The organism is Paenibacillus paeoniae, assembly GCF_003388735.1.
GTDB classification, from domain to species: domain Bacteria; phylum Bacillota; class Bacilli; order Paenibacillales; family Paenibacillaceae; genus Pristimantibacillus; species Pristimantibacillus paeoniae.
The window spans coordinates 230,687-288,357 of record NZ_QUBQ01000005.1 but is presented as its reverse complement, the minus strand read 5'-3'; the positions used below and the strand labels follow the sequence as shown (position 1 = coordinate 288,357).

The 57,671-nt window shown below is 42.8% G+C and carries 60 protein-coding genes and 2 pseudogenes (1 of these 62 cut by a window edge); 5 read left to right on the top strand and 57 right to left on the bottom strand.

Going from position 1 to position 57,671, the window contains the following annotated elements:
- The 21 genes and pseudogenes from DX130_RS21760 to DX130_RS21665 form a co-directional block, all read right to left on the bottom strand.
- Positions 1 to 76, bottom strand: the start of a protein-coding gene (locus DX130_RS21760) for an MMPL family transporter (RefSeq protein ID WP_116048942.1). The gene continues 215 nt to the left of window position 1, outside the view; 76 of the gene's 291 nt are visible here — the first part of the coding sequence; the start codon lies at positions 74 to 76; its stop codon lies off the left edge, out of view.
- 507 nt (positions 77 to 583) lie between these two features.
- Positions 584 to 1,036, bottom strand: a complete 453-nt coding sequence (locus DX130_RS21755) for an NUDIX hydrolase (RefSeq protein ID WP_165861405.1) — start codon at positions 1,034 to 1,036, stop codon at positions 584 to 586.
- Positions 1,033 to 1,956 (bottom strand): serine/threonine-protein kinase, encoded by a 924-nt coding sequence (locus DX130_RS21750; RefSeq protein WP_116048938.1) that lies wholly within the window; start codon positions 1,954 to 1,956, stop codon positions 1,033 to 1,035. Before DX130_RS21750 ends, DX130_RS21755 begins: the two co-directional genes overlap by 4 nt.
- Before the next feature lie 446 nt (positions 1,957 to 2,402).
- Entirely contained in the window at positions 2,403 to 3,308 is a 906-nt protein-coding gene (locus DX130_RS21745) for a Rossmann-like domain-containing protein (protein ID WP_116048937.1), read from the bottom strand.
- Positions 3,309 to 3,347: 39 nt separating this feature from the next.
- Positions 3,348 to 4,385: a threonine aldolase family protein gene (locus DX130_RS21740; RefSeq protein WP_116048935.1), complete on the bottom strand. Its 1,038-nt coding sequence runs from the start codon at positions 4,383 to 4,385 to the stop codon at positions 3,348 to 3,350.
- Positions 4,382 to 5,860, bottom strand: coding sequence for a leucyl aminopeptidase family protein (locus DX130_RS21735; RefSeq protein WP_116048934.1), 1,479 nt, complete (start codon positions 5,858 to 5,860; stop codon positions 4,382 to 4,384). Before DX130_RS21735 ends, DX130_RS21740 begins: the two co-directional genes overlap by 4 nt.
- 16 nt (positions 5,861 to 5,876) lie before the next feature.
- Complete coding sequence (locus DX130_RS21730; RefSeq protein WP_116048932.1) at positions 5,877 to 7,049, bottom strand: class I SAM-dependent methyltransferase; 1,173 nt, start codon at positions 7,047 to 7,049, stop codon at positions 5,877 to 5,879.
- Between the two features lie 7 nt (positions 7,050 to 7,056).
- Positions 7,057 to 7,710, bottom strand: a complete 654-nt coding sequence (tmk, locus tag DX130_RS21725) for a dTMP kinase (RefSeq protein ID WP_116048930.1) — start codon at positions 7,708 to 7,710, stop codon at positions 7,057 to 7,059.
- A gap of 8 nt (positions 7,711 to 7,718) precedes the next feature.
- Positions 7,719 to 8,708, bottom strand: a complete 990-nt coding sequence (locus DX130_RS21720) for an aKG-HExxH-type peptide beta-hydroxylase (RefSeq protein WP_165861404.1) — start codon at positions 8,706 to 8,708, stop codon at positions 7,719 to 7,721.
- An 18-nt stretch (positions 8,709 to 8,726) separates the two neighbouring features.
- Positions 8,727 to 9,869: a radical SAM/SPASM domain-containing protein gene (locus tag DX130_RS21715; protein ID WP_116048927.1), complete on the bottom strand. Its 1,143-nt coding sequence runs from the start codon at positions 9,867 to 9,869 to the stop codon at positions 8,727 to 8,729.
- Positions 9,870 to 9,962: 93 nt separating this feature from the next.
- Positions 9,963 to 10,115, bottom strand: coding sequence for a hypothetical protein (locus tag DX130_RS26605; protein ID WP_165861403.1), 153 nt, complete (start codon positions 10,113 to 10,115; stop codon positions 9,963 to 9,965).
- A gap of 77 nt (positions 10,116 to 10,192) precedes the next feature.
- Positions 10,193 to 11,344 carry a nucleotidyltransferase domain-containing protein gene (locus DX130_RS21710; protein ID WP_116048925.1) on the bottom strand — a complete coding sequence of 384 codons (1,152 nt, stop codon included), beginning with the start codon at positions 11,342 to 11,344 and terminating at the stop codon, positions 10,193 to 10,195.
- A pseudogene (locus DX130_RS27080) lies at positions 11,322 to 11,993 on the bottom strand (ABC transporter ATP-binding protein). The gene DX130_RS21710 and the pseudogene DX130_RS27080 overlap by 23 nt, the downstream one beginning before the upstream one ends.
- Positions 11,914 to 12,255 (bottom strand): ABC transporter ATP-binding protein, encoded by a 342-nt coding sequence (locus DX130_RS26600; protein WP_165861382.1) that lies wholly within the window; start codon positions 12,253 to 12,255, stop codon positions 11,914 to 11,916. The pseudogene DX130_RS27080 and the gene DX130_RS26600 overlap by 80 nt, the downstream one beginning before the upstream one ends.
- 140 nt (positions 12,256 to 12,395) lie before the next feature.
- A complete protein-coding gene (locus DX130_RS21695) occupies positions 12,396 to 14,039 on the bottom strand; it encodes an ABC transporter ATP-binding protein (protein ID WP_116048921.1) in 1,644 nt (547 codons plus the stop codon).
- On the bottom strand, positions 14,023 to 15,816 hold the full coding sequence (locus DX130_RS21690) for an ABC transporter ATP-binding protein (RefSeq protein ID WP_116048920.1): 1,794 nt from the start codon (positions 15,814 to 15,816) through the stop codon (positions 14,023 to 14,025). Before DX130_RS21690 ends, DX130_RS21695 begins: the two co-directional genes overlap by 17 nt.
- Before the next feature lie 3 nt (positions 15,817 to 15,819).
- Complete coding sequence (ectB, locus tag DX130_RS21685) at positions 15,820 to 17,094, bottom strand: diaminobutyrate--2-oxoglutarate transaminase (RefSeq protein WP_116049056.1); 1,275 nt, start codon at positions 17,092 to 17,094, stop codon at positions 15,820 to 15,822.
- 27 nt (positions 17,095 to 17,121) lie between these two features.
- Positions 17,122 to 18,387 (bottom strand): ATP-grasp domain-containing protein, encoded by a 1,266-nt coding sequence (locus tag DX130_RS21680; RefSeq protein WP_116048918.1) that lies wholly within the window; start codon positions 18,385 to 18,387, stop codon positions 17,122 to 17,124.
- Entirely contained in the window at positions 18,384 to 18,644 is a 261-nt protein-coding gene (locus DX130_RS21675; protein ID WP_165861402.1) for an acyl carrier protein, read from the bottom strand. The genes DX130_RS21680 and DX130_RS21675 overlap by 4 nt, the downstream gene beginning before the upstream one ends.
- Positions 18,641 to 19,780, bottom strand: coding sequence for a class-II aminoacyl-tRNA synthetase family protein (locus DX130_RS21670; protein WP_116048915.1), 1,140 nt, complete (start codon positions 19,778 to 19,780; stop codon positions 18,641 to 18,643). Before DX130_RS21670 ends, DX130_RS21675 begins: the two co-directional genes overlap by 4 nt.
- Before the next feature lie 14 nt (positions 19,781 to 19,794).
- Complete coding sequence (locus DX130_RS21665; protein ID WP_165861401.1) at positions 19,795 to 20,940, bottom strand: acyl-CoA dehydrogenase family protein; 1,146 nt, start codon at positions 20,938 to 20,940, stop codon at positions 19,795 to 19,797.
- 127 nt (positions 20,941 to 21,067) lie between these two features.
- On the opposite strand from DX130_RS21665, the gene DX130_RS21660 reads away from it, so the two are divergent.
- Positions 21,068 to 21,805, top strand: coding sequence for a helix-turn-helix transcriptional regulator (locus DX130_RS21660; protein WP_165861400.1), 738 nt, complete (start codon positions 21,068 to 21,070; stop codon positions 21,803 to 21,805).
- A gap of 1,003 nt (positions 21,806 to 22,808) precedes the next feature.
- Here the strand turns inward: DX130_RS21660 and DX130_RS21650 are convergent.
- The 17 genes and pseudogenes from DX130_RS21650 to coxB form a co-directional block, all read right to left on the bottom strand.
- Positions 22,809 to 24,049 (bottom strand): annotated as a pseudogene (locus DX130_RS21650) (ISL3 family transposase).
- A gap of 107 nt (positions 24,050 to 24,156) precedes the next feature.
- On the bottom strand, positions 24,157 to 26,085 hold the full coding sequence (locus DX130_RS21645) for a Mu transposase C-terminal domain-containing protein (RefSeq protein ID WP_116048908.1): 1,929 nt from the start codon (positions 26,083 to 26,085) through the stop codon (positions 24,157 to 24,159).
- A gap of 359 nt (positions 26,086 to 26,444) precedes the next feature.
- A complete protein-coding gene (locus DX130_RS21635) occupies positions 26,445 to 26,813 on the bottom strand; it encodes a TnsA endonuclease N-terminal domain-containing protein (protein WP_165861399.1) in 369 nt (122 codons plus the stop codon).
- 203 nt (positions 26,814 to 27,016) lie between these two features.
- On the bottom strand, positions 27,017 to 28,309 hold the full coding sequence (gene ltrA / locus DX130_RS21630; RefSeq protein ID WP_116048903.1) for a group II intron reverse transcriptase/maturase: 1,293 nt from the start codon (positions 28,307 to 28,309) through the stop codon (positions 27,017 to 27,019).
- An 81-nt stretch (positions 28,310 to 28,390) separates the two neighbouring features.
- Entirely contained in the window at positions 28,391 to 28,522 is a 132-nt protein-coding gene (locus tag DX130_RS27275) for a hypothetical protein (RefSeq protein WP_276310907.1), read from the bottom strand.
- Between the two features lie 463 nt (positions 28,523 to 28,985).
- Positions 28,986 to 30,296 (bottom strand): ABC transporter permease, encoded by a 1,311-nt coding sequence (locus DX130_RS21625; protein WP_116048902.1) that lies wholly within the window; start codon positions 30,294 to 30,296, stop codon positions 28,986 to 28,988.
- Entirely contained in the window at positions 30,289 to 31,191 is a 903-nt protein-coding gene (locus DX130_RS21620; RefSeq protein WP_116048900.1) for an ABC transporter ATP-binding protein, read from the bottom strand. Before DX130_RS21620 ends, DX130_RS21625 begins: the two co-directional genes overlap by 8 nt.
- Positions 31,188 to 32,132, bottom strand: a complete 945-nt coding sequence (locus tag DX130_RS21615) for an ABC transporter ATP-binding protein (RefSeq protein WP_116048898.1) — start codon at positions 32,130 to 32,132, stop codon at positions 31,188 to 31,190. Before DX130_RS21615 ends, DX130_RS21620 begins: the two co-directional genes overlap by 4 nt.
- Entirely contained in the window at positions 32,129 to 32,533 is a 405-nt protein-coding gene (locus DX130_RS21610) for a GntR family transcriptional regulator (protein ID WP_116048896.1), read from the bottom strand. The genes DX130_RS21615 and DX130_RS21610 overlap by 4 nt, the downstream gene beginning before the upstream one ends.
- A gap of 20 nt (positions 32,534 to 32,553) precedes the next feature.
- Positions 32,554 to 33,276, bottom strand: coding sequence for a hypothetical protein (locus tag DX130_RS21605; RefSeq protein ID WP_116048895.1), 723 nt, complete (start codon positions 33,274 to 33,276; stop codon positions 32,554 to 32,556).
- A 213-nt stretch (positions 33,277 to 33,489) separates the two neighbouring features.
- Positions 33,490 to 34,473 carry an HD domain-containing protein gene (locus tag DX130_RS21600; protein WP_116048893.1) on the bottom strand — a complete coding sequence of 328 codons (984 nt, stop codon included), beginning with the start codon at positions 34,471 to 34,473 and terminating at the stop codon, positions 33,490 to 33,492.
- Between the two features lie 68 nt (positions 34,474 to 34,541).
- Positions 34,542 to 35,003, bottom strand: a complete 462-nt coding sequence (locus tag DX130_RS21595; protein ID WP_116048891.1) for a DUF420 domain-containing protein — start codon at positions 35,001 to 35,003, stop codon at positions 34,542 to 34,544.
- Between the two features lie 49 nt (positions 35,004 to 35,052).
- A complete protein-coding gene (gene ctaG / locus DX130_RS21590; RefSeq protein ID WP_116049054.1) occupies positions 35,053 to 35,976 on the bottom strand; it encodes a cytochrome c oxidase assembly factor CtaG in 924 nt (307 codons plus the stop codon).
- A gap of 100 nt (positions 35,977 to 36,076) precedes the next feature.
- The gene (locus DX130_RS21585) at positions 36,077 to 36,397 is read right to left on the bottom strand and encodes a cytochrome C oxidase subunit IV family protein (RefSeq protein WP_116048890.1); all 321 of its coding nucleotides are present in this window, start codon (positions 36,395 to 36,397) and stop codon (positions 36,077 to 36,079) included.
- Between the two features lie 3 nt (positions 36,398 to 36,400).
- Complete coding sequence (locus DX130_RS21580) at positions 36,401 to 37,018, bottom strand: cytochrome (ubi)quinol oxidase subunit III (protein ID WP_116048888.1); 618 nt, start codon at positions 37,016 to 37,018, stop codon at positions 36,401 to 36,403.
- The gene (gene ctaD / locus DX130_RS21575; protein ID WP_116049053.1) at positions 37,015 to 38,865 is read right to left on the bottom strand and encodes a cytochrome c oxidase subunit I; all 1,851 of its coding nucleotides are present in this window, start codon (positions 38,863 to 38,865) and stop codon (positions 37,015 to 37,017) included. Before ctaD ends, DX130_RS21580 begins: the two co-directional genes overlap by 4 nt.
- 78 nt (positions 38,866 to 38,943) lie before the next feature.
- Positions 38,944 to 39,999 (bottom strand): cytochrome c oxidase subunit II, encoded by a 1,056-nt coding sequence (gene coxB / locus DX130_RS21570; protein WP_116048887.1) that lies wholly within the window; start codon positions 39,997 to 39,999, stop codon positions 38,944 to 38,946.
- 396 nt (positions 40,000 to 40,395) lie between these two features.
- Here coxB and DX130_RS21565 point away from each other — a divergent pair, with 396 nt between their 5' ends.
- Positions 40,396 to 41,124: a hypothetical protein gene (locus DX130_RS21565; RefSeq protein ID WP_116048885.1), complete on the top strand. Its 729-nt coding sequence runs from the start codon at positions 40,396 to 40,398 to the stop codon at positions 41,122 to 41,124.
- Between the two features lie 84 nt (positions 41,125 to 41,208).
- Here DX130_RS21565 and DX130_RS21560 read toward each other — a convergent pair whose 3' ends face one another.
- From DX130_RS21560 to DX130_RS21550, 3 genes are all read right to left on the bottom strand, one after another.
- On the bottom strand, positions 41,209 to 42,078 hold the full coding sequence (locus DX130_RS21560; protein WP_116048884.1) for a DUF421 domain-containing protein: 870 nt from the start codon (positions 42,076 to 42,078) through the stop codon (positions 41,209 to 41,211).
- 435 nt (positions 42,079 to 42,513) lie between these two features.
- A complete protein-coding gene (locus DX130_RS21555) occupies positions 42,514 to 43,380 on the bottom strand; it encodes a hypothetical protein (protein WP_240644637.1) in 867 nt (288 codons plus the stop codon).
- Positions 43,381 to 43,399: 19 nt separating this feature from the next.
- On the bottom strand, positions 43,400 to 43,600 hold the full coding sequence (locus DX130_RS21550) for a copper ion binding protein (protein ID WP_116048882.1): 201 nt from the start codon (positions 43,598 to 43,600) through the stop codon (positions 43,400 to 43,402).
- A gap of 307 nt (positions 43,601 to 43,907) precedes the next feature.
- Here DX130_RS21550 and DX130_RS21545 point away from each other — a divergent pair, with 307 nt between their 5' ends.
- Entirely contained in the window at positions 43,908 to 44,648 is a 741-nt protein-coding gene (locus tag DX130_RS21545) for a glycerophosphodiester phosphodiesterase (RefSeq protein ID WP_116049049.1), read from the top strand.
- Between the two features lie 6 nt (positions 44,649 to 44,654).
- The gene (locus DX130_RS21540) at positions 44,655 to 45,857 is read left to right on the top strand and encodes an MFS transporter (protein WP_116048880.1); all 1,203 of its coding nucleotides are present in this window, start codon (positions 44,655 to 44,657) and stop codon (positions 45,855 to 45,857) included.
- 66 nt (positions 45,858 to 45,923) lie between these two features.
- Here the strand turns inward: DX130_RS21540 and DX130_RS21535 are convergent, their stop codons facing one another.
- The 7 genes from DX130_RS21535 to DX130_RS21505 form a co-directional block, all read right to left on the bottom strand.
- Positions 45,924 to 46,763, bottom strand: a complete 840-nt coding sequence (locus tag DX130_RS21535; protein WP_240644646.1) for a YitT family protein — start codon at positions 46,761 to 46,763, stop codon at positions 45,924 to 45,926.
- 105 nt (positions 46,764 to 46,868) lie between these two features.
- Complete coding sequence (locus tag DX130_RS21530) at positions 46,869 to 47,147, bottom strand: hypothetical protein (RefSeq protein ID WP_116048877.1); 279 nt, start codon at positions 47,145 to 47,147, stop codon at positions 46,869 to 46,871.
- Positions 47,148 to 47,354: 207 nt separating this feature from the next.
- Positions 47,355 to 47,834 (bottom strand): glutathione peroxidase, encoded by a 480-nt coding sequence (locus tag DX130_RS21525; RefSeq protein ID WP_116048875.1) that lies wholly within the window; start codon positions 47,832 to 47,834, stop codon positions 47,355 to 47,357.
- 146 nt (positions 47,835 to 47,980) lie between these two features.
- Positions 47,981 to 48,439 carry a divergent PAP2 family protein gene (locus tag DX130_RS21520; protein WP_338068654.1) on the bottom strand — a complete coding sequence of 153 codons (459 nt, stop codon included), beginning with the start codon at positions 48,437 to 48,439 and terminating at the stop codon, positions 47,981 to 47,983.
- Between the two features lie 92 nt (positions 48,440 to 48,531).
- Positions 48,532 to 49,242 carry an ABC transporter permease gene (locus DX130_RS21515; protein ID WP_116048872.1) on the bottom strand — a complete coding sequence of 237 codons (711 nt, stop codon included), beginning with the start codon at positions 49,240 to 49,242 and terminating at the stop codon, positions 48,532 to 48,534.
- The gene (locus tag DX130_RS21510; RefSeq protein WP_116048871.1) at positions 49,239 to 50,087 is read right to left on the bottom strand and encodes an ABC transporter ATP-binding protein; all 849 of its coding nucleotides are present in this window, start codon (positions 50,085 to 50,087) and stop codon (positions 49,239 to 49,241) included. The genes DX130_RS21515 and DX130_RS21510 overlap by 4 nt, the downstream gene beginning before the upstream one ends.
- A 175-nt stretch (positions 50,088 to 50,262) precedes the next feature.
- Positions 50,263 to 51,429, bottom strand: a complete 1,167-nt coding sequence (locus tag DX130_RS21505; protein WP_240644635.1) for a LytTR family transcriptional regulator DNA-binding domain-containing protein — start codon at positions 51,427 to 51,429, stop codon at positions 50,263 to 50,265.
- 183 nt (positions 51,430 to 51,612) lie between these two features.
- Here DX130_RS21505 and DX130_RS27075 point away from each other — a divergent pair, with 183 nt between their 5' ends.
- A complete protein-coding gene (locus DX130_RS27075) occupies positions 51,613 to 51,738 on the top strand; it encodes a DUF6254 family protein (RefSeq protein WP_240644634.1) in 126 nt (41 codons plus the stop codon).
- A gap of 64 nt (positions 51,739 to 51,802) precedes the next feature.
- Here the strand turns inward: DX130_RS27075 and DX130_RS21500 are convergent, their stop codons facing one another.
- The 9 genes from DX130_RS21500 to DX130_RS21460 all read right to left on the bottom strand — a co-directional run bounded on the left by DX130_RS21500 (position 51,803) and on the right by DX130_RS21460 (position 57,574).
- Entirely contained in the window at positions 51,803 to 52,093 is a 291-nt protein-coding gene (locus DX130_RS21500; RefSeq protein ID WP_240644633.1) for a HesB/YadR/YfhF family protein, read from the bottom strand.
- A gap of 109 nt (positions 52,094 to 52,202) precedes the next feature.
- Positions 52,203 to 53,069: an ABC transporter permease gene (locus DX130_RS21495; RefSeq protein ID WP_116048868.1), complete on the bottom strand. Its 867-nt coding sequence runs from the start codon at positions 53,067 to 53,069 to the stop codon at positions 52,203 to 52,205.
- Entirely contained in the window at positions 53,066 to 54,007 is a 942-nt protein-coding gene (locus DX130_RS21490) for an ABC transporter ATP-binding protein (RefSeq protein ID WP_116048866.1), read from the bottom strand. The genes DX130_RS21495 and DX130_RS21490 overlap by 4 nt, the downstream gene beginning before the upstream one ends.
- A complete protein-coding gene (locus DX130_RS21485) occupies positions 54,007 to 54,213 on the bottom strand; it encodes a PLD nuclease N-terminal domain-containing protein (RefSeq protein WP_240644632.1) in 207 nt (68 codons plus the stop codon). Before DX130_RS21485 ends, DX130_RS21490 begins: the two co-directional genes overlap by 1 nt.
- A gap of 13 nt (positions 54,214 to 54,226) precedes the next feature.
- Positions 54,227 to 54,454: a sigmaY antisigma factor component gene (locus tag DX130_RS21480; RefSeq protein WP_116048865.1), complete on the bottom strand. Its 228-nt coding sequence runs from the start codon at positions 54,452 to 54,454 to the stop codon at positions 54,227 to 54,229.
- Entirely contained in the window at positions 54,439 to 54,780 is a 342-nt protein-coding gene (locus DX130_RS21475; protein ID WP_116048863.1) for a YxlC family protein, read from the bottom strand. The genes DX130_RS21480 and DX130_RS21475 overlap by 16 nt, the downstream gene beginning before the upstream one ends.
- Positions 54,767 to 55,312 carry an RNA polymerase sigma factor SigY gene (gene sigY / locus DX130_RS21470; protein ID WP_240644631.1) on the bottom strand — a complete coding sequence of 182 codons (546 nt, stop codon included), beginning with the start codon at positions 55,310 to 55,312 and terminating at the stop codon, positions 54,767 to 54,769. The genes DX130_RS21475 and sigY overlap by 14 nt, the downstream gene beginning before the upstream one ends.
- Positions 55,313 to 55,485: 173 nt before the next feature.
- The gene (locus DX130_RS21465; protein WP_116048862.1) at positions 55,486 to 57,099 is read right to left on the bottom strand and encodes a PH domain-containing protein; all 1,614 of its coding nucleotides are present in this window, start codon (positions 57,097 to 57,099) and stop codon (positions 55,486 to 55,488) included.
- Positions 57,092 to 57,574, bottom strand: coding sequence for a PH domain-containing protein (locus DX130_RS21460; protein WP_116048860.1), 483 nt, complete (start codon positions 57,572 to 57,574; stop codon positions 57,092 to 57,094). Before DX130_RS21460 ends, DX130_RS21465 begins: the two co-directional genes overlap by 8 nt.
- Positions 57,575 to 57,671: the final 97 nt, after the last annotated feature.

Sequence of the window (57,671 nt, the reverse complement as noted above, 5' to 3'; positions counted from 1 at the left end):
AAAAAGCTGGCCAACTGTCTCGCCGTGAGTATAGGTATGCCAAGAAGGCACACATTCCACTCACTATACAAAACATAATCGCCACCCTCCCGAAGAATAGCTAGTCCAAATCATTAATCAGCAGAACGTTATGCCAAAGAACCATTCTCCATAAATTGTCTGCAGTAAACAAGGTATTAGACTGAATCGTAGGAGAAAACTCTTCGTTAATAGTTCTGCATTAATTACTTTTTTCTCCTTTAATTGGTATTGGAGCGGGCGCTGATCAAACGACCCGCGCACAGACTTCATTCGGCCTGGCATACCTTTCACTTGTAGAGAAGTTTTAACTCTATTTATCCTTTGTAGACACAAGATCAGAAAATAGAGATCTTATCAAATCGATATGTGCTTTGCCCTAAGTCAGAATGCCTACTTCCTGCAGTAGATACTCACTTTTTACAGGAAACGGTTCGAAGTGAATAGTTAACATGTACTCATTATCTATTATAATTCGAGTGCCTCTGACATCAGAAAACACCTTAATCGTAACACTCTTTCCATGTTATCTTTCCTTTGATTTTTGCGATCACTGGTTGTTATACTATTCATTATTAACTAAAGACTCTATTACATGAATAAAATCTCCCTGTCCCACTGCAAGTTCAATTTCACTATTAATATCAATCCAGTAATGACGTAATTTAATAATATGACCACTTGGAGTTACCTCAGTAGTTTCCCATTCATCTTTTGGTTTTTCATTTAAGCTTAAAAGAAATACATTCCTTTGGTGAATTTCTTTTCGAGGTTCATAAAAATAATCATACTCTGTAATCTTTGCGATAATTGTAGCTTCATTTAACCCTGTTTCCTCATATACTTCCCTGATAACAGCGACTTCTGCAGTTTCACCCGCTTCAATGGTGCCTGCTGGAACTTGAATTCCGGCCTCTGGTAAATCTGTATGCACGTTAACAAGCAATTGTATGGATTCCGGATTCCCAGGCACTGTACGAGTTATGTAAGCTACTACTTTCATTATTTTTGGATTCAAAAAAATTCGCCACCTATCGAAAAAGATATGGATTGCAATTCTTCTAAACATTCATGGACATTCATAAACCGCTCTTCTGGATTGTAAGAAAGACATTTCATAATAAAATCATCAAGGTTCTTTGGTACCAATGGGTTCATTGCCAAAGGAGAAGGGGCTCTATGCCTTGGAAGCGTGGCTGTAAGCATCCGATAAAATATAGCTCCAATACTATATATATCTCCCCTCTCGTCAACATCATGAAACAAATAATCATGCTCAGGTGGCCAATATAAAAATGGCTCTTTAATCGATGGCTCTTCTTTAATATTCGGAAATCTTGCATACCCCAAGTCACACCACATTGCATGTCCATTATTAATTAATATGTTATATGGCGTGATGTCACGATGGATAATCCCTCTGTTATGTATGACTTTTAAGCCACACAATAGATCGTATATTATATTTATTGATTCTCTAATTGTCATTATTCGTTTTTGTCCGCTGCCAACCATATTAATATAGGTAGATAAATTGTCGAGCTCATAGTAATCCATAAGATACATTGGTAATTCATCATCTAGATACATATCATACACATTAACCCAATACTTACTTTTAATATTTTTTAATGTTATTGCTTCATACTCAAATTTCTTTCTCCAGTATTGATATTCGAAATTATCAAGCTCTTTATAAAACTTATAAGCGTATAAATTATGACCTATTAGATCACTCATATTATTATAAACGGTATAGTATCCATAGAAAAGCTTAACTACTAATTCCTGAGGGTATAGTATATTATTATTGTTTTCCACAAGAACAACCGTGCATAATCCCCCAAATGACAAAACACGTTTTACCTTAAAACCTTTTTTATCTAAATAGTCTTCTACGTACTCGGTAGGGTAACCAGGGTTAAATTTAAATGTCATAGTAACTTCCACTTCTCCCCACTAATTTAAGGTTTCTCTGGCTTCTAACTTTTCTTACAATATCCATTTTAACTGCAAAGCATGCTTGAATAACATTAATCAATCGTTTGAGATTTTTGTTTAAGCAAATCACGATTTCCTTAGATCAGCGTAGATCCCATCTGGTAGGTGAAGTTTCGTTCAGCTACCATCGATATCCACTATGATTTGTCTTTACATGATGTGGACCGATACAAGCAACACTTCGATCACACAACCTTCATTAAGTGAATATAGCGGGAACCAGAATATCTCAGCTCCCATTACAATGAGATCCATAAAATACTCTTCATGAAGGTCTCTTCTAGAAATGAGTAAACTGTTCAATCCTATGCCTTGAATGCACAAGCTACAAGATTTCGTTTTTATTTACACCTCAAATTTTATAAATTTACAGCGATGATCCTTCACAAATATATATACACTCGATTATCAAACTCAGTGAACCAATCATAAATCCGATCATCAAAAAAATATGCTTCTTTGTATCGTGTATCCTTTAATTCCGTACACAAAAGAGAAACTCCTTTCTCTATGAATGCACTCGGAACAATCGCTCCACTCGGTCCCTGAACAATAATTTTTTTTCCTTTTAGTTGAGATATAAGATGATCAATCGTGGCATTACAAAGTGATGAGGCTGTTATTGCAACCACACTACACTTCTCTAACCCTGTGTTAATATCAGAACCTTGATAAACGACCTTTTCATATTTTGCTTTTGAATTTAACTTTGTAACTGTCGATTCAAGCGTTTCTACTCTATGAATAATATGCTTATCTATAAAGTGAACTTCTTTAACATATGGTAAGTCGGAAAATATTTCTAACATTCCCCCAAAACCTATCACCCCAACAACGGAATTGTCACCGAGTAATCTGTACAATATACGCCTTGAATCATTCGGTTTCTTTGGAAAATGATGCTCTTCGTATGTAACTGTTACACTATTGAGGCCATTCATACGCAAGATATCTTTTTCAAATAATGGTTGAGATAAAGCTGAAAGTATTGCAATTTTTATCGCTTGCTCTGTCAGATTTAATTTATTTGGCTCCTTCATTAAAATGGTTTCCAACAACCATGGATCTGTTTTCAAAGAAGAATATAAACTATTCACAATACCCTGTGATTTCTCATAAATATTTGGTCTGAAAGGATATACATCGTAATTCATAGCAGTCCCAATATTTCCATTTTCAAGTTCAACTAAAACAAATGATCGTGACCCATCAATTGTACGTATAGCAGTCGAACTATTTATCAAGCCTTCTCTGACCAATGTATTTAGGGCAATCTGCTCAATTCTCAAGTAAGCAGCTCCTTCTCTATCTAGTAATATTACAGTTAACTATCTTTTTAATGTTTTTGTACCCTCAATAATCATTTTGGCTATGTAATTAAGGTCTGTTCCCCTTATATCCATATGAGTCACTAATCGAATTTTAGATTCAGAGGGTACACTTACCCTAATACCATTATTAAGCAGGAAATGTGCTAGTTGGTTTGACTTAACATTTGTCTTATTTAAATTAATAAAAATTATATTAGTTTCTGGACGATCAATATCAAATAGTTCACTATCATTTAGTAATTTATATAACGTTATCGCATTAAAATTATCTTCTTTAATTCGCTCTATGTTATTATTCAAAGCATACAAACCAGCAGCAGCAAGCATTCCTACTTTACGCCAAGTTGCACCTATTCTCCTCTTCCATTCCCATACTTTTTCTATAAATTCTTTGTCCCCTGCCAACATGGCTCCTGTTGGTGCCCCTAATCCTTTACACAAATCTATATACACTGCGTCAATATTTTTCACATGAACATCTGCATTCTGACCTGTTGCTGGTGCAGCATTAAACAAGCGTGCACCATCCATATAAACTTTAAGACCCCTTTGATGGGATTCCTTACATACATCATTAATAGAATCTACCGACCACACACTTCCGCCATTTTCTGCTGCAGTCTGCTCAATATAAATAAGTTTTAACGGAGGTACAGACGCTGAGTGCGGTTTTAAATATTCTCTTCTAACTTCTTTTGAAGAAAATACACCTTTGTTTCCAACTATAGACTGAAAATATACCCCTAGGTGGGATGCTAAGCCTCCCTGCTTCGTCAATAACGGTTCAGAATAGTGGTCTAAGAGTATACGTCCTCTACTTTCACAAAAGGATAAAAAAGCAAGTTCATTACACATTGTACCGGTAGGCAAAAAAATAGAAGACTCTTTTCCCAATATCGAACAGAGTTTTTCTTCTAGTTTTTTTACCATAATATCTTCTTCTTCTGTATGATAAATCTCTGCATTAAGCATTACTTTCTTCATTTCTTCACTTGGTTTAGACGAATTATCACTATATAAGTCAATGAGACTCATTTATAATATTCTTCCTTTCCAGGATGTAATAAACGAGTAAGTGTGGCTACCATTGCTCCAGTTGCTCCTATAGTATTCAAATCGCTTTGCCTATTGGTCCATCCTGTTGCGCAGATATCCAGATGAATCCAAGGTAAATCTCCAACAAATTCTTCTAAAAATAATGCAGCAGTTATACTTTGAGCTCCCTCAGAGTTCAAGTTTTTAATATCTGCTATATCACTCTTAAGCATTTTCTTGTATTCCTCAAACAATGGCAGGTTCCAAACCCTTTCTCCTGATTTATTAGAAGCTTGGATTAATTCTTGATAAAAGTTATTATCATTAGTAAATGCTCCTGTTGTTACACTACCTAGACACACATTAATTGATCCAGTTAATGTTGCGACATCAATTATCTTGCTAGCGTTATTCATCTTGGCATAAGTGATGGCCTCTGCAAGAATAATCCTTCCTTCGGCATCAGTATTAATGACTTCGATAGTTTTTCCACTTAATGAGGTAATTACATCGCCCGGTTTATACGAGTTTGCACTGATTATATTTTCTGTCGCCGGTATTATAGCAAGTACATTCACCGACGCCCGCAAATCACAAAGATTTTTAATTAAACTTAAAACTACAGCTGCCCCTGCCATATCGTTCTTCATTGTAATCATATCCTCAGGATTCTTTAAACATAATCCACCCGAATCAAATGTTACCCCTTTACCAATCACAGCTATGGGAGAATCCCATTCAGCACGGCCTAGATACCTTAAAACTATTAATTTTGGGGGGATTGAACTACTATTCCCCACCATAGTTAATCCGTTAAACCCCATGCTATATAATAATTCATGATCAAAAACTTCAACGTGAATTCTTCCTTCACTTTCCAGTTCTAAATCAATTGCCACCTCTGCTAGCTCTATTGGTGTAAGTAAATTGCTGGGTATATTAATTAAATCCCTAGCCCATAAAATTGATTTTGCAATAATAATCGATTCTCTTAAAGAGTTTATAGAGTCATTAGCTATCACTTTACCATATACAAAATTGACATTCTCTAAAAACAAATTGTTGTAATCTTCACTGGAGGTATAGGATTTTATCTTATAACTACCCAACACCATCCCCTCTGCCATAGAATTGATTAGATTAATGTCGACTTGATTTTGGTCAACGAACTGGCGTAAATCAATTTTGATATTATTTATCTGGTATTTTTTAATAATTTTCACCAGTTTAGCACCTAAGATCTTTGCATGATGATTATTATAGATATTACCTATAAAAATAACATATTTGTAAGTTGATGTACTGTGAGTCGGAACGATCTCTATTAATTGTTCTTCATTACAGTGGTTAATAATAGCTTGATTTAAATAAATCTGTACATTATGCATACTTATAATGTTTTGATCTATTGGAATGACTAATACCTCATTAACTATCTGGTCTTCTGTGGTTATTAAATTAAATTCCGTGTCCACATAGATCAACCTTCTTCTATATATTTTTTTCCAAACATATTAAAAGCCTAGGAGAGCTAGTGGTATAAGGAAGACCATTAAAATCACCCCACGCTTTTTTAAAGTGTAGATTATAATTTCCCGCTATTTTAATGATTTTGCTAAGAGTATATTCTTGTAAAAAATTGCGATATTCATAGCATACTCTGCTATTTAACAACAAAATGATATGACGATGACCAAATAGGGAATCATTTATTTTTCCTTCTTCAATAAGTTCAAGATAGGGTTCATTAAAAAATAAACCTCCATTGTTTATTATTTTCCATTCTTTATCATATTCTTCGTCAAATACTTTATTCACTAACTCTAGAAACAATTGCCCGCCACTATTTAAAGATTTACTCATTTTATTAAGCAATCTATTCACATCTTCTTCTGAAAAGAAGTTCAACACCTCGTAAAAAACAACTGCTAAATCAATTGAAGCGGGGAAATCACATGTTAATAAATCTCCCAACTTAAAAGCGTAGTCCTTTACTGAGAAATTTTTTAATGCGTAATGTATAGCAGATGGAGCACTATCAATCCCGAAATAAACCGTTTCCAAATTTTGTTTTTGAATCGCCTCCGCATACAAGCCTGGACCACAAGCTATGTCTAGAACCCTTAAGTTATTTCTAAGAATTTTCTCAGCTATTAAAAAACTGACATGATTCTCTATATCTTTCTTTGCCCGAGAAGCTTGATCATGAGATTGCTCCAAATGCTCTTCTAACATTCGATTTGAAAAATATAATTCGCTCCAGGGTAATGTTTCTCCAGCCCCTTTTTTATGGATAATCATCCGTTTAAAATCCGTAAGATTAATAAGTTTTTCTATTGGATCGGCTTGTAAAGGTTTTTCTATAACTTGAATATCGCTATCGTCACTGATTATAGATATAGGTAAAACATTAGTTACAGCAGGAAACTGTATTTCGTATAATTCACAAACATCAAACCCATCAGATAAGTGCGTCTTATCCCTTTTATGCATTAATGTAACTGATCCATATTCGGTCTGCCAATACTCAGATATTATAACTGTTTCACTCGAAGACTCCTCGTCTAATCCTAAAACAATGTTTGTAGGTTTCCCAACATGTTCGAGCAAATCATTTTTTACTTTCAGATATGTTTCAATATCTAGTTTAACTTCTTTTGACATATGTTTGTTACCTCTCAAGGTGAACTTGGGAATTGTTAATATTGTAAATTGGTCCAATTACTAAATCATCAACAACCTTCTGCCACCCCTCATTTCCTGAATTATCAATTCTAATTACAGGTGGAAGTCCTGGCAAAGGATCGTCAAAAAATGTTTTTTTATAAGTCTGGGATATACTTGAAAGCGTTTCAGTATTTTCCCAGAACTTCGGGTTTGTTTTTCTTTTCACAATTCTATTGAAAGCAATATCTGGTGGAGTATCTATGAATACTATATAATTAGGTTGAGGATTATAGGAATCAATATGTGCTTTATAATTATTCAAGACATCTATTCCCCATAAGACGTAATTATAAACAACATCAGAGTATGTGAATCGATCTGCTATTACGTGACGCTCTAGAATGTGTTTTCTTACTGTACGTTCATAGTGAACCTTCTTATCTAACTTGAACGCTTCAGCAATTTCCTCAGGTGTATGGATTATATTTTTATTTCTTATATTATTTATAACCTCAGCATATTTAGGTATAGTCCATGAGTGTTGCCCAATAGTCAAGCATTCAAGTGCTGCCTCTTGTAACCTGCGATAAATGTATTTTCGAATTGTTGTCTTCCCAGATCCATCTATACCTTCAAGAATCAAGAAAATATTTTCCATGAAGAACGCTACCCTTCTTTATAAATTTCAAATCTTTTTACGCCTGGATACCATGTAGTCAGTAATTCTTTAATATTCTCACTCCCGATTTCATCTAGAGCAGGAATTATAGAGCTCTCAACCTGCTTGAGTCTAGAAAGTTCATAATCTGTACGATCATAACAGTACTTCAATTGTTTATCATTAAGTAAGTTAAATCCATTACCTTCAGACAAACGTTTATAAAAGTGATACACAATAGAGAAAGCAAATGTTCCATGAACGATACCTAGTGCCGGCCTCATTGTATTACGCCAGGGAGAATACCAACTATTCGCAGTATTAATCACATTAATTTCCTCACGCATTAAATAATAATTCAACCAAGAATGTACCGATTCATGCAAGATTGCTTCAGCATACCTTAATGGTGATTCTGTCCAATCAGTAAATACCGTTCCTGAAAGAGGTGTTAAGGTGTAACTATCCGTACTATCGTCCAGATCACGCCAATCTAAGTTGATAATCACAGATCCCGTGAGTTCATTGAAGAATAACAGATGGGTTGCAGATATTAACTTCAATGCTTCTTCTACATAATCATTTGACAAAGACTGTTTAGCATTTTTTATAATATCGTGAGTAATACAATATGCATTGTTGTTGAAATTTTGGTTATATGTTGCACGCTTACAATATTCGCTATTAACTATCAAAAATGTTGCATTATCGTAGTTATATAAAAATGGCTCAAATGCACTCTCATCCAGTGACCAAAGAGCTAATGCATCATTTGCTAAATCAACATCATTAGTCTCTGCAGCTCTTTTTGCTAGGTAAAGTGTATGCTGTAATAATGAAAATGTAATGTTTCTAGGGAAAGATAGATTCGATTTAAATTCTGTACCGCTAAGTACTGACAATGCTGTAGAAATCTTCTGCTCCTTTTCGAGCCTCCAACTATCTATATGTTCAAAAAAATTATGAACAGTTCTTCCATCGATCATCTCAGTCCACATGTTATACCCTCTTTTCATTTATGATATTTTGCTTTTTACATGTTCAATAATTGATATACGATAATCACAATATTCTTCATATAAATTGGAACCCCTGAACCTCCCTCTAGTAGCCAAACATCCTCCATTACAGGTGTTTTTATAATCACAATCTTCGCACTTTTCTAACAGTTCATTTAAAGAATCATGCAGAGGTTTGTTCGTTTGAAAATGTATAATGTCATCCAAACTTTCGAAATCTTTTAGATAGGAGAGAAGAGAATTTTTAGAATCTAACTCATCGCAACTTCCCACTCTTCCATCCGGATATAACGAGAGCATATTAGCACATTTAAATTGATTGTATACGCAAAAGTTTGCATGTTTTCCACCAACGACTCTAATGATACTCAAAAAAGGTTCTAACAATAATTCCTTATATCTTTGTGTTTCCGTCCAATAGTCGAACAGTTCTTTTAGAAAAGAACTAAATTCTAGTGGAGTTATCCCCCATCCTGGGACACCTTCACCATTAGGATTTAGTATTTCTATTGATTCGATATTCCCTTTATTTTTAGGGCTCATTACGTTAAAATCAAAGCAAGGGTTTATTTTCAATAAACTTATACAACTAAATCCCATGAAGTAATCTAAAATCTGCTTACTTCTCTTTAATGCGGGCTTAGTGACAGTACATATCAATCCAATCTTCATTTCATTTGCCTCAAGTAATCTCAGGGATTTCTCAACTTGCTTATAAGTCGGTCGGTCAAGATAATCGACTCTATGTTTTGTGCTTGCAGGGTCACCGTCTAGACTTGTAGATATCTCAATTTCAGGCCATTCTGTCTTTAAGAGATCTATCCATTCTTGGTCTAAGAGGATTAAGTTAGTTTGCAATTTAAGTCTAATAGGTCCCTCATATTTTTGACACTCGCGAATTAACGAAAGCATTTTTTCTTTTCCGATGATGAGAGGCTCGCCACCATGCAGTTCCAATGCCAAGGGCCTTTTATTTGCTTTTTTTAAAAACTCACTTAGCATATCTGCATTTATATTTTTATACGGTCCAGATGGCTTTCTCTTTTCATAACAATAATGGCAATTAATATTGCACACTTCTCCTGGAAGTTTCAAAAAAACCGAAAGCGCTTCCTCTTCAAAAGGTAGATGCAACTCCAAAACTCTACACTCTCCTCTATTGGGAGCGTGATTAAATGCCTTAGCACTTTATCACGCTCCAACTACTTGCTAGTTACGTGTTAGTCTCAAAAGCTATTGAGATGACTCCGATGATTTCAACTGCCTTTGGAGAGCTTCCCAATCACGCCCAGAGCCATTACTATGATGGGCACTGGCAGAAAATGTTTCCTTACCCAACTCGAGTTTCTGTACTGATTCAACAAACTTAGAGAAATCGATTTTCATATATTTTCACCTCCTTTCAAAGATCTTATTTCCTTTTCCTATCAAGTATCAATGATATAAGCCAAATAATATCTTTCTCATGTTTTTTTTAAGTTAAGATCGATTAGTTCAGATACCCGCATTGGGTTAAAAAATCTATTCACTATTGTATCTGTCCAGGTAAATAAACCGTGATCTTTTTCGTAGAAAGTTACTTTGTTTAAATAATCAAGATTATTTGGCTTCAAAGCTTCTAAAACAAATACCGGTATAAAATTTCCATAGAGTTGACTAACATAATAAAGAGAGTAATATATTGATTTTTCAATATTAAATGTCTTTACAGTATCAATTAATTGATACCAATCAATATTTAAATTATGGTTATTTACCATGTTGTGAATATCGCATGACTTATATAAAAGTAAATCTTTATACTTGATCACTTCGTCATAATTGATAGCTTCTTTATAAAAATGTATACATAGGAATATTAAAAAATCTGCCCATGACAATGTTGATAATTTATGCCCCATTATACTTACAGTTTGACTTCTTTTTAAAAAAACACTTACTTCTTCATCTGTTCTTGTTGAGGTCAACAAATCAATCGAAAATTGAATATCAGCCTTATGGTACTTTGATAACGGCATGTCAAATTGCTTGATAAATGGATAAACCTCGTGAGAAACCATTGACCAAAGTGCGATTTCTTTTCTTTCCGAACTTATCACTTTATTTGTCCTAAAATCAATTGTCCCCTGAACATAACCTAATTTGTTTAATATTTGAGAAACCTCTTTAATTGAAGCCCTATCAATCAGTATGTCGAGATCATTAAATTCACGGCAACCATAGTCATTATAAATACTGTTTGAAAGAACTATACCCTTGAGTAAAGCATAATTTATACCTTCTCTCTCCAATTGTGATAGTAAGGGTATAGAAAGTTCAAATTGCTCTTTTGCCCTCGCAATATTTGAAAGATATGTTTGCTGAAGGGTACTATATAATTTAGAGTAAGCACATTTTATATTACCTTGCTCTAAAATATACTTACTAATATTTCTCCATGCGATGCCGGGAATTTTATGAAAATATAATTGCCCCAGCACATAACTCCAGTTCATATGTTGCCCGATTAATTTAGTAAAAAGCTCGACTTCTTCCTGAATCATACTACTTTTTGAGAATAATAATAAAATCTGGTTTTCAAAACTTAAATCATTATAATTTTCTATATTCCCCATAACACACCACCTCACTTAACTTTTTATAAAAAGAAGTCCAATTTACCTGTTTAATATTTTTTATATATATAAAATAACTAATATTATCCATTTTTGATAATTGATGAGTAATGATAATGGTTGTCATTCCTTCTCTCAATCTATCAACATTCGCTTGAACACGCCTCTCAGTCTCCAAATCTAGCGCTGAAGTTGCTTCATCAAGAATTAATACCTCAGAATTCCCACTAATTGCTCTAGCCAAAAAAATCCTTTGACGCTGGCCACCGATAATGTAATCCCACGTTTCCCAATAAAGTATCGTATCCGTCGGAAAATTCCATAATAGTTTTGTGAATTTCAACATCCCTATATGCTTGTTCTAGTTCGGTTTGAGAAAAGTCCCTACCAAAAAGAATGTTTGATCTACTTGTATTGGGAAATAAGTAGAGTTCTTGAAACACAACGCTAACTTTTTTGACCATGATTCTTTAGAAATATAATTTATAGGAATATTAATAACCTCTATCGTCCCTTGTTTCGCTTCATAAAACCGAAGAAGAAAATGTGCAATTGTTGATTTACCCGATTTACCATCTCCAACAATGGCCACTTTTTTTTTCTGTTGGAATTTCCATGGAAAGCGAGTTAAGGATTCTCGTATTATCATCATGATAAGAGAAGCTCACATTCTTAAAAACTAAACTTCGTATTGGCTGTTCCAAAACAACCTCTCCCAGATTGACCTGATCACCATCAATTAATTGTTTAGCCTTGTGTATGCCCCAGTAAGCATTGAAAAGATGCATCGTTGAATTATAAATTCCTTGAATTGCATTAAGTAACTGAATAGTTAATTGATAAAATACAACAAACGTCCCTAAGGATACATTCCCTTGAATTACCTGATACCCACCGTAACCTAAAATCAAAAGATTGGAACCCCATCTCATTGGTTCAGAAACATATAGTTGTCTTCCTTCAAGTCGTACCAATTTAAGCACGTTATCAATATATTTTTGGTAACTAAGCTTAAACTTCGTAGAATAATGAGATGTCACGGATTCAGGTATTAATTAAGTGAAATTTTTCCTTGACTGATGCAATAGCGAACATCTGCATTCTCAACCGTTGATAACCGATGTGCAATAATTATAGTTGTCCTTCCTTTTCTCAATGTATCAATATTGGCATGTACTCGTCTCTCTGTCTCTAGGTCCAATGCAGAAGTCGCCTCATCAAGAATCAGGATCTCAGGATTGCCAATAATCGATCTAGCTAATGCGATTCTTTGACGCTGACCACCAGATAAAGTAATTCCACGTTCCCCCAACAGAGTATCGTATCCATTCGGCAGCTCCATGATTGTGTCGTGGATTTCAGCCTCCTTGCATGCCTTTTCCAATTGTGCTTGGGTAAAATCTCTTCCCATAAGAATATTCATTCGGAGAGTATCGGGAAAGAGATATGGATCCTGGAACACTACCTTCACCTTTTGGGCCCATGACACTCTGTCTATGTGATTAAGAGATACATGATTGACTTCGATCTTCCCTTCATCAGGCTCATAAAATCGAAGTAACAATTGAGCTATCGTGGATTTTCCGGAGCCACTCTCTCCAATAATAGCTACCTTTTTCCCAACAGGGATTTCCATTGATATGGAATCTAGTACTCTGCCTTGTTCTTTTCTATACGAGAAACTGATATCTTTTAAGTCAATGTTTTCGATGGCTTTAGCCATTTCAGTGTCACCGACATTGATCTGTTCACCTTGAATAATATTTTTCGCTTTGTACATCCCCCCATAAGCATTAGAAAATTGCATTGTCGAATTATAGACCCCTTGAATTGCATCTAACAGCTGAATAGAAAACTGATAGAAAACAATAAATGTACCGAGCGACACGTTCCCTTGGATCACCTGATATCCCCCATACCCAAGGATCAAAAGATTAGAGCCCCAGCGTAATGGTTCTGAGATATAGAGCTGCTTGCTTTCCAGCCTGACCAACTCGAACACTTTTTCCAAATACCGTTGAAAACTTTGTTTGAGCCTTATAATTTCCCAACGAACTTTATGAAAGGCAATCACTTCTCTTGAGGAGGATATTCCCTCTTCGATATTGACATTGTGCTTAGCTTTTAATTCATTCCTCTCCACCGATATTCCATGGATTCGTGAACCGAAATATTTGCCCTGAACAATGTAAATCACGGAGAGAGGTATTATGATCACCAGCAATTCCGGCATAACATAACAGACAATCGCTAGAAGCAATATGAGATTGAGCAGCTTTTCTATTAATCCCGGGAAGTTCCAAATATACACATTCTTTGAATTCATGAACTCGTTTAGATAAGAGACAAAGCTACCGATTCGTTCCTTCTGGTAATCTTTAACCGGCATTCTGTAAAGAAACTGCATATATTCTTTTCTCATGATCAGTCTCAGCTTATCCGAGGCTCGTTCGAACAGGATGTCCTTAAAACACCATGAAGCGATGTACGAGCATGCCATCAAGAGAAAGAATCCTAAAAAGTATGGAAACAAGTGATAATCGCCGGCAATAAAAACATCATCGATGATATATTTTTGGCTAATCGTAATAAGCAAATTTGTTACAACCGAGATAACCAACAAAACTAATGCACTAATATAAATGCGTTTGACTTGTGCAATATAGTTAAAGATCCATCTAAGCGTTTGTAGCATCTCTCTTCTCCCCCATCAGAAGCTGATAAAATGCTCCATTTCTCTCAAGCAAGCTATCATAAGTTCCAACTTCAGCAATTTCGCCATTCTCTACAACAACAATTTTGTCAAAATCCTGAATGGTGGAAATTCGATGTGCTACTGCGATAATGGTTCTGTCCTTAAACAGTTGATCCAGGGCTTTCTTCACCTCTGCCTCATTCTCATGATCGAGAGCCGATGTCGCTTCATCTAAGACAATTATTCTTGGATTCTTCAAAATCATACGAGCGATGGCAATTCGTTGCCGCTGACCACCTGAAAGCTTGTTCCCACGCTCACCGATAACGGTATCGTATCCTTCAGGCAGTGCCATAATAAACTTGTGAGCTGAAGCTGCTGTAGCCGCAGCAACGATATCATCCTCCGATGCACTTTCATTGCCGAACTGGATATTCTCCTTTACTGTGCCTCCATATAAGTAAGTTTCCTGGAATACGTATCCCATGCTTTCTCTCAACTGTTTTAATGATAACTGTGTCAAGTTAACCCCATCCAGATAAACTGCACCATAAGCAGGATCGTAGAATCTGGATATCAGTTTAATTAAGCTGGACTTCCCATGTCCGCTCTTACCAACCAGTGCGACTTTTTCACCTGGTTGTATCGAAAGGTTAATGTTATTCACTACATCCGATGAGGATGTATAACCGAAACGAACATTTTGAAGTTCGATTCCTCCTCTGACTTCATGTAGCACATTGGGATGATCAACTTCCTTCACATCGGGCGCAAGCTCCATAAAGTGATATAGTCGAATAGTCTGATACAATAACACTCGCTGCTCCGTCAAGTTTGTAATCAAGATCGTAAGATCAAACATCACCTTGTAGTATAGGATGGTGAATGCTATAAACTCTCCAACTGTTAACAGTTCTTCAGAAACGAAAAAGTATCCACATACGAACATTAATACACCGCTGAAGTACACTGCTACCCTTCGAAATGCCCCTCGGTAGTTAATGAGTTTGAAATATACTACATTGATGGCTGCAGTCTTTCGGTCTTGTTCCAGCAATTGATCCAGTTTCCACTTTTCCTGCCCGTATGCTCGCAACTCCATCATCGCAGAGATACTATCATACTGTTTTTTATTCAATTCAGCATGATAGTCAGCTAGTTTCTTGGCATAATCAGCAGACTTCCTTTCAAAATAAGGGCCAATCAGATAATAGAGAAGAATACCTGGAATAAACACAAGTGATAGCTGCCAATTGAGCATTGCCATGAAAATAAAGGTCACCGCAAAAGTAATTGCATATTGAATAATAGTCGGGAGATATTTTCGATTGATCTTTTGAATGGCTTCGACCTCAGTATGAAATAGCGAGAAAATCTCACCAACAGGATGCTTTTCATAAAATGAGTACCCCAGACTGCGCATCTTCTGAAATACCCCTATTTGCATATCTCCCGCAACCCACTCCTGCACCTTACGATCCGTTAGATGCTTTAATATGGTGGAGATAATTACAATTGCAATAACACCTGTTAAGACGACGAGTATCTCTCGATATCTCGACAAATCATTGGACGGGAGAACGTCATCCACTAGCACCTGGATAAATTTAGGCATGGAAATCTGTGCAGAAGCGATCATTAGTCCTAAGAATAAACTAGTTGCAAATAAAACCTTATATGGCTTAAGAAAGCGAAGCGTCCACCAATATATTTTAATCAATCTTGGCTTATCAATAGTACTATGCTGATTTTCCGCTTTTATTGTTGCGTGTTCCATAATTCACCCCCGTTTATGAGCCACTACTCTCTTTAATGCCATTTTGATACTATCCGCTAGTATTTCAAGTCCCTGTCTTAATACTCCCTGCTCTATTGTTAATGGTGGAAGAATCTTCACTACCGTATCTTTGCGCCCAACACATTCTACGATCAATCCATTTGAAAAACATATATCTCTGACTTCATATGCTATTTCTTTAATAGGTATACCGCTAAAATCAATGCCCCATATCATCCCTTTTCCTCTCACCTGAATCTCGGGATCTAATGTGACGAATTTTTTTTCAAATACAGTTTTTATTAAAGAAGAATTCTCTCTTGCTACCTCTTGAAACTGCTTCGAATCCCATAGTTCTAATGCAGCAGTAGCTGCAACGAATGCTAGCTGATTGCCACGAAATGTACCATTATGTTCTCCTGGAGCCCAAATATCATATTGCTCTTTGATTAATAAGAGCGCCATTGGCAATCCATAACCACTGATTGACTTAGATAGAATAACTAAGTCAGGAACGATTCCAGCTTCTTCAAAAGAGAAAAATGATCCTGTTCGCCCACACCCTACTTGCACTTCATCACAGATAAGTAAGATTTCATGTTTCTTACATATTTCACTTAGTGCTTGTAACCAATCAATAGGTGCTATATTTATGCCACCTTCAGCTTGAATCGTCTCAACAACAATGGCTGCTGGTTTATCAACTCCAGAGTGATCATCCTGAAGGATTTTTTCAATGTAATCAATTGAATTAATATCATAGATGTCTCCTGGATATGGTATAAAGGTAACATTAGATAACGGAATTCCGGCTGCTTGTCTGTGGTAGTTGTTACTCGTAATAGAAAGACTCCCAAGTGACATTCCATGGAAACTACCCATAAATGCAAATATTCCAGCTCTTTTTGTCACTTTTCTTGCCAGTTTAATCGCTGCTTCAACAGCATTTGTACCTGTTGGCCCGCAAAACTGTACTTTATATGGATAATTGAGCTTATTTAATGTTGTTAAGCGGAATGAATGGAGGAACTGTTCTTTGGCGACTGTATACATATCAAGTGAGTGAATGATTCCATCCGACTCGATATATTCAATTAGCCTTCTCTTGATATGTTCATGATTATGACCGTAGTTGAGTGCGCCTGCCCCTGCAAAGAAATCAATATACGGCTTCCCAGATGCTGCTTTTATAATCGAGCCTTTAGCACTCAAAAATGTATCAGGAAAAGATCTGCAATATGATCTTACGTTGGATTCAACTTCTTCAAATATGTTCACCACATATCATCCCTCTTTGGTATAGCTCTAAATTAACCACCCAACATTTTGTGCAGATAACTCACGTGGTTTTATACTTACATCAAGCCGAATATTATCATATATCTCTTTGGCAAGCTTTTGTGCTCCATGAATAGTATCGGCAGTTGTGAGAATCCTTGCTAGAATATCCGTATTTGAGGTTGCACTATTGATGTATTCCTCTTTCTCTTTCATAAGAATTACATGAGCATCATTCCGTGCAAGATAATTGCTATCAATGTGCAATTGTCTTAAATATCCTGAGACAGGACTTGTTACCTCTAGACACGCCGAGTAGTTAGTAGCATAATTAACTGGCTCTAGTATTTCTCCAGTAATATATAGAGAGCATATGGTATCGAAAACCGATATCCCCAAAGCACGATCAATCATCCATGGATTGGGCGGACCAATAAGACGCGGATTCACTTCTAGAATATATATTTTGTTGTCAGGACTTACTATATACTCGATATGACATGGGCCGAAATTATACTGAAAATCCTTAATAAATCTCTTCGTTTCTTCAATAACCAATTCTGCAACATCACCGTAAACCGGAAACGAATATCCCAATTCTACAAAGTAGGGCAGTTCGCTCATTAACCGATTGGTTACTCCAAAAACTTGAAACTGACCATCTGAAACTATAAATTCACAGCTGTATATATTCCCTACGATATATTCTTCCAGTAAAAAGCTTGGGCTCAATAAAGACCCCGTATATCTCGAGAGATACTTTAGCTGTTTATAGCAATCTCTAAGTTCCTGTTCAGATTGAACAAGCTGTACTGCGACTGACTCATTCCCATTGACAGGCTTGAATATCCATTCTTTCTTCTCAGCGTTGTTATAAAACTGAACTGCGACAGTTAAATCCTCAAATGAATAAAAGTCTGGAACATTATAATGAAATTTTCTCTGTTTTTCCCTGAACTTATTTTTATAATGAAAAGTCGCTGCAATATTGGAGTTCAGAGATCTATACCCATACTTCTCACATAGTCGGCATACTGATGTTATAAAAAAGTCACTTGTTGAACAAATCGTTTCAATTGTACATAGATTGTGAAGTTCACTGATGATTTCAGCAAGTCGTTCGTATTGAATAATTCCTTTATCAAATATAATTTTATTGGCTTGAGCTATATTATCTTGTTCATAAGGAATAACTCCAGAATGAATGTATATGACATTAAACCCTAGTTTCCTGAAAGAAGGGATTTCAGCCCCCCGATTTCCAGACTCAACTAAAATGACAGTACGGTTCATTGCTGTACTCCATAGTTCTCCGATAGTAATTTTGTGACTTTGTTAATAGTCGAAAAGTTTTCAACTAATAGATCTTGATCATCAATTTCAATATCAAACTCTACTTCCAAGTTAACAATAAACTCAATCGTTTTGATGGAGTCCAAACCTTCATTCCTTAAGTCAATTTCAAAGTTAAGGTCTGTCGCTCTGTTAAGCACTTCACTTAATTTCTTAGCAACCACTTGTTCCAACGCAGAAACTTGCGGGACCGTCAAAGTAATATCCCCCTCATAATATCTATCTCATTCCATTTATTAAATTCTCGACCATGAACGTCTATTAGTGCTTCTTTCCATCGATCTATACCAAATGCGACGCAACCAGAATGCAATGCTACCTCATCGCGACCTTTAATCTCATACTTTGAACAAAGCATATCCTGACAGTAATTAAAGGACGCTATTGAGACTTCTTTACCATTCGAAGTGGTAACAAGCAGTTCGTATTTAGCATTGCTCATCATCTGATATGTCCCTTTTGTCTTCAAATCTTGGCTAAAGAAGAACGGGTCGGTAGCTGTGGATATTCTTCCTTTCAACCCGAAGGATTCAAATAAGCCCCAAACATTTTCCAAAATTTGATTGCGCATGTCAACTACCATGCTTTCTTGTCCTATAATTACAATTTCTCGCATCGAAAACTCGTTACGTCTAAAATTATCTTTTCTCCATTCGATCTCATGACGAAAGCATTTCCCTTTTCCAGTGAGAATTTTCCCCTCTAGCAAAGTCATACCTTGCAGTTCCTCATAGCAGTGGTAGCATATACAAGGCTGTAATATATCTCCATTATATTTAAAGGATTCATCATAAGATTCTGTTTGAGTCTTGTTGCGGAAATTGTTAATCGCTTCGTATTCATGTGGTACAGATGTAACCCCGAAAATGTTTTGCGGGAAATGGATGTGATATTGGTTTCGGGTCATGTTGTGTTTGCTTAAAACAGAGGGATATTCCCGCTTTACTGCTCCATGATTTATTGCAATTTTGGTAAACTCACTATCCAAGCCTTCCATCAATGTAATGTCATACTCATCCATAAAACAGGGATATTCATATTTATTTTCATTAAATTCCCATTGTTTGCGATTAACCGGAATTAGATTACTTTTTACGACTCGTTCTTTTATAACACGTGTATTTTCAAGACTACTACACAAATCCTGATATGACTCCCTCAATTCGTTCAATTGCCCCGAATTCATTCCGATTTCATTCAGAATTAACTCAACAACTTGCTTATCTTTGCAATAAGTTATTCCCAAAATACTTTCCGATAAATATGGTACTCGCTCTAGCAATATCTCAACCTTATCTACGAGTTTCACCGGAATGTCAAATGATACATTCATTATGTTTCCCCTTTCTATAGCCAGCGAGTTCGATGAGTCAGAACGCCTAATTCGTGTTTGGCAATCATTTCATAAGAGACATCAGATTGTGGAGGGTGAAACTGTCCAGCCTTTACATCTTGATACAACTTTGAAAGAATGTTCTTATTGGTAATGCTACTGATTCCGACAACTTTCATTGCGAGATTGACAAGCTGTTCAGCGTTTTTTACAACAATCTCTTTGGTCATCAAACTGATAATACTTATATTGTCCTCCATAGAATTGCCTTCAAGATATTTTTGAAGCAGTTCGCAATATCTTATAATTTGTGAACGACTTCCCTCTAGCAACATCAACATCTCTGCAACTGAAAATTGAACGCCTGGGAAGAAAGATAAGGTGCGATTCGTATGAGGAACTTGTCTATCTTTGCAATGGTCTAATACGAATTGGTATGCCTTCTGAGCAATTCCGAAATAAACAGAAACGATACTAAGACGGAAAAGATAGGCAAATACATTCGTTTTCTGTAATGCATCTTTCTTCTCTAATAGCACATCAGAATGCGAAACATGAACATTGTCGAAGCGCACAGTATTGCTACGACTCTCTGTCATTGATATGGTGTCCCAATCTGCTTCTATAGATATACCCTCAGCACTTTTTCTCAGGAGTAGGACTGCAACCCGCCCCTCATGTTCTGATGGATTTTCCACATAACAATATACGGGAAGGAAATGTACAAAAGGCTCTAACGAAACAAATTTTTTCACTCCGTTTACTAGATACCCATCATTCGTTCTCCTCGCATGGATCAAAAAATGATCTGGAATCAACTGATCTTCTCTAACGAAATATATTCCCGGCTCGTTTAGCGATCCAAATATCTTTTTGTTGTCCATTTCTGGATGCAAGATTCCACTGAGTATCTTATCCGGGAGTATATGTTGCATTCCCCACTGCGTGTATAGATGCATTGAAAAACTTAAAGCAGTAGAAGGACAGTTTTTCGATAAACCTGAGATCAATTCAAAATAGTCAGTTGTGTTGACGTTTGAATCACAAGTATATTGATGTGCATTATTCTCGATTAAAAAATTGATTTTCTCAGAGAAGGATCTTTCATATTTTGTTACATACTGAGTAAATCGTTCAACATAACCCAACTTATTCTTCATATAATCGTCTCCATATGTTATGATGCGACATATTACACAATCTACCATTGGTCTTCACCTTGTACAATAATATCTGTAGAATATAAACATATGTAAATTGTTAACATTCAATGAGATGAGGGTCGTCATGAGAGTGAAATCAATGTTTAGTGACGTAGTCTTATTCCCAGGAGAGTTAGAACGGTGGTATACCAATAAACATGACTTTATCTTTATTAAATCTAATAATGTTATAGAAATTTGTTTTAACCGCATCCATGTTAAATTAAATGAAAAGAAGTCAGGACTATTCCAGTGCAGCCAGGGTCCTTTTTCCATTCAGAATATCAGCTCCTATCCTGCCACATTACAAGGAATTAAATTTAATTGTGGGATTAAGATGAATAAAGACTTTTTCTCAACTGACTTTGAGCAACACCTATTTATATCAATATTAACAGGTAGATCTACTGCTGAAGAATGTCGCTCTCACATCATAAAGCTTCTTGAACAAATTAATAAACCACAGCGACCACAAAACAACCGAGATCGTATCGACCCTAGATTGATTCAACTAAACAGGTATATCAGGAAGAACTACAACACTCCATTATCACTTCAAGATCTAGCTGATTATGTCGGCGTACACCCAACGTACTTAAGCAATACTTATTCCAAAGTATTTAATACTTCCCCCATTTTATTTCTTAATCAATTAAGAATGAAAGCGGCTAAGGTGTTACTAGCGAATCCCGAATTTACCATTAAAGAAATTGCCGAGTTAGTCGGATATAACAGTGTATCGCAATTCAGTTTATTATTTAAAAGATTTCATTCTTTGACCCCTAGCGAATTCAGGGAGGATGTGCTGAAGTTAAAGCTGTAGACTTCTAGCAATATACAGACCAGACCTCGACGATATACAATAAAGTAAATTATTCGTAGTGAAAGTTAAACGCAAATGGATATAATCTAAATACTGCAAGTCCCTAACAGTCAAAGGTTCTAAGAAGAGCTGCCACTGAGAAGACTAATGACTAGTAGTGTAAGTCGGTTAGCGTGCCACCCTCCTACAGAACACACTTGCATTCTGCGTTTAGAACTTGTTCCTCTTAAATGGAGTTCTTCATGCGCTGAGTGGTACATGAGCGGTTTGGGAAAGTGACTTCGTCCTAAGATATCATTTCAACCGCATGCGAAATAACTGTAAGGTTTCCAACAGGTTGCTTCATCCAAATGACGCATGCACTTGATTGAATAAACACGGTACATTTTCCCGCAATAGTGCTTACGAACATGGCTGAAATCACATGCAGATACCCACTCTTGTCAAAGCCGTGTATAGCCATAACTAAGCGGCGACGAGAAAGTCTTCCCCTCATCGTCAGAAACTATATATTCAAGCTGATCAATCTGACCTTTATAAGCCTTGGCTAACAATCTTTATTCGTTGAGCTTCGACAGAAGTAGTTGCAATGCGGCTTGTTCGTTTTCGCGAATTCCTTTCATTATGGAGGTCAAATCTATTTTCATCTTACTAATATTATATTTAATTACCAAATCAAGTATTATCTCTGATTGTTTATAAATATCAAGAAACAAACCTTCAATATCCGAACTTCCATCATCATGTATCAACTTCAATTTTTTTAGGTAACCAATTCGAGCATGCATGCATTTTTTATGGTCAAATAGAATATGAAAATTTCTAATATCGATGTAGTTCATATCGCGCTGTTGTGTTAGTACATATTGTATGAGATCATCATATATACTGAAAATCCCTTAATATCCAGGTGTTGCGTTACGAATCATCGTATTTTTTTGAGATGAGTTAATGGAAAACAAATAATTATGAGGCTCAATCTAAAAATTAGTGGTTGAACTTTTTAACTCGTTAAATGGCGTCGATTGCATTCAACTAAAATACCCGCTTTATAGCACTCCCGATTACGTGTGAAGTAGTGCCGACGCTGGTAAGCCTTGATCCGATTATGCCGCCCTTCAACGGTTGCATTCGTAAAACGACAACGATGGTAATTCACGATCTCCTCTTGCCAGTTTCGCATGGTTTTCAACGTACTCTGGACGGCAGGACGGTCAATATTCTCACCTTGCTCCAACCAGCGATTGAATCCAAGGCGAGCTATGTTAATGTTAGGTGAGCAGTCATACCACTGAGAAAATGCCTCCTCCCATTCCCAAACGCTTCGTAGCAACGGAGAGAAGGCAAGCAGAATTTCTAACTGAGCCTTGCTCGTTTCAGACAGTTGGTCCATCGGTGGATTCAGCAGCCGATGATGGCTTTTCAGGGTTGCTCTGGCCCTAGGGGACAGCATGTACTGAATCGACTTTCGAATCTCCTGAATACTTTCGATGACATAGCCATGAACATGGAACCGATCTGCAATACGAATGGCACGTGGGAAGCATTCGCTAATCCATGTGTGATACGCTCTGCCAGGTCCATCACAACTGCTTTGGGCTTCAACGCTAGAAAGTGGGGATGCTCGTGAGCATTAGCACGCAAGTCTTCAAGCTTCCTCCCAGCCCAAAGATCCAGCATCGTTTCGCCTTTTAGATTATGAATGCCTGTATTATACGTGTGCCCTTTTTTAATCGCGAAGTCGTCAATCCCCAGTACCAAGCCGGAGGTGTTTTCGGCTTCACGCCAAGCTAGTTTCGTCAAGCGCTCGCATTCAACGTGGAGGGCTTCCTGATGCATTCGTTGCACCGTACTAGCAGGTGCTTGTTGCATTTGTGCGCTATGTATTGCCGTGGATCCGAGTGTCTGTTCTACGGTTTGATCACGGAAAGCATGACTGTATCGCTGTTTAGGACCTACAAAGTCGTAGGCCCAAACGAAGCTAATTTGGCATTGCGTACAAGCCATACGGATCGATGGAACATGCAGATAGCTTTTCCTCCCAAAGATACTTAGATGCCGAATCTGACGTGTACGGTTTCGACCGTCACGCTTCACAGGGGATTCCGAATGACAAAGAGGACAAGGTTGTTTGTAGGCCACTGGTGATGCCTCCAGATGAACTTCTTTTGTATCCATGGAGACCATTTTATGAAGTTGTAGCTCTGGTAATCCGAGCAATTCGTTGATATACTGTATTGGCATCTGTCATTTCCTTTTTTGTTGTTGGGTAGGACTTACAACAATACAGGAACTGCAGATGTTTTTCCATTTCTATCCTCGTTCTACTCACTTTTCTACTTCGTCAACCACTAGTTACGGTTTTGAGCCTTAATTTCATCTTTAATTTTCTTAGCTGCTCGTGCATACTGATCATTTCCTGGGATACTCTTTTTCTTGCTTTCCCCTTCTTCCTTCCACAATTTTAGTACCCTCGAATAGGTATAAGCATTTACTCCGTCCAGTTGTTCATAAGATGGGGCAACAAAGAACAATTCAATGAATCGCTCTTTTCGAGGATGAAGCAAATAGATCTTCGAAATGTCATCTGGATCGTATTTAACAACATACTTGGTTTGTTTTTGCCCAATAATATCACTGCACTCTTCAGCCTTGTAAATGCGGTTTCCAAAACGGATACCATCTCGTGTATAAGGCTTTTTAAGTGTTAGCATAAATTCAAGCTTATACCGTTCCTCTTCTGATGTTTCAATCCACTCTGGAAAACCTGACTCCATACAGCCATCATAGTAGCGATTCAAAGGTGTCTTACTATTCGATGGCAATCCTCTATGATCACGAATCGGGTACATATCTGTCAAATAAATCATGAGAATCGTTCGAATTTGATTAATGGTCAGGCAAGCTTCTTCCTCAGGGTTAATCTCACCTAGATCTGCGAATTTACTTTTCGTTGTCCCCAGTATATTGTGGATTAACTCGTCATTAATTGTCCGAAATAATCGTTCAATGATAGCCCCGTATTTGGGCAATCGTACAGGTCGGTGCATAATTTCGGATTTCAAACTTTCATTAACAAGACGTTTAATATCGGAGCTTTTAAAATCCATACCGTTATCAACATAGATAACATTCGGCACGCCAAATGCCTCCCACTCCATCTCTGTGCCATATTGAAGCTTCGTATTTTTGAAGAATACACCGTGTTGAATGGCTTTCCGAACAACATTGGCACTGGGAGGTTCAAACGAAATATACAAGCACCAAGGCATCCTGCTAAAAACATCGATACCAAGTGTAATCCAGGGGCGGTCGATGGTTAACCCTGTCTTATCATCTATTGCTTGCATATCCAGTCGTGTGTGATCGATTTGTATAATATCCAGAGGATGTAATGCGTCTCGATCTGCATACCCACGAGCAACATCGTCGTATATGGCTTTTGATTGCTTTAAATTTCGAAACCTCTCTCTAGCTTTTTTATCTATGCGGTCTATGATATCCGATATCGTGCTATAACTAACCTCATGTAATTGTCTGATCCCACATTCACGTTTAATTGACCTCCATACTGTTGCTTTTGAAATGTTGTATTTAGTTAGATAGTCATGTTCAATCACTGACTTAACTATTGGGATTAATTCATCGTCAATTCGAACATTTAGAACATCCAACACAATATCCGGTTTCTCTGGATGGCAGATTTCAAGATATTTTGTATCGTTACGACCGGTGTATCCCCTTCCTTTTCTAGACACGAGCCCTTCAATTCCGCCATTATTTTGTTGATTATCCTGTTCCCGGTATGCTTTCAAATATATCACAACGGTCGACCGGGATACCTTTTTCTTTTTTTGAATAATCCTCGTCTCATTTATACGTTGAATTAAAACTTCTTGAGTTATGGCAGTAAGCTCTTCTCCTTCATTCAGTAAATGCTTATATTGATCCATGAACTTCTGAATCGATCTAAGGTTTTGACTTTTGATTTCTTCCAGTAAAAGAAGTGGTCGGATGACATCAAAACGTTCGCTCACTTCTTCTCGTTTTGGTTCTGCCAGTTTTGCAAGAGTATCAATAGGCACTAACTCTTTTTTAGTGACCTTCATGGATCGATCAGGTTGAAACGTTGAATGGCCCACGACTTCTGAAAACTTCATGCGAAAATCCTCACCGTCAGGACGCTTAATACGAACATATGGCGGTTCAATGGAGATAATCTTATGCTTCTTGCCAAATAAATAAAATTCTGAATATAACTTGAGTTGATTAATGGACATCGCTCATCACCCTATTCTCATGTATTAATAAAGGATTCATAAGCGAATTTATTGTGATCATACTCTCGGATCCAACTGTTTGGTTCACCTCAGTGTGAAAATTGCCTATTGCAATTAAATGAAAAATTAGTGGCTTTACTAATAAAGGGTGAAATTCGTCCTCGAAACTATAAGCAAGTTCATCTACAGTACAGCTTTCTAAACAGATCAGTCGATAGATGACCCTTTCTTTCCATGACGAGTAATATGCCCGTTCCTTCAAGAAATTTTTGAGAAAGCTAATATTTCGAATGAGAAGATTAGGCAGCATCTTTGGATAAATGACAAGATACTCCCACCCCTGATCCTCCGCATATTGTTCACATATGCTTCAATTTTTCATCTTCATTTGGGTCAGGCTCATGTTTGACCTGATAAAGGAACGGAGGTGACTGATGACGATAAACAAGCGCGTCCGGGACATAAAGCCATGATTCACCGTTATCTTTACTAATTGGTATCTCGACAGGTTGCACGTAATATCGAATAACCGATTGTTCTAACTCCAAGTAGTAATAAAATAATCGCTCACCAAGAGATTCATATTCTACGGGACGTTCTAATTTACGACTGAAAAAACTCCCTATAATATGTGGATGTTGATGGCTGTTCTTGTTATTGACTTTTCGTTTGGGTGCAAATGTAGCGTCTTCCTTCTGCCAGTCCCTGCTAAGCCTGTCATATCTCATCAAGACACCTCCGATAAATCTCATTTATATACCAAATTAATAACACATTCCGATGATATCATTTATGATCATTATTTGGTTACAATAAACATGGATAAATTACTAGAGTAAAGGGCTGAATAATTTCAGCCCCTCCTCATCAAACCGTACGTGAGGTTTTCCCTCATACGGCTTTCCGATGTTCGTCATTCATGGGCATGCAGTTACAAGAGCGTTTTCAATCCACTTTGTCTAGCCATGAACGTGATCTCTTTTATGGAACCCATCCATCGAGACCGTTGCCTCTTCTTTGCATACCATCTCGCAAGCCTCTGAAGAATGTACCCGTCCAGTTTCGCCATTTTCCGCTGACTGTAGGCGGTGTAATAATAGTTCCGCCACCCTTGTATTTTGGGATTCAGCCAGTCTACATGTTCAAAAAGTGACTTGTGTCGCATACCTGGCGGTGCCAAGCGCTCCTTCACAACTTCACGGATGCGTTCTTCCGCCTTCCGAGTCAGCCATTGCTGCGTGGTGTAGTACACGTTTCCTTTCGAGGTTTCTGCTTTCGTCTTGCGATGATGCATGCCGAGAAAATCGAAGCCTTCTTCTCCTGTCCACAGTCCGACGATACGCGTTTTAATCGGATGCAAGGTGAGCTCCAGACGCTCCATGATTGTACGAATGAGTTCATACGCCCGGTCTGCATCTTTCTTCGTCTTGCATACGACCACGAGGTCATCCGCGTATCGCGTCAATTCCCCGTATTCGCCGCCGTATCGTTCCCACAGGATGTCAAAGTAGTTTAGGTAAATGTTCGCAAGCAGCGGGGAAATAACCCCACCCTGCGGCGTACCCAAATCGGAGCGTCTTACCGTCCCTTCCTCCATCACTCCCGCTTGTAACCACTTCCGGACCAGCTTCAAGATTCGTCTGTCGCTGATTCGCATTTCAACCAGTTTCATGAGTTTCTCTTGATTGATGTTGTCGAAGTAGCCTTGAATGTCGACGTCGATCACCCCATTCCCTTTGCGGTTGCATGCCTTTCGGATTCGGTCAAGTGCCCCTTTCGCACTTCGCTTTGGACGAAATCCAAATGAGGATTCTTGAAAATCCGATTCAAAGATCGGTTCCATAACCAGTTTTGTTGCCATCTGTATGACTCGGTCCCGAACGGTTGGGATGCCCAGCGGTCTTTTCTTCCCGTCTTTCTTTGGGATGTAGTGCCGCCGGACGGGCTGTGGGTGGTAGCGCCCCTCTTTTAGAAGCTGGTGACATTCAAGGAGAAAGATACGTTCTCCTTGTTTCTCCATGTCTGACAACGTTTCGCCGTCGACGCCAGCCGAGCCTTTATTGGCTCGCACCCTGCGCCATGCTTCCCACAAGATGTCCATCCGGTAGACTTTGTCATACAGCGCGTGGAATCTGCGTTTCTTGTTTTCCTTGGCCGCATGACCTAGTTTCTCTTGGAGTTGTTGAACGTTTTCCTTTGGTGTTGTTAGCCGATTGGCATTCACTGACTCGTACCTCCTTAAGAAACGTGAACAAAGCAGGGTACCTTTCCTCCCGCAGGTTATGTTGTCCTGCGTTCATCGGTACTACGAGCCCCTCGGACTCCCTTCCTGCAAGCCAATCACTTCACCGTATGGGCTTATAGATGACTTCTTTACGGGTCTGATTTTTTTTCCGTGCAGGGGAGGGTCTCCCCAGTTCACTGCATTCTCTTTCATACCATGCCGATCCCCTTACGCCGGAGGATTCTTCGCTGCTGCTCCAAGTTCTTAACAGCTTCCATGGCCTTCGTCCAAGTTCACGGGACTCGGCTTCCTCTTGTCCCTCTTGCGAGGCCTTTTTGACGACGCGGCAGGATTCACTTTATGTTACGGCCTGGCATGTTGCTCGCCCTGTCTCCGACAGGTACTTTGGTCGATTCGCTTTTACGCACAGATTTCGCCGTACGCAAGAATCCAAGCTACGCGGGGGCTTGGCCCCTCCCACGACTGGTCTTTCACCAGCTAGAGAATGCGTGCCTCTGGGCACGCTGAACAAATCAAAAAAACCTTGATAGATCAAGGTTTCTGATCATCAAGGTTTCTTATCGTGTCTAAAACATGTGACGTTGAAAGTCTCATGTATAACCAAAACTTGTCTCAATTATAGACGTTACCCACATATGTTTCATACCGAAATTCATTAAATTTTATAAGCCTTCATCGCTTTACGAATCTCTTTCCAGCTTGGACGCTTGCCGTACATCAGTACGCCTGTGCGGTAGATCTTCGCGGATACGAAGACAGCAACGTAGATTGTTACAAGCAGTAAGCCGATGGACAGTGCCGTTTCCCAGAACGGAACATCGGTCAGACCCAGACGCAAGATCATGACGAATGGCGAGAACAGCGGGATAAACGATGTAATCTTAACGAGCATGCTGTCAGGCGCGCTCAAGCTGAAGATTGCAATGTAGAAGCCAGCAAGCGAGATGACCGTCATTGGCATCGTTGCTTGACCAAGATCCTCCGTACGGCTTACGATCGAGCCCACAGCTGCATAGAGCGTTGCGAACAGGAAGAAACCGGTCAGGAAGAAGATAATCGCATAGGCAAGCAGAAGCGGATCAATCTTGGTCAGGTCAATGTTGAGACCTGACAACGCCTCTCTGTTATGCGGCAACGATACATTCACCAGAATGACGATGACAAAGAATGACACCTGGCTAAGTACAACTGTGAACATACCGAAGATTTTGCCGAACATGCCTTTCAGCGGTGATACACTTGTAATGAGAATCTCCATGACGCGTGAGCTCTTCTCAGCCGTAATCTCCGATGCAATCAATTGACCGGACGTGATGATGGCCATGAACAAGAAGATAATAATAAAGTAGATCAGACCCATATTGACGCCTTGCTCAGCAGGCGTCTTGCCGCCCGCACCGCCCTCTGACGATGAAATTTGAACCGTTGAGATTTGGATCGGCGCATTCAGAAGCGCTACTTGCTCATCCGTCAATCCGGCATCCTGCAGAATGGTAGCCTGACGAATCAATTGGAGAGCGCCTTTCAAGTTCTCAGTCAGAGAAAACTCCATCATCTTCTCGGACTTGTAGCTCATCTCCGGGAAACCATTCGGCGTCTTAGCACCAAACTCCAGATAACCTTTAATATCATTGTCTTTAATCGCTTGCTTCAGTTGCTTCTCATTCTCCTCAGCGCTGCCTTTATCCGGGTAAGCAACAAGATGAAGCTTGGCATTCTCTTGCTGCTCGTAGAAGGCTTTCAGGCTGTCGCCGGTTGCCGTTCCTTCAGCCAAATTCTCATTCGATGATTGAATGTAGCCGATATTCGTCGCCTTATCTCCACCCGTATCGAACTGGGAGATAATATAAGGAAGATTAACGCCAATACTTATAATGACTGCGATAATAAGCGTCGTTACGAGAAATGCCTTGCCTTTGAACTTATTGCGCGCTGTAAACCCTACTACTGTCCAAAAACTATTCATTGCGATCACCTACCGTTTTTATAAAGATTTCATTCAAAGTCGGTTCCTTAATCTCGAATCTGGTAATAGTCGACTGAGCCATCGCATGGCGCAAAATCTCGCCGCCTACCGCTTCATTTTCAATGCCGATCTCGTAGCCGTATTCCTGCAATTTCACGCCTGTAACGCCGCTGATACTCTCAAGTCCTTGAACGCTGTTCTCGGTGCTCAAGATGACGCGCTCACGCGGGTACTGCTTCTTAATATCCTTGATGCTGCCCTTCAGAACGGTATTGGAGCGATGCAAAATCGTAATATTGCGGCATAGCTCCTCGACATGCTCCATACGGTGCGTCGAGAACAAAATGCTCGTACCGGCGTCTCTCAGTTCCTTTACGGTCGATTTCAGAAGCTCCACATTGACCGGATCAAGTCCGCTGAACGCTTCGTCCATGATCACGATGCTTGGACGGTGATTAACGGCAGCGATGAATTGAATTTTTTGCTGATTACCCTTGGAGAGCTCTTCTACTCTCTTGTTGTAATACTCGGGTACTTCGAATCTTTCAAGCCAATACTTCAAATTCTGATCGGCGTCCTTGCGGGACATGCCGCGCAATTGGGATAAGTATACGATCTGATCGCAGACGCGAATCTTCGGATACAACCCTCTCTCCTCCGGCAAATAACCGAGGCGGCTAAGCTGCTCATTGCTGTATGGCTTGCCATTGTACTTGATTGATCCGCCATCCGGATAGATCAGCCCCAGCACCATACGCATCGTAGTCGTCTTGCCGGCGCCGTTCGCACCCAGCAAGCCGTAGATTTCACCTTCGCTTACTTCTAAGCTAATGTTGTTGACCGCTGTCTTATCGCCATAATGCTTCATGACCTGTTCTACTACCAATGGTTTCATCTCGAATTTCCCCTCGCTTCATGTACTCTTTTACTAATGCCATCTTGTTGCAGGAGCGTGCTCATAATCTCATCCAGTTCCAGCGCCTGCTTGCTTATGATCGTAATTCCTTCTGCCACGCACCACTGATCTGCCTGTAAAGCTTTGCTTGTCGTAATACGGAATGAATGACCTCCAATCGACTCAACACCACATTGCCCGGGCATGGTAGAAGCGGTCTGAGCGCTCAATCCCTCGCCTGAAATGAAGAACGTGAACCAACTGCTGAACAACTCATCCTTTTCATATACGCCTAACACGCGTCCTTGTGCCATAAAAACAATGTAATCCGCCAAACGCTTTACTTCCTCCACAATGTGAGAGGTCATCAGAATCGTCCGATCGCCATGCTCCATATAACGATGGAGCATCTCAATCATCGCCTTCCACGCTAGCGGATCCAAACCGGAAGAAGGTTCATCCAAGAGCAGCAAGTCGGGGGCATGGGCCAAAGCTAGCGCGAACTCGCACTTTCTTCTCATGCCCTTCGACATCTTACCCAGCGGCAAATTATCGTTGACTTGCAGACCCAGCAGCAATTCTTGATAACGGTTCACATCCCAGTTCCTGTACCAGTAGCTGTTAAACCTTGCTTTCTCGAATGCCTTGATCTTGTCGTCGTGCAACAGCGATTCCTCCGGCAAATATCCGATTCGCTGCTTGACTGGAGCATCGTCACCGCTGCCTATACGATGATCCAGCACATGTACGGTTCCCTCTTGAGGCTTCTCCAGATCAAGCACCATACGGAACAGCGTGCTCTTGCCGCTGCCATTCGGTCCGACAATAGCTGTAATGAATCCCTTGGGAATGTCCAGCGTAATGGGACCTAGCTTGAAGTTTGGCTTGCGCTGTTCGATGCCCTTGAACTGAATGGCCTGATCCGCTTGCCCATCGCTCATGATGTTTTCCCTCCCTGCCGGTAATGTTTTTGAATGGCCTCGTTGAAGAGCTCTATCATTTCTTCTTCTGAGCATTGATTTCGTTTGCCTGTTGTCACCGCTTGATCCAGCGCCTCGACTACCGCAGTCAGCCGGTGTCGATCCCGTTCCTGCTCGCCAACCTTGGCGACGTAGGTTCCTGTACCTTGCCTTGTTCGCAACAGCCCTTCGCTCTCAAGATCGCTATATACGCGTTTTACCGTAATAACACTGCATTTGACCGTCTGGGCCAGCTCGCGGATTGATGGCAACAGCGTGCCCTCTGCCAACTGACCGCTAACAATCAAAGCCCTTAGCTGGACTTCTATCTGATGATAGAGCGGCTCTGCACTTTGTTCATTAATCCCTATAGGCAGCCGCATCGCTTCACCCGCTTTCTCTATTAACTGGTATAGCTCCTTGTTCTCAATTTCTTATCCATAATGATTCGCCCGAAAAAGAACACTGCTATTGCGAGCACAATCATGATGAGCGGCATCCACCATCCACCTTGTGCAATAGTCCTGTAGCTGAGAAGGACCAGACTATTTTTGAAGAAATACGTGTACACGACCATCCCTACTAGTAAGAACAACGATATCGCTGTACAGAACCAGAAATATTTCATGCCCGAAAAGCCAGTTTCAAGGTAGAGATAAATAATTCCGACTGCGATCGAGAAGCCGATCCAGAATAAAGCGTACAAGATAAAGTCCAATAGCTCGATATCCGCGCCCAGCGATCTGGCGAACAAGTAATAAATCGTGAAAAATACAATCATGGCTATTATGCCGTTGACCAGAAACAGGAGTATCCTTCCAAGCACAATCTGCTTGATTGTAATGGGCATCGTGCGCCATGCCGCCAGCTTCTTGGTGTACGTATCCATCTTCCAGTAAAATCCTGAGTTCTGCGTCGACATGAATCCCAACATTGGAAGCAGCGTGATCGTAATGAAATCTAACGCCCAGTAACCGAATAAACTATTTTCTATTCTTCCATCGGAGAACATCGGAACCAGAAAGATCAATAAGTAACCGATAAAGACAAGGGTGATGAGATGCTTCCACCTCACTCTTCTTAACTCTTCCTTAGCCAGATACCAAGCTCCTTGCCATGTGTTCAACTCTGGCATCCTCCCTTCAACCATTTCCTTGTGCGATCCTTGCACTGTGTATACTGTGATCTATTTATATATTGTATATATCTATATACACAGTATATGCACACCTCGAATGATTGTCAATACTTCCATCGTATTATTTTTCCAGGATCCCTTTTCCAAAGTCCTTTCACGCAAAAAAAGCCACCCTAAAGGATGACTGTACCTGTACGCAGCTTATTTATCCGACATAATTCGGACATACACACCGCGCGCAAACTTCTCTCTGGCTCTAACCTTCATCCGACCCACTTCTTCCGTCAAGTCAGATGCTGCGACAATATGATCCCCCACCAAAACTGGCGGATCAACAAGCCTCTCCTTGTACTTCATATAGATATCGTATTGATCCATGTTCTCTTCAACCTGAACCCCTGTGTGTAGCTCTCGCACGAGTTGGCTAATCACTGGGTGATCTGTTGCCTGCAGCATTCCCCAGACCTCCTCATCGCGCAGCATGAGATCCGGCAATACAATCAACCCTAGGTTAATCGCTTCCCTCAGTGCCTTCGCCAGCTTATCATAGGCATAGACGTTAAGCGGATGCATGAAGAAATCGAGAACTTCCATGTTATAAGCCCGGACAAACCATTTAGCAGCTTGTACGTTTCGGAGCACCATCCGGCCATTCACAGCGAGAAGATCCTCCTCCAGAAATTGCAATACTTCAGCATGCGTCAGATAGTTATAGCGATACATATCGCGGAGCGTATAATCTACACGGTCGGCACAAAGCTCGGGGGCTGGTCGCTCCAGCAGAGTCCACTTGGAGTCATCCCCTAACACATCGTCCCAGGAATAGCCGTTAGCACGCAAAATATCCGGTATCTCGGAATTCAAAACGATGGAGGAATAGATCTCCTCGTGATAATTTTCGTCATGATGTCCCAGCGCAAAATCAACAACATGCGAAAACGCTGTATGCGACACATCATGAAGAAGTCCCGCTATCTGCTCCTCAATCGAACCCCCAAGCTTACGGATAAGCAGCATGACCCCGATCGAATGCTCGTAACGCGTCACATTCCAGCTCCCATTCACCAAATATCCTGCCCCGCCTTGATGTATGCCCTTCAGCCGCTGCACCGGCTTACTCATGATTAATTGCTCCAAAACGCCGTCAATCTCGTATTCGCCATACAGTTCATCCTTGATGTGCACATTTTCTCCTCCCATTCATAGAAAAAAGCCATCCTTTCCCCAGGATGACTTTCATCAGTTCATATTATCTATCCAAATATGGCTTCAAACAATGGCTTAGCGTCGGCAGCCGGATACAACACGTATAGGATCGAATAGACCGCTACGCCCGTAATAGCCGTAAAAAACCAAATGATGGACGTGAATCGCCCAAGTCTGCGATGCTTCTTGAACTTTTTCTTGTAGCCAAGCGTGATCGTCGTAATGCCGAATACGGCAGCCACAGTCGCAAGCACGATATGAAACAACAAGAATACGAGATAGTAAGGCTTTAGTCCCTCTGGACCATTATAAGGCGTACTGCCGATAAAGATCGTTCTGGACGCATAAATGATAAAAAACAGAATAGCCGCAACGGCCGCGTAGACCATAACCTTCTGATGCTGCTCGAGCTTCCGCTGAATAGCGAGGCGCCAGCCAAATGCGACCAAAACGGCACTTAGCACGATAAAAAATGTGCTGACCGTAGGCATGAGAATATTCAAGTCCATGTTAATCCTCTCCAACCTTCAAAAATATAAGCGTAGACCAATATGACGACTAGGCAGTACCAGGATTTGTGCCCGGGTTTGTACCTGGATTCGGCAATTCGTCATCGGCATGATGCTCCCGCTTAAACCACTGTTTGAAGATGTAAGCGAGAATAAGGCCGTACATAAGCTCCTGTACCAGCTTCATAATAATACCGCCCAGTTGCTGATCATCCACTACCCCAAGCGTGTTGAAAAATTGAGGGCCGCCGAACTGTGCAATCAGAGCGCTGCTATCGCTGCCAGGCATACAATATCCCATCGCTGTAGCCCATACTTGCGGATCGTTGTAAGTGGCATACATACCTGCCGGCGAGAAAATAATAAGCGCGCAGGCAGGCGTAAGCAATACGCCATTCGCAAATACATAAGCCATTTTCTTTACATGTGCCAATCTGTTCCACTCCGGCACCGGACAAGCAATCTGCCACCACATCATGAATGCAGTAATGAAGAGAGCCACATAATAAATACGATGAACCGTGAAGTTCGTCATGACATAATCATGCACCATCGGTACATGATAAATCGAAAACAACATATTAAACGCTACTAACGCAACGATAGGATGCATAAAGAATCGAAGCTTCCTCCAAAAGCTATTCGAGAACACCGCTCGCCATATAAATGCCGGAATACCTAGCAATATCATCGGAGGAACGATGAGATAGGAGACCGACATATTCACCATATGGAACGTAAACATCAAGTGACCAAGCAAATTAATTGGACCACCGTGACAGACATACACCAGAATAATCGCCGATACAAAAAGCGTTTTTTGGGTGATCGTCGCTTGGGCAGCTCCCGGATGACGTTTCTCTCTCCAAGGACCAATCAGATAGAAATAAAGGATGACCACCGCGATCATCGCAAACAAAAACATAGGGGTCCATAACTCAGTGAAGGAGAAATACTTATTCAAGTCTAGCACTAGAGCAGGCTCCTTTCTCATGCATTCATGCATTTGTTACGAAAGAAGAGGGACCCAAACCGGGACCCTCCTCTGTTCAGTTATATTCGGCGGTAATCCATTACCACCAAACCCAATATTCAGCCATGATCACGCAGGTAAATACGACGAACACACCGGTCAAAATACCGATTAGTGCGAACCTATGCCCGCGATCCTTCATATGCATCCAGAACGCCATCTGTACGAATACTTGAAGGACAGCCGTTCCCAGAAGAATGATATAGATAAAGTCTTTGTTGATCTCGCCGCCAATTACGGTTGCAAACGCGATGAATGTTAGCAGAATCGAGAAGATAAAAGCGACGATATGTTTCTTTGGACCTTCTACCTTGTGACGTTTGGTGTTTTGCTCCGTGGCGGAATGATTATTGCTTGCCATACGTTAAACCACCTTTCCCATCAGGTATACAACAGTGAAGATGAATACCCATACAACGTCGATAAAGTGCCAGTACATGCCGGCAACGTACACTTTCGGTGCAGTAACGACCGTCAATCCTTTTCTCTTTAGCTGAATGATAAGCAGCGTAATCCACATTATACCGAACAATACGTGCGCTCCGTGGAAGCCAACCAGCGTATAGAAGGAAGAACTGAATGCACTTGTTGTGAATCCATGACCTTCACCTACATAATGTACGAACTCGTAAATCTCAAGAATAAGAAAACCTACGCCAAGCAATACCGTAACGATTAGCCAATTGATCAGGCTTTTCACCTTTTGCTGATGCATCGCTTGAATAGCGAATACGCTCGTTAAGCTGGACGTCAGCAAGATTGCGGTAGCGAAAGCTACCAGCTTCAAGTCGAACAAATGATTGGCGGTCGGGCCGTCAAGCACTTGATGACGAAGGGCAAGGAACGCTGCGAACAGCGTACCGAACAATACCGTCTCACCGCCAAGGAACAGCCAGAAGCCAAGAACTTTATTGCGTCCCTCAAGGGTCGCCTTTTCCGGCTCATGAGGCAGTTGGCCTTCTACATGCGTGTGTGCGCTCATGCTTTACCCCCTAGATCCTTCAGAATTTCTTCTTCCTCGATATGGAAGCCATGATCGTCAATTACGGAACGAAGCAGCATACAGATAAGCGTAATACCGAGACCCACGATTCCGATGAAGTGACCCACCGTCAAGTCTAGTCCTAAGAACTGACCCCAATCCGGCGAATACATGAAGCCGAAGCCTGCGATGAACAAGCCGAGACCCATGAAGAATGGCAGGATCGATGGTGATGGCATATGAATGGGACCAATCGGTTCAGCAGGCGTCATACCGCTGTGGCCATCTTGCTTTTCTTTCCAATATGCATCATAACCGCGTACAAGCGGAGTTTGTGCAAAGTTGTACTCTGGCGGTGGCGATGCAATCGTCCACTCCAACGTACGTCCGTCTTCCCAAGGATCGTTAGCAACGCCTTTAGGTTTAACAGATGTTACGACAATGTTGATCAGGAACATCAAAGTACCGACACCCATCAAGAGTGCGCCTACTGTACTGATCATGTTCATTTCGTTAAATCCGAGTCCGTCCAGGTATTGCCAGATACGGCGCGGCATGCCCAGAAGACCAAGGAAATGCTGTACAAAGAACGTCAAATGGAAGCCAATATAGAACGTCCAGAACGTCCACTTGCCAAGCGTTTCATTCAGAATGCGACCGAACATCTTCGGCCACCAGTAGTGAAGACCGGAGAATAGACCAAGCACCAAGCCGCCTACGATAACGTAGTGAAAATGCGCTACGACAAAGTACGAATCATGATACTGGAAATCTGCAGGTGCAGCAGCAAGCATTACGCCTGTCACGCCGCCCATTACGAATGTCGGTATAAAGCTGACTGCGAACAGGTTCGCAGCTGTAAATTTGATTGAGCCGCCCCACATCGTGAACAGCCAGTTAAAGATTTTAATCCCTGTCGGCACCGCGATCAACATTGTCGCGATGGAGAACAGCGCGTTCGCTACCGGACCAAGACCCGCAGTGAACATATGATGCGCCCATACCATGAAGCCTAAGAAGCCGATCAGGATGGTTGCGAATACCATAGAGCTGTATCCGAACAAGCGCTTGCGCGAGAACGTACTGATTACCTCGGAAATAATACCGAAGGCCGGCAGGATGAGGATATAAACCTCAGGATGCCCGAAAATCCAGAAAATATGCTCCCATAGGACAGCGTTGCCGCCACCGGAAGGATCAAAGAAGTTCGCATCGAACAATCGGTCGAACATCAGTGCCGCCAATCCTACTGTCAGAGCAGGGAATGCGAACAAAATCAAAGCCGATGTAATGAAGACTGACCATGTGAACATTGGCATACGCATGAATGTCATGCCAGGAGCACGCATGTTGATGATGGTAACAAGGAAGTTGATACCGCCAACCAGCGTACCGATACCTGCAATCTGCAGACCTAGAACATAATAATCGACGCCATGGTCACCGCTATACGTTGTTCCTGCAAGAGGAGCGTAGGATGTCCAGCCTGCGTCAGGCACATCGCCTACAATCCAGCTCACGTTCAGCAGGAGTCCGCCGAAGAGGAACGTCCAGAAGCCGAGCGAGTTCAGGAATGGAAAGGCAACGTCGCGTGCGCCGATTTGAAGCGGTATAACCGCGTTCATTAACGCAAATATCAATGGCATCGCTGCCAAGAAGATCATGGTTGTTCCGTGCATCGTAAGCAGTTCGTTGTATGTATCTGCCGACACAAAAGTTCCTTGCGGTTTCCAAAGTTGAATCCGGATCAGGATCGCTTCGAGACCGCCTACAAGGAAGAAAAAGCCCCCTGCAATTAAATACAAAATACCGATTTTTTTATGGTCAACCGTTGTCAGCCAGTCCATAATTCCGCTGTAACGTTTGACCGCATGCGCGTGTGCATGAGCCAAGGTAGGTACCTCCTTCAATCACTGATGATGGTATTATTCGTAATCAAGCGTTAACTCAGAAAGATACTTCGCGATACCTTCAATCTCTTTATCTGTCAGATCGTATTGGTCGACCATCAAGTTGCCCGGCTTCACGGCTCCTGGATCCTTAATCCACTTGTAGAGGTTGTTGTATACCGTATCTTCGTGATTATACTTCTTATCATCAGCGTCCACATTCACCAGGATGCCGCCAACGCTCTCGCGGCTGCCGATACCTGTAAGGTTAGGGAATGCAGGGCCACCCATGTCGCCCACTGCATGGCAAGTCAGACATTTGCTTTCGAATGCAGCAGCAATAGCCGGGTCGCTTGGAAGCGCTACAGGTTCTTGCAATGCAGCAGCCCAACGTTCGAAGGAAGCTGGGTTAACCGATTTCACTTTAAAGTCCATGAGGCCATGAGAAGGTCCGCATAACTCGGCGCATTTGCCCAAGTAAACGCCTTCCTTCGGCGCGGAGAAGTACATGAAGTTTACGTTACCGCCCGGGTTCGTATCGATTTTACCTGCAAGAGACGGAATCCAGAACGAGTGAAGCACGTCAGCCGTCTTCGCTTCGATAGAAATCGTCTTGCCTGTTGGAATAACCAGCTCTTGAGCCGTCTTAATTCCAAGCTCAGGATACTCAAATTCCCACCAGTATTGATGCGAAGTCACGATAACTTTAACCGCATCCGGATCATCGCGGTAGTCCTTGGCTAGATTGAAGACCGATTGCACCGTTGGCACGGCAAGAATGATAAGCAAGATAATTGGAATAACCGTCCAAATAATCTCCAGCTTATGGCTTCCTTCCACTTGCTTCGGAATCGTTTTGTCTCCAGGACGTCTGCGGAAACGGATAATTACGTAGAAAGAAATTGCAAATACGACAACAATTACGAGACCCATGATGAGAATTGCTAACTTCATCAGCCCGAATTGCTCTTCCGCTACTGGACCCTGAGGATTCAGCGTGGACAAGTCTTCCCGTCCGCAAGCGGCTAGCACTAATACCATCATGGCCATTAGTGGTGCAAGCCGTTTAACAAATTGCCACCGTTTCATCATTAATCAACCCCACTTTTGACGTTTTCGCAGCTGCCTAATTTTCACGTGGCAAGCGGCTTTGCTGCGTGTTTCACAGATGTTATGACAACTCCTGCAACATAAATCACTTTATTAAATATAAAGTTGGCAACCCTATTTGTCAATGTTCCACAGAGAGTTCACAAATTGTTCTCAAAGCTGTCAAAAACGCATATTTCAGCCGTTTTTGGGCTCTTGCATTTGCCCTTTGGAGGTCACTTTGCCCCCTTTTCACCCATGAACTGCTTACCTCTCCTACCCTACATTGTGTACCAAACCCATGGTCAATTATGTATGTCCCGCAAAACGTATATTTACTCCGCTCAGACCTACACTATAGCCAAGTCAACTTCAATTGAAAATGGAGGTCCGCTATCGATGATGAAAAGAATGGCCTTTCTTCTTCTGTCCATTGCCGTTATGGCCGCTATGCCGGGTTGCAACTATGAGCAGCTTGTCCAGCAAAGCGACTATGACTACGGCAGTCGGCGGCCAGGCGATCCCAAGATGATTGGCGCAAAGGCTTACGGCAACATGACAGGCAACACTCATCAGCATGACAATGCCTTCTTCGAATACAGTTCCATTCTATCCAATAAGATTAGCTCGCTAAACGGAATTGCTTCCTCTATTGTTATGCTTACGGACAAAAATGCCTACGTCGCCCTTATGCTGGATTGGACAGCTGTCGGTACAAAAGGTTCAAGCGGTACAGAGGAGCAGAACAATACAGGCGCCAATACTGGCGTTTATAATGCTGACAGCGGCAGCCCTTACGGCAATGGCCGTGTCTTAATATCGCCGTACAACTCCTACTTCTCGGTCAACGATCATCATGATCTGTCGCATGAGCTGAAGCAGACCGTAGCGAAGGCTGTTCGCGGTTATGTGCCAAGCGTGCAGGAAGTGCATGTCTCCGCTAATATGGAATTCGTCAACTATCTTAATGAATATGCCAAGGAAGCATGGGGCGGCCGCCCTCTTACACCTTGGATCGATTCCTTCAACACCGTCGTGAAGTACCACTTTGCCGGCGGCAAAGTCATGCCTGAGCCAATTACTCAGCCTGAAAGCTTCTTGCCTGATTCCTCACAGATACGCAGGTGAAAATGTTTCTTCTATAATATATGTGTTTATTCCTATACAGGCAGGCATTCCGTTTGAGACCAAATGCCTGCCTTCCATTTAGTTTTATTCTGTGTTTTTCTTAAGCCGCATAGCATCGATTCCCTGATTCAAATGAAACAGGGCCGATTGATACGTCCTGCGGTCCTTATCGCTTTGGGATAGCTGCTCCAATCTTCTAAGCTCCTCTTGAAGCTGGCCGGTTAGCGACCATACCCGCTCCTTAGGCGTAGAAGGCGAAGACTCCGGCAACGTCTTACCCTCATTCGTCTGGAATGTAATCACTCCGTCACTGTCCAACTGTGCCAGAAATACGTCCTCCAGCTTGAGCTTATTTTGCTTTAGCTGATGCTTTAGCCAATCTTCTGGATGACCCGCTTGCGCTAATTCTTCCTTAATAATATGACCATCCATAATGATGGAATACGGCTGACTTTCCTTACTCATCGTCCATCCCAGCATGGCAGGGGTCAAAGGTTGATGCTCTTTCTTAAGTTGAACGTTCAATTCTCCGCTGGATTCCATCACAGCAAACTCAACGTCCGCTACACGGTATACGTCTTTCTGCCGCAATTGCTCAAGAAACTCATCCAGTGTAATGCGCTCTTTCCGCAGCTCTTTCTTGGATAACTGACCATCGCGTATCAATACGGTGCCTCTGCCATCCACAACATTGCGAACCCGTCTGCTCTTCAATGTCCAAAACTCCATTAAGACGGAGACGCTCACCCATACGACTAACGACACGATACCCAAAAACCAGAGATTGTCCAAATCGAGTGAAATATAAGCGGCGATATTACCGATAGAGATCCCCGTAATATACTCGAACAAAGACAATTCAGAAATTTGACGTTTGCCAAGCACCTTCGTTAGGATGAATAAGATGACGATAGACGCCAAAGTACGTAACACAATCTGCAACCAATCCGCCATGTCATATGTCCCCTTTCCATCCTATAGCTTGTCCAAATGGAAGAAAGTAATGCGCATATTGCATGAACGCATAACTTATGGTATGATAGTAAGAATGTTATATTTAACCCCTATATATCCCCAGTAAGATTCAATATTACCCTCTGATTTTGATTTCTTGACTACAATTCCGGACTCATGTTTCACGAAGACGTAATTCTGATTCACACTGGCGCGGTCATTGGAGCCGCAAGGACGGAAAAGAGGTAGGGTTTCCGTTGTTTTGGGATACAAGTAACACAACTTGACTTACATGTTGTTTGCAATTTGCAAGGGGATGTCTCGCGCCGCTTCATTAGGAAGCGGACCGGTTAAATATAAATTATAAGGGCTGTCCAGCCAGCGACGCTTATCGTTGCCGGCAGGACAGCCCTGTCCAATTTACACTGCTTTCCTTTACTGCGCTTTGACTGTGAACGGAACTGTGAACACTTCGCCGTCGCGTTGGAATTGGCCCCATATCCGGTACATTCCTTCCGCTGGGAAACGAGTTGCGAACCGAGCTTCTGGTCCGCTTCCCAGCTCTCTCACAGGATGTACATGCAAATAATGATCCAAATCCTCGCTAATAATGACAACATGGCCGATTGCGCCCAAGTAAGGCTGAAGATCAGACAAGTCGGCTCCCGACTTTGGATTTCGGAACGTGAATGTCAGCTCGGATTCCCCTCCAACTGCTAATGAAGATACCTTCAATTCAACAGCTGCCTTGTCCGTCGTCTTGACTCGCACTTGATCCTCAATGACTGGCTCCAGCGTATGCTCCCCCTCGACATGAACGATTGTGGATGCTGTCGTCTGCGCGTAGCCCGTGGGCTGAAAGTCAGCAAACAGCTTGTATTTCCCGCCTGTCGGCAAGGTTAAGCTTTGTCTGAACAATCCATTGCCTGTATATTCCGGATGAACATGATCGAAGTAGCTCAGATCCTCGCTGATTACAATCAGATGAAGCTTTTTCTCATGATTGACATCAAACTGCTGGACGGGCTCGCCGTCCGCATCAGCAATTCGCAATTCCAGCTGCAATGTCTCGCCTGCCAGCCTATCATAGGGTTGAAAGCTCCATTCTGTATGAAGCAACTCTTCCTTTGCACCATCACTGTGATGATCATGTCCCTGATCCTCTGCAATAGCTGGTTGATTCAACTGAGTTCCGGTACCCAAACCGCTGTCCGAACTGCATGCCCCAAGCATTCCCGCCAAAATAAAAGCGAGGACCGCCAAATACGATTGGCGATCCCACAATTTCTTTCTCATTGTCATATATCGATGCATGCTCCCTTTAGATGATATCGTAACCTTGCTCCTCGATCGCTTCCTTGATCGCTTCCAAGCTCAGCTTCGACTCATCGTATTCAACCGTTACGTTTTTACCCGCCAAATCCACTTTGGCGCTTGCACCTTTTTCAGTTAGTGCTTTCTCAATAGCGTTGACGCAATGGCCGCAGCTCATACCTTCAACTTTCAATACTGTGTTCGCCATAATCGAATACCCTCTTTCTTATTTCAGTAGTTTATTAATTGTAACTTATGGGTATTGTAGTTCTTCTTCATTTTATCATACCCCTATGGGGTATTCAAACCTTGTTTATTAAATAGAAATGGTACTATGACAATAACGCGGATTATGCTACGATCCAAATAATGGAGAAAGATTCCTCTATGCGAAGTAAATGTATGCCTCCTGCAGTCGGTTTAACTTTATTCTGACACTGGCTTAACACTGGCAAGCTATATTCATTACAAGTGACCCTGATCCATAATAGTCCAATTTGAGAGGGAGTGCTTTTATCCAACAGACTATCAATTTCGCTCATCGGGGCGCGAGCGCGTATTGTCCGGAAAATACGATGTCCGCATTCTGTCATGCTATCGAACTCGGCGCAACCGGCATCGAGACCGATGTGCAGCGCACGAAGGACGGACGTCTCGTTCTGATTCATGACGAATCCCTTGAGCGGACGACCGGTGACTCACGACTAGTCAAGGATGTAGAGTATCAAGAGCTAGTTCGTTTGGATGCCGGAAGCTGGTTCTCCTCCTCCTTTGCCGAGGAAAGGGTGCCTCTTCTGGAGGATTTGCTGAAGTTGGCCAAAGATACTGAGCTTATCATTAACCTGGAGCTTAAAAACGGCGTGGTTCCTTATGAAGGAATCGAAGCTGAGGTCATCGCTCTGGTTCAGTCGTATGAGATGGGTGATCGGATCATTATATCCAGCTTCAATCATTATTCACTCGTTCTCTGCAAGCAAATTGCCCCTCAAATCAAGACCGGAGTCCTGTACATGGAGGGACTTTACCAGCCATGGGAATATGCCAAGTCGATCCAGGCGGATGCCTTGCATGCTTACAAATTCGCGATCCTGCCCCAGTGGGTTCAGGAAGCAGCCGAAAATGGCATAGTCTATCATCCTTTCACCGTGAATGAGGAGATAGAGCTGGAGCAGCTGATTGGCTTTGGCGTGTCGGGTATTATTACAGATTATCCGGACCGGCTGAACCATATATTGAAGAGGAGCGAGAGGAGCTAACGCGGGATGAGAAAAACTTGGCTGCTTGGCTTAGGTATTTTCACCATTAGCATTACATGGGCGTTGTACAACGCTTTTGTCCCGTTTTTCCTGGAAGAGTATATCTCAAGTCTAGCCTTGATCGGCTTCATGATGACGCTGGACAATTATTTTGCCATCTTCTTGCAACCCATTATCGGCCGCAAGAGCGACAGCACCGACACGCGGTTCGGCAAGCGAATGCCGTTCCTTATCATCGGCATCCCGCTCGCTGCCGTATTCGGCGCGCTTATTCCATGGCACAACAGCCTGATCATGCTGGTCGCCTTTATGATGCTGATGAATCTGTCCATGAGCTTGTACCGCTCGCCTACGGTAGCGCTTATGCCGGATATTACCCCGCCGCATAAACGGTCGCAAGCGAGCGGCATTATCAACTTTATGGGTGGAGTAGGGTCGGTGCTCGCTTTCGCGGGCGGGGCTTATCTGTACAAGCAGCATAGCTCGCTGCCGTTCCTCTCTTCTTCTCTCTTGTCCTTGCTTTGTCTGGTTATCCTGCTTTGGGTGATTCGGGAGAAGAGAGACGCCATTTCCTATCAGCCTGCGGAGCCGTCGGGAAAAACCTCGTTCCGGGGCGAGTGGAACCGGCCAACAGTTATGTTGTTTTTCGCCATCTTCTTCTGGTATTTCTCCTACCAAGGAGTGGAAGCCCTCTTCTCTCTCTATGGGAAAAATCATCTCGGCATGACCAAGGACGAAGCAGTTCTCTCGCTTGCCTTCTTCTCGCTCTCCTTCGTTATAACAGCTATCCCTGCAGGGCTGCTCGGCAAGCGATTCGGCAATAAACATGTCATTATGGTCGGAATTATTGGTCTCATCGCTACATTCGGATTCATTACACTGGTCGATTCCGTGTTGGCTTTGCGCATTTTGCTGATCTTCGGGGGTATCTTCTGGGCTTGCATCAACATTAATGCCTATCCTTTCATCGTGGCGCTTGGTAAAGAAAGCAGCATCGGGACCCGCACAGGCATCTATTACCTCGCTACCTCTCTCGCAGCCGTTTCCTCTCCGCCGTTAATGGGATCGCTTATCGATTGGTTCAGTTACTCCGCGTTGTTCTATATTGCGGCCGGCGGCATGATTTTTGCCCTGCTGTTCCTGCTCGGCGTGAAGGATGATGGCATAACCACGTCGGCTCCGTCAGAGACAACGGCTAACGCAGTCTAACTTTTACGAACAAATAAGGGTTGCCTTGAACGGTCATGGAGGACCGATCAAGACAACCCTTGTTCATTAGTGAATGCTGTTTTTGCTGAAATTACCGCCCATCACATCGGATACATGCTCCACTGCAATAAATGCATTCGCATCAACGGATTGCACAATTCCCTTCAGCTTGGCCAATTCCAGTCGAGACACAACGCAGTAGATCACCTTTGTATCTTCGCCGGAGTAACCACCCGTCGCTTGCAGCAGCGTAGTGCTGCGGCCGAGACGATCGACGATCGATTGAGAGATTTCCTCGTACTCCTTCGAGATAATCGTTACCGACTTGGATTCCTCGAGACCTTCTACCACAATATCGATTACCTTGATAGCTATGTAGTAGGTAACCATGGAATACATGGCCGATGACCACTCGAATACAAAGCCCGCAACAAGAAAGATCACAACGTTGAATACCATAATAACTTGTCCGACCGCCATACGGAGCTTCTTCGAGATGAGGATGGATACAATCTCAATTCCGTCAAGCGCGCCGCCATACCGGATTACGAGACCAACCCCGGCGCCCAGAATCATCCCGCCGAACAATACGGCAAGCAGCTTGTCATCCGGGAAAGCTTCCACATGATGAAGCATTGCCGTCGTCAGCGACATGACCGTAATGCCGTACAACGTCGAGATGGCAAAGGTTTTGCCTAGCTGCTTGTACCCCAATATGAGGAAGGGCACGTTAATGACGAACAAGTATAAGCTGAGCGGCAGAGGCGTAAGCGCAGACAGCATAATGGACACGCCCGCGATGCCTCCGTCAATAATATCGAACGGAACCAGGAATAATTCCAACGCTACACCCATCATAACGGAGCCGATCGTGATAAATATGAATCGCATCACAATCTCCGCCATAGATAATTTTTTATGCTCTTTTAAACTCGCCAATGGTGGCGCACCTCCATATCTACTTGCGGCCCGGTCGGTTCCATTCGATATTCGCATGCCTGAGCGGCATGATTAATCAATGTATCCTGCTAAGCCCTTCTCCATAAAATAGTCCATCTCGCACTCTAAAATTTCTTCTACCTGTGGTTCTTCCAGCTGTACATCTCGCTTGCTCACGATAAAGTCCGTCAGATCATCAATATCGATGTCCACCTCGCCGTTCTTATCGGCTCTGGCATTCCCGATATAAGCCTTTTCGTAACGCAGCACAAGTTCAATGTCCTTCCGTTCAACCTTGATGCGTTCCGCTATATAGGCAACCAATTCCCTCTCATTCACCTGTTCGTCCATGTCCACCCTCCCTATCAAAATCCTCTTACTACTTAACCATTTTTTTATTATACACCCGAAAAGGCCTATTGCGCACCTTCATATGTTGACCAACTTTGATGATCCCCATGACAAGGCGGTTGCTCCATTCTAAGCCATTCACATAAGCAGCCGTTCTCAGAATCAAAAAAACCTTCTGTGCCGTATAGACACCAGAAGGTTTCATGATTAGGAAAGCAGCTTGACAATATCACTCTCGATACGTGCCGGCTCATCTGTAGAAGCATACCGCTTTACAACTCTGCCATCACGATCGACCAAAAATTTCGTAAAGTTCCACTTGATTGCCTTTGAACCGAATACACCGCGGGCTTCATTGGTCAAATGTTTGAATAACGGATGCGCATCGCTGCCATTCACATTGATTTTGGAATAAAGCGGGAAGTTAACGCCGAAGTTCAATTCACAAGTTTGCGCCACTTCACTGTCCGTCCCCTTTTCTTGATTGCCAAATTGCGAACTAGGAAAACCAAGTACAGAGAAGCCTTGTTCCTTATAGTCATCATGCAGCTTCTGCAAGCCTTTGAACTGAGGGGCGAAGCCGCAGCCAGTAGCGGTGTTAACAATAAGCATCACTTTCCCCTCGAAAGGAGCAAGCGTCTGCTCTTCGCCTCGAATCGTCTTCACATCAAAATTATAAATAGACATCAATTATTCCTCCCTGCTTCAATATCGATTATTTAATTAAATTGTATACAATTTATTGGTCGCAGTCAATCCCTATAAGTAGACGTATAAAAATCCCGACACTTGGTCGGGATTTTTCATCGTAATATGTTATTTCTCCGCGACAATCAACGTCCCCATGCCGCTCCAGCAAGACCAATCAGTACACCCAGCACCGCACCGGCGGCTACTTCTCCGGGATGATGGCCAAGCGTCTCCTTCAGTTGTTCCTTCCGGCGTTTGTGATAAATGCCAGGATGATGTCCAGCCAACCTCTCTACGTCAGCATCCAGATCATTGACCTGAATAGCAATTTCTCCCGCATGTCTGCGAATATTCATCGCATCATACATAACGATAATGCCTAGCATGGATGCTATTGCGAACTCAGGCGTTCGCACACCATGCTTCGCAGCCGTATAGGCTGCGAGTGCAGATACGCCGCTGGAGTGGGAGCTTGGCATTCCTCCGGAACCAGCAAGCTTACGAACGTCCCACTTCCCTGTCTTGCAGTAATGCCAAGGCAGCTTCAGCAATTGCGCCGCACCGACGGCTGCAAGAGCCGTCGTCAATCCTCGGTTGGACATGACCTTCATAACCTCCCGTTATAATGTCCTCGACAGTGTTCCCCGAAGAGATCTCCGTCATTCCCAACATCGGCGCCGCTGTTCCTGCCCTTTTATTCTTCAACCATCCGTTTTTTGTACACATACACAGCCAGAATATGGATAAAGACAACCCAGCCAACTATAATCAGCAGATTGGAGCCTACATCCCCAAATCCCGTACCTGCTTGTGCTTGAGCGGCCAAATCTAACATTTGCATATTAGGAAGATACTCGATGAACGTCAGAATTGGGTATTTCTCCATGAATGGCTTCATGAACGAGATAAAGCTGAATACAAACATAACAGGCACAATAATAACAGACGCTTCAACAACCGACTTCGTCATCAATCCGATCAATGTTCCTAAGCCAAGATAGAATATAGCCGACAAGACCAAAGCGATGACTACAGCAGGAACATGGCCAGGATTATAATTCATTAACAGGATTGATCCCGTTACAATTACGGCTGTCGCAATAAAGCTGAGCAGATTTTTTCCCAAAAAGATTTCAAGCGTGCTGGCTGGCGACAGCATCAAGCCGCGCAGCGTATTCTTTTCTTTCTCTTCCGCAATGAGTGAGGCCTGAACATAAGTGCCGACTAGAACGAGCCCCATATTGATAATCATATAAATCAGTTCAAGCGTGCTCTTACCATCGCGACCGAATATTACAGCCATAATGAGCGGCAAAACTAACGTAGTGGTTACATATAAATTACGGGAGATATCTTTATAATCTTTTTGCAAAATGGCGGTTACACGTTTCATTGAGAATGTCATACTAGATTCCTCCCTGTTACTTCTACAAAAATATCACCAAGAGTTGGTTGATTGGAGTAGACCGATATGATTTCATTTGCATTCATGTGATCAAAGAGCCGCTGCGCGCCTGCCGGGCCTTTTGGCAATACGATTGTCCTACCATCAGTCAATTCAACGGTCAGACTCGCGTCGCTCCTCTGCTGGCGCAGCTTCTTCGGTGCATCCAGCAATTGAATTTCCCCATTGTTCAAGAAAGCAACGCGGTCACACAAAATTTCGGCTTCATTCATATCATGCGTCGTCAAGAAAATGGTGGTGCCTTTCTCCTTAAGCCGCATTAATCCCTCATAGATATGTTTCGTATTTACCGGATCAAGCGCAGAAGTCGGTTCATCCAGGAACAGCAGCTCAGGCTCATGCAGAAAAGCTCGTGCAAGAGTAATTCGCTGAAGCATCCCTCGCGACAATTTGGATACTATTTTTTTGTTCTCGCCCGCCAGATTGACCATGCTCAATACTTCATAAATTCTTGATTCAGGAACGTCATACAGATCGCAATACAGCTTCAGATTGTCGTAGACGCTAAGTCGTGCATATAAAGCTGTATTATCCGTGACAATCCCGATTTTTTTCCTGTACTTCTCCTTCGACAACTGATGGGTCGGCACGCCGAATACGGACGTACTTCCTGATGTCGGCTTCAATTGAGCTGTTAAAATTTTGATCGTTGTCGTTTTGCCTGAACCGCTGGGTCCAAGAAATCCGAAAATTTCACCCTTCTTTACCGAAAAGGAAACGTTCTTGAGCGCACGTTCTTTTGAAAAGAATTTTTCCAACGCGTTGACTTCAATGACATTCTCCATCGCATTCATTACCTCCGTTATGTGTTCGTTCTTGTAACTTCATCGTAGGACAGAACGGAACGCCGCGCATTAAAATCCCATCGGAAGGAGCGCAGAAAAGGTTGAATGGAGCAAATGAACCGCCGTTTGGAGCAATCGAGTCGTTGTTTGGAGCGCATAAAACGACGAATGGAGCTTATTTCAGCCCCATCATGTCCTTTAATTCAGCCATTTTGGTCTTCGACAGGGGAACCGAGGTTCTCGAAGCGTCATCCAGAATAAGACTGAAGCTATTTCGGGTGAACGTCACAATTTCCCGCACCTTCTGAAGATTAACAATGTACGATCGATGGCAGCGGAAGAATCCGTATGTCCGAAGCCGCTCTTCCAGTTCATTGATTTTGAATGTCGAAGGATACACGTCTCCATTTATATATAATTGCGTTTGCCCTTCAAAACTTTCGATATAATCAATCTCCGGCGGGTTGAACAAAATCATCTTGTCATTCATGCGAGTTGGAATTTTTTCGAAACGAACGAATTGGATGACTGGACTTTCTCCCAGCTCCACCTCATCATCAGCCAACTCATCATCCTTATCACTGCTTAATGAATCCCTTGCATTTGCTGGTGCATCGCCAACCTCAGATAAGTTGTCCTCTGTATGCAAAGCTTCAAGCTCTGTTGATTCCGAAGGCTTCTCTCCGTCCTCCCAATCCCGCATGAGCGACTCCTGGATATCGTAGGCCTTCAGCCCTTTCTCATCAAGCCGGTATATGCGGCTAGTCACGCCGATAGCCGATTCCATATTGCCGGTCAGAATCAGAATAGCTTTGCTCAATTCGTTCAGATGGCTTACGAGCCGCTGGAACACGGTTTTCGTCTCGATATCGACATTTTGATCCGGCTCCTCGAAGATGAATATCTCCGGGTCCTGTATCCACAATCGCGCATACTGAACCCTCCTCTTCTCCGAAAGTGTTAGTTTATGTATTCTCGTATTCGCTTTCGTGTCCAATTTCACGAATCGAATAACGTCTTCGATTTTAGGAACAGAATGATAAAGCTTTTTATAAAAAGAAAGCAGCTCTTTGACGGACAAATTCTCATAAGTGCCTTCCTCCAGCAGCAGGAAACCAACTTGCGACAAATAAGCTTTGCCCCCTTCGGCCAAAGTCATTCCGTTCACTCGGATTTCTCCTGAAGAGATAGCCAACCTGCCCGTCAGCATATCCAATAAAGTATGCCGGACATTCATGCTCGAATAGAGAGCCGTTACTTCATGACGCTCTACCGTCAAATCAAATGCCGGAAACACAATCGTATCCTGCGCGTATTTCTCCAAACCCCTTATATCCAGCACGATCCAGTCATCACCTATTCTTCATCAGATTAACTTATTATACATCATGAACTTCACCACAGATACGGAACCGTTGGAGCGGTGCTTCATGATCTTGCCAACTACCCTCATCTGGCTTTCGAGCGCATGAGAAGAAGTGCTTTGCGCCATTCTAACGGAGTACGGAAGGAGGTGAATACGCTCATGTCCACATCCAAAAACCGCAGGGTAAACGCTTGGCACCAACGCAAGCATCAGCAGCGTCCGCCGCATGGCAAAGTCAAATCATTTGAGGAACTAAGCGAAGAAGGCACTTCATCCCAATCTTAAACAGACGAAAGGCGGGCCTGCGTACGGTTCACCGTCGCTTGCCCGCCTTCTATGATTGTCGTCATCATGCTACGACCATTTTGATCTCCTCGTACTTCTCGTCAAAGGATATGCGCAGTTCCTTATCTTCAACGTACCAGACATTATCCTCTTCCATGTAGAAGAAGATGCCCTCTACCTGCTGGCTAAGCCCTGCATGCCTTGGCACATCTTTAGTAATACCAAGCGATAGACCCGGATGTATGCTGCCGCAGCCTCCCAGCCTCACGAAGATACGCAAGCTATCCCCTTCGCTCAACTCCATCTGCTCTTTGTACCAACGAGCTGCATTCTGTTCAACAATCAGGCTCATCATTGCCAGCTCCTCTCATCTGTCAGGATACGCGAGCATCCTGGTTCCTTTATTATAACGTGTCATCCTTATTCATTCACGTTACATTTTGCGGAACGATGAAAGAAAGCGGCTAGTCATGTGCAGGTGCGCGCTTCAATAAAACGACGGATCCCATCAGCAGGACCGCGATGCCTATAACAGCCGTTGCGATGGACCACCATGAAACGGAATTAAGAGGAAGCAGCACTTCGCTTGTAACAGCCTGGTAAGCCAGCCCCGACAAAGCGCCTGGACTCCATCCCATATATTTGGGCATTAATCCGGCAAGCATGGATAGCAAGACGGCAACTCCCAGCGAGGAGAACGCCGCCCCGGCAGCACTGCGCAGGAACGTGCTGAACAGAAGTGTCGCCGTCAACACAAAAGTAAACCAAAGACCAAACAAGACATAACTGAGCATAAAAGGACCGACGTCTACAAAATCGATCAGCAGCCACGTATAATACCAAGCTGCGGCATAACCGAGGAGCAGCGATCCCCATGTCAGTATCATCATACTCACCCATTTGGACAATAAATACGATGTATGAGACACAGGCTTAACCAGTACTAGTGCAGAAGCTCCACTGTTCCGCTCCCCTGAGACAATTCCCATGAAGGCAAGCGCCAATATAAGCAATCCCATCAGCCCGAATTGGGACAACGTATCCGCTAACACCTGCGAACCTACCGGAGGCGGCATTTCAATGACAGTGCCCTCCGGCATATTGCCTGCTTTCTCGATCAGTACAGGCATAAAGTAACTTAGAAGCGGCTGCATAATGCCGAGCACCACGAAGACAATTGGCACCCAGACTAGCTTGAAGCTTCTAAGCAATTCCAGACATTCCTTGCCTAGCAGCGTCATGAATGCGGAGCTGCCGGTTCTACGTATCGCGGCATTCCGCAATCGCTTTGCCGGTTGCTCACGATATTGAGCCTCGCTTGCGCTGTTCATCCGCTCACCACCTTCATGAATAGATCCTCAAGCGAAGAATAGCCGACTTCAAGACGGCTGAATGGAACCTTATGCTCCGTCAGCTCTTCCATTAACCCTTGCCGAGCCACATCCATATGAGAGGCCGTCATATAAAGACGGTTTCCCTGAAGCTCTGCTTCGCTCAGCCAGCTATACCGCAACTCGTCAGTTCTGGATTTCTGCAAGAATGATTGAGCCCAATTTATGGCGTGCGGAGCATCTTCAAGCTTCAGCTCAATGACAGGACGACGATGCTCATTCCGAATTGCAGCAAGCGAGCCCTGCAAAGCGACTTCGCCATCACGAATGATAACGACGTCGTCGCATAACTCCTCTGCATCATGCAAAACATGCGTGGAGAATAGAACGGTCGTCTCCGACTTCAATTCTTGGAGCAAGCGCAGCACTTCCCGGCGTCCTAGCGGGTCCAGCGCCGATACCGGTTCATCCATGACAAGCAGCTTTGGGTGATGGACCAATGCTTGCGCAAGGCCAAGCCGCTGCTTCATGCCTCCAGAGTAACCGCCAACCCTCCGTTTGGCTGCACTCGCCAGACCTACCCGCTCCAGTAATTCCATCGCGCGTTTCCTGGCATCGGAGGCGCTAAGTCCGCATAAGCGACCTGAATAGACGACATACTCCATACCGCTCATCCCATTATGGAACGCAGGAGTCTGGGGCAAATAGCCAATCAAGCTACGATGGTCTTCTCCTCGCGCTAGCGAATGGAATCGTACCTCACCCGACGTCGGGGCAAGAAGTCCAGTCAACATCCGAATTGTCGTCGTCTTCCCCGCTCCATTGGGGCCAAGCAGCGCAACGCATCTGCCCTCTTGTATGCTGAAGTCGATCGACTTCACCGCATGTACGGAGCCGAATGACTTGGTTAGTCCCTTGACCTGCAATAGTTCTGTCATTACTGATTTCGCCTCCCGAACAAGAAGAACGCAATCGGTCCAAGCAACTGTCCCAATATAATAATAAGCGCCCACATCCATTTAGGACCTCTTGTCTCCTCCGCCTTCACGCATAACACCAGCGCTATAATCATTAATAGAAGCTGAAGGAGAACAAGCGGCACAATCAGACCCATCCATTGCGATAGTTCCATTGTCTCTTTCATTAAGCATCCCCCTTTATTTATTATTCTTGGAAGAAGTCCGGAGTTTGTCCCACACGCGCCATCTGACGGTCAACCAATAGAATAGGAGCGGAAACGGGAATTGAGTCAATCCCCACAAGCCCCAAAACCATGGCATGCTTCCACGCTTGCGGGCATCCAGGAAGAGCCATGTTGATTGCGTAAGTATGATGAGAGCGATCAGCAGCCAAAAGAGCACCGAATGTTTCAATTGTTCTTCCATTGCTCTCGCCCCTTCTTCCTATGAACGAAGCCGATATAGCCGATAGCGCTGATTGCCACAAGCAATTGCAGAGCCGCGAACCAGATCCAATCGCGCTCAAGGATCCAGAGCATGCCTAGCAGCAGCATCGCTGCGACGAGCCAGAATAATGCCAGATCGCGCCATAATTTTTTTCGCAGCGCAAGCTTATGGGAGGCGACGAACGAGTCTAATGGTGCAAGCTCTGGCTCTCTGCGTTCATACGCATCATCAAACCTTTGCAGCTCTGCTCCCATATGTTCCGTAAACCATTGCTGGTCCTCGTCATGAACGTTATTCTTCTTCATGTCCAGACAACTCCTTCCTGAGCTGTTTCATACCGGCGTGGATTCTTGATTTGACAGTTCCTACTGGTGTATCCACCATCTCTGCTATCTCTTCCTGTGAATAGCCATAATAATATTTCAGCAGCACAGCCATTCGCAGCTTCTCATCCAGCTCTCCTATCGCTTGCAGCGCATCAGGCCAATCATTCATCCGACTGAGTGTCTCATACCGAAGCGCTCGGAGCGCTCCTTCCTCCTCCGCCACCCACTTGCGTTCCCTTACGCTTCGTCTTCCCCGATCAATCGCAAGTCTGGATGCGATGGCAATTAGCCAAGTCGAGAATTTGGACTGTGCCCGGTACGTCCCGATTTTTTCAATGGCCTTCAACATCGTATCTTGCGTAATATCCTCCGCACGGCTCTTGTCCATCGTAAGCTTAAGGGCATATTGATAGAGGAAGGAGTAGTGCCGACGCAACAGCTCCGATAACGATCGATTGTCGCCCTGTATGGCTTGTTGGATCAGTCTGCTCTCATCGATCACCGCGCGCACTCCCTTCTCACCTCCGCCCTTTAGTGATTAGACGACGGGGGTTCAACTTTCGTTCATTTATCTATAAAAAAAGTTTTCCCTCTACACGTAAGGACGATTATACACAAAAAAATAAGCAACGGCGGACATGCAGCGCATATCGTATTCGCCATTGCTTATGTAATCGTTCCACTTCACTTTGATCCAACCTTAACACTCCGACTGTACCAATTCCATACAGGCTGGACGTCGCCCTGTTCCAGTCCCGTTACCTTATAGCTGAAGGCGCTCCCTAGCACTTGAACTGAAAGCGCAGTAACCCCTTTGCGCCGCTGGGCATCAGAGCGCGTTACAGACATCGTCACAATTCGCGGTCGACGAACGAAATACGTAATACGCTGAAGCGTACGCCGTCTTAAGGTAAGCTGGTCGTCCCGCAGCAGCAATCCCGCGGTCCGATGACAGCTTATCCGCCACCATAATATGAGCGGTATAAGTACAAGCGACCAAAGCCCGGTCATACCAAAGTACCAAATACAACCAGCTGCCAGGAGCATCGTAATCAGCAATGGAATGCGAATATAATAGACCAGCGCTTTGCGCGGAGACGACGCAAGCTCATTCGGCTCCGTCAGCTTCATACCCGGCACGAATTGATCAAGCAGCGCCTGAATCTCCGAAATACGAATGAATGGGTGGAACATGAGCTGCTCCTGCTTATCAGAGGATACCACTTGCAGCTTCACTTCTCCGTAGCCCCCAAGCTGTCTAAGCCAGCTTTCTTTCACAATTACGGCTTGCACGTTTTTGGGATCGAATAGAATACTCTTCTTCTCTAGTAACCCGTAACTTAGCGACAGCTGCTTGCCATCCCGGTGCATCGTAAAACCACTGTACTTTATAATATAAAGCAGGATGGTAAGCAACCAGACCAACAAAATGACAATAATGGCCGTCACTACAATGAAAATCGTACTCGACATTTGGTTCATAGAGCCTTCTACAACCCGATCCAAGAAGTTCTTGGGAAGCAGAAAATTAAGAAAATCGTCCGCAAATGAATAGAGACCTGCTATAAACGCAAGTGCAAGTCCGAAGTTTAACGATGTCGCAGCCGCCATAAACAGCTTGCCTGCATCAATCGTAACGGAGGGTCCAGACTCCGCCTTCTGATCTCCGACACTTACGTTCGTCCAAGCCGATGTGCCGTTACTTCCTTCATTGGAGATGGACGACAGCCCAGCCGCTTGTGCTGAATGATGCTCTCCGGCTGCCGAGACAACCGCAGGATTATCCCCTAGCTTGCCTTCAACTCCATCATCAATAACTTCTTTGTCCATGGTCTCTTCTTGTACAGAACCCGCCTCAGAATAGCTCCTCAGTAATTGCTTGATCCGATTTGCCTCATCCTTGGACAGCGTCTCCAGCACGCCATCCGCCTTGTTGTTTCCTCCCGGTGTCTCAATCTTGAGCTGCACGACGCCCAGTATACGCTGGATGAGCGGCTGCTCGATATTGACAGAGTGAATACGTGTATAATAGATCGTCTTCTCCTGCCGAAAGAGTACGCCCGATCGAATAATGATGCGGTCCTTCTCCAGCCAGAAGCCGAATTTTCTCCATTGCAAAAAGGCCATGAGCGTAATAAGCAAAATGAATCCGCCTATGCCCGCATAAAAATACCAGGCCAAATTCGACCAGTCGGGTCTTTTAATCAGCAATATAGCGACCAACGGCAAAAAACCTTTAATGACTGACAATACGCCGAACAATATATAAGTAGGATGTAACGTGCGGCGATCATTCATCGGCTTCTTCCACCCTCGCCAATTGTCCGATCCTCCGCTTCAACGATTCCGCTTCCTCACGCTTGATCCCGACGATCTGATGCGTCGTCGCCGCAGTCACGACAGATACGGAAGCAAGTCCGAACTTCCTCATAAGCGGCCCGCTGCCAATCTCGACATGCTGCACGCGCACCATCGGTACGAGTACATTGCTAATAAAGATCAAGCCCTTCTCAATTTCTAACTCTTCCTCGAACAACTCATAACGAAATCTGGCATACTTCACTGTCGGAATAAGCCAAGTGAACAATATAAACAACAACACCAGTACAGCCGCGCTAATCCATACCGGAATCAGCGTCCAATCCTTCCAAAGCGCAATAATGAGATAGGCTACAATAAGCAGTAAAAAGATACCGTTGCCGATCAACTCCGAAATGCGGTAAACCTTCAAATAGTCACGATGGAGCCGATTTTTCAATTCACGATTCATCATGGATTCTTCCCTTCTGTTGTCCCCTCCTTATTACACCAATTTTCCATATCAACGTCAACTGACACCAATAAAATTATCGTTGAATCTAACTATTTAT

What these genes read in the sequence shown, in the direction of transcription:
- DX130_RS21620 (WP_116048900.1), bottom strand. Translation starts at nt 31,191, where the DNA reads ATGAAACCATTGGTAGTAGAACAGGTCATGAAGCATTATGGCGATAAG.
- coxB (WP_116048887.1), bottom strand. Translation starts at nt 39,999, where the DNA reads ATGATGAAACGGTGGCAATTTGTTAAACGGCTTGCACCACTAATGGCC.
- DX130_RS27275 (WP_276310907.1), bottom strand. Translation starts at nt 28,522, where the DNA reads ATGAAAGAGAATGCAGTGAACTGGGGAGACCCTCCCCTGCACGGAAAA.
- DX130_RS21560 (WP_116048884.1), bottom strand. Translation starts at nt 42,078, where the DNA reads ATGGCGGATTGGTTGCAGATTGTGTTACGTACTTTGGCGTCTATCGTC.
- DX130_RS21480 (WP_116048865.1), bottom strand. Translation starts at nt 54,454, where the DNA reads ATGGAAGAACAATTGAAACATTCGGTGCTCTTTTGGCTGCTGATCGCT.
- DX130_RS21730 (WP_116048932.1), bottom strand. Translation starts at nt 7,049, where the DNA reads ATGTCAAAAGAAGTTAAACTAGATATTGAAACATATCTGAAAGTAAAA.
- DX130_RS21695 (WP_116048921.1), bottom strand. Translation starts at nt 14,039, where the DNA reads ATGCTACAAACGCTTAGATGGATCTTTAACTATATTGCACAAGTCAAA.
- DX130_RS21680 (WP_116048918.1), bottom strand. Translation starts at nt 18,387, where the DNA reads ATGAACCGTACTGTCATTTTAGTTGAGTCTGGAAATCGGGGGGCTGAA.
- DX130_RS21495 (WP_116048868.1), bottom strand. Translation starts at nt 53,069, where the DNA reads ATGAACAGCGCAAGCGAGGCTCAATATCGTGAGCAACCGGCAAAGCGA.
- ctaD (WP_116049053.1), bottom strand. Translation starts at nt 38,865, where the DNA reads ATGGACTGGCTGACAACGGTTGACCATAAAAAAATCGGTATTTTGTAT.
- DX130_RS21550 (WP_116048882.1), bottom strand. Translation starts at nt 43,600, where the DNA reads ATGGCGAACACAGTATTGAAAGTTGAAGGTATGAGCTGCGGCCATTGC.
- DX130_RS21615 (WP_116048898.1), bottom strand. Translation starts at nt 32,132, where the DNA reads ATGAGCGATGGGCAAGCGGATCAGGCCATTCAGTTCAAGGGCATCGAA.
- DX130_RS21710 (WP_116048925.1), bottom strand. Translation starts at nt 11,344, where the DNA reads ATGGGGAATATAGAAAATTATAATGATTTAAGTTTTGAAAACCAGATT.
- DX130_RS21530 (WP_116048877.1), bottom strand. Translation starts at nt 47,147, where the DNA reads ATGGACGAACAGGTGAATGAGAGGGAATTGGTTGCCTATATAGCGGAA.
- DX130_RS21720 (WP_165861404.1), bottom strand. Translation starts at nt 8,708, where the DNA reads ATGTGGACTGAGATGATCGATGGAAGAACTGTTCATAATTTTTTTGAA.
- DX130_RS21525 (WP_116048875.1), bottom strand. Translation starts at nt 47,834, where the DNA reads ATGTCTATTTATAATTTTGATGTGAAGACGATTCGAGGCGAAGAGCAG.
- DX130_RS21515 (WP_116048872.1), bottom strand. Translation starts at nt 49,242, where the DNA reads ATGACATTCTCAATGAAACGTGTAACCGCCATTTTGCAAAAAGATTAT.
- DX130_RS26605 (WP_165861403.1), bottom strand. Translation starts at nt 10,115, where the DNA reads ATGAAAATCGATTTCTCTAAGTTTGTTGAATCAGTACAGAAACTCGAG.
- DX130_RS21555 (WP_240644637.1), bottom strand. Translation starts at nt 43,380, where the DNA reads ATGACAATGAGAAAGAAATTGTGGGATCGCCAATCGTATTTGGCGGTC.
- tmk (WP_116048930.1), bottom strand. Translation starts at nt 7,710, where the DNA reads ATGGAAAATATTTTCTTGATTCTTGAAGGTATAGATGGATCTGGGAAG.
- DX130_RS21635 (WP_165861399.1), bottom strand. Translation starts at nt 26,813, where the DNA reads ATGAGATATGACAGGCTTAGCAGGGACTGGCAGAAGGAAGACGCTACA.
- DX130_RS21665 (WP_165861401.1), bottom strand. Translation starts at nt 20,940, where the DNA reads ATGAAGAATAAGTTGGGTTATGTTGAACGATTTACTCAGTATGTAACA.
- DX130_RS21645 (WP_116048908.1), bottom strand. Translation starts at nt 26,085, where the DNA reads ATGTCCATTAATCAACTCAAGTTATATTCAGAATTTTATTTATTTGGC.
- DX130_RS21625 (WP_116048902.1), bottom strand. Translation starts at nt 30,296, where the DNA reads ATGAATAGTTTTTGGACAGTAGTAGGGTTTACAGCGCGCAATAAGTTC.
- DX130_RS21565 (WP_116048885.1), top strand. Translation starts at nt 40,396, where the DNA reads ATGATGAAAAGAATGGCCTTTCTTCTTCTGTCCATTGCCGTTATGGCC.
- DX130_RS21660 (WP_165861400.1), top strand. Translation starts at nt 21,068, where the DNA reads ATGAGAGTGAAATCAATGTTTAGTGACGTAGTCTTATTCCCAGGAGAG.
- DX130_RS21500 (WP_240644633.1), bottom strand. Translation starts at nt 52,093, where the DNA reads ATGATGAGCCTGATTGTTGAACAGAATGCAGCTCGTTGGTACAAAGAG.
- DX130_RS21740 (WP_116048935.1), bottom strand. Translation starts at nt 4,385, where the DNA reads ATGAGTCTCATTGACTTATATAGTGATAATTCGTCTAAACCAAGTGAA.
- DX130_RS21485 (WP_240644632.1), bottom strand. Translation starts at nt 54,213, where the DNA reads ATGAAAGAGACAATGGAACTATCGCAATGGATGGGTCTGATTGTGCCG.
- DX130_RS21540 (WP_116048880.1), top strand. Translation starts at nt 44,655, where the DNA reads ATGAGAAAAACTTGGCTGCTTGGCTTAGGTATTTTCACCATTAGCATT.
- DX130_RS21595 (WP_116048891.1), bottom strand. Translation starts at nt 35,003, where the DNA reads ATGGACTTGAATATTCTCATGCCTACGGTCAGCACATTTTTTATCGTG.
- DX130_RS21520 (WP_338068654.1), bottom strand. Translation starts at nt 48,439, where the DNA reads ATGTCCAACCGAGGATTGACGACGGCTCTTGCAGCCGTCGGTGCGGCG.
- DX130_RS21585 (WP_116048890.1), bottom strand. Translation starts at nt 36,397, where the DNA reads ATGGCAAGCAATAATCATTCCGCCACGGAGCAAAACACCAAACGTCAC.
- DX130_RS21465 (WP_116048862.1), bottom strand. Translation starts at nt 57,099, where the DNA reads ATGAATGATCGCCGCACGTTACATCCTACTTATATATTGTTCGGCGTA.
- DX130_RS21460 (WP_116048860.1), bottom strand. Translation starts at nt 57,574, where the DNA reads ATGATGAATCGTGAATTGAAAAATCGGCTCCATCGTGACTATTTGAAG.
- DX130_RS21580 (WP_116048888.1), bottom strand. Translation starts at nt 37,018, where the DNA reads ATGAGCGCACACACGCATGTAGAAGGCCAACTGCCTCATGAGCCGGAA.
- DX130_RS21750 (WP_116048938.1), bottom strand. Translation starts at nt 1,956, where the DNA reads ATGACATTTAAATTTAACCCTGGTTACCCTACCGAGTACGTAGAAGAC.
- DX130_RS21490 (WP_116048866.1), bottom strand. Translation starts at nt 54,007, where the DNA reads ATGACAGAACTATTGCAGGTCAAGGGACTAACCAAGTCATTCGGCTCC.
- DX130_RS21535 (WP_240644646.1), bottom strand. Translation starts at nt 46,763, where the DNA reads ATGGCGGAGATTGTGATGCGATTCATATTTATCACGATCGGCTCCGTT.
- DX130_RS21670 (WP_116048915.1), bottom strand. Translation starts at nt 19,780, where the DNA reads ATGAATGTATCATTTGACATTCCGGTGAAACTCGTAGATAAGGTTGAG.
- DX130_RS21690 (WP_116048920.1), bottom strand. Translation starts at nt 15,816, where the DNA reads ATGGAACACGCAACAATAAAAGCGGAAAATCAGCATAGTACTATTGAT.
- DX130_RS27075 (WP_240644634.1), top strand. Translation starts at nt 51,613, where the DNA reads ATGTCCACATCCAAAAACCGCAGGGTAAACGCTTGGCACCAACGCAAG.
- DX130_RS21475 (WP_116048863.1), bottom strand. Translation starts at nt 54,780, where the DNA reads ATGAAGAAGAATAACGTTCATGACGAGGACCAGCAATGGTTTACGGAA.
- DX130_RS21610 (WP_116048896.1), bottom strand. Translation starts at nt 32,533, where the DNA reads ATGCGGCTGCCTATAGGGATTAATGAACAAAGTGCAGAGCCGCTCTAT.
- DX130_RS21510 (WP_116048871.1), bottom strand. Translation starts at nt 50,087, where the DNA reads ATGGAGAATGTCATTGAAGTCAACGCGTTGGAAAAATTCTTTTCAAAA.